The organism is Desulfovibrio inopinatus DSM 10711, assembly GCF_000429305.1.
Classification (GTDB): Bacteria; Desulfobacterota; Desulfovibrionia; order Desulfovibrionales; family Desulfovibrionaceae; genus Alteridesulfovibrio; species Alteridesulfovibrio inopinatus.
In genome coordinates, this window is the sequence record NZ_AUBP01000001.1 from 115,343 (window position 1) to 173,013 (window position 57,671).

Consider the following 57,671-nt stretch of genomic DNA (forward strand, 5'->3'; position numbering starts at 1 on the left):
TGCATGACGGGTATCTTGCTGCTCGTTTTGAAACCGTATTTCAAGGCGGTCCCCCCGCTATTTTTTCGGCGCAGATTCATGGAAGTCTTTTTCCTTCTCGAGAGAAGCAACCCCGAGATCGCTTACAGCATGTGACGGTGAGTGGGCTACGCCGCGATGATGACTATCTTGCCATGATTTGTGTGGAAGATGTCACAGAAGTGTATCGCCGACTCAAAGCGTATTCGGAAATGCGTGATCGAGCAGTACGTGAATTGGGTGAGCGTCGCCGGGCGGAGCAAGCGTTGCGTGAAAGTGAGGAAAAGCTGCGTATTTTAGCAACGATCGACGACTTGACCGGGCTGTTGAACCGCCGCCAATTCATCGAATTGGCGGCGCGTGCCTTGAAACAATCAAGGCGGTATGGGCATGCGTTGTCGCTGATGATTATTGACGTGGACCATTTCAAAGAGATCAATGACACGTATGGTCATCAGACTGGTGATGATGCCTTGTCGGGGTTGGCCCGTGTCTTTCAAGAGACTTTTCGTCAGGTTGACGTGATTGGCCGCATTGGTGGAGAAGAATTTGCCTGTGCCTTGCCTGAAACAAATTTAAATGGCGCGATTTGTGTTGCAGAGCGTTTGCGCGCATCCATTGTGGATCTCCCGTTGTTGACGGTGAAAGGTTCTCTTTCCGTTACGATCAGTATTGGTGTGGCCGAGCTGGATGATGCTGATGAGAATTTTGAAGCGTTGTATAGTCGATCTGATCGTGCATTGTATAAGGCAAAAAATAATGGTCGAAACCGTGTCGAGTCTGATGAATACGAGAGTCCTCGGATGTCTGACGGTACATGAATGTATTACCAAGAGGAAAGTCAAGGCGCATTTTTCTTGATGGGATGTATTGCCTTGAGATTGCAGGATTGCTGAGAATTTGGCACAAATGCTCTGTGATATTGTCGTAACTGTTTCACATTTCGAGCGATGTCCTCGTTGGAAGAGGGCATACAGCGTGTTCCCATGCGGAAAAGAACTGCGTCAATCGTTTTTTTTGAGTGCAAGAACAATCTACGACGCCACGATCGTTGCCAACACAGGAAGGAATTCATGGAGAAAAGCGATAAGCTTGGAAACCCATGTCCACCCGGAGATGAATCGTCGAATTGTCCCATTGATCCCGGTGTGGTGGAGGCAGCGAAAAAATACACCCTGCGTCGGTTTATTTTTGTCGATGTACGACATGATGCGGTGATCGAGGCCTTTCGACAAAGTGCAACCCGCGTCGCCCGCAGAATGACCCGGTTAGGAACAACCGAGCTTGGCGGACCAGCTGACGCAAATCTGCATGAATTGCCCTGTGATGACGATGGACGTGAGATTGATCCGGCCCAAATCCTCAAGAACGACATTCGATTGGCTTCCTTGCCGGAAGTCTATATGCGCATCAATGCCGTCATCAATGACGAAAAATCCAATCCGGCCGACGTTGCTGCGGTCATTGGAACAGATCCAAGTTTGTCGGCAACGCTGTTGCGATTGGCGAACTCCCCGTTTTATAGTCGAGCTATGCGAGCTGTACGCCAACGATTCCCATCCAAAGTTGATACGCTTACTCGAGCTGTCGCTATGATTGGATACAATCAGCTCAGTACTTTGGCGCTTGGTATTTCTGTCCTCCCCTTGTTTCAGGATATTCCACCAGGTCTGGTGGATATGAAGTCCTTTTGGAAACATAGTACGGCCTGTGGAGTCATTTCAAAACTCATTGCGGAACAATTGAAATTGGCCAATGTGGAAAGCTACTTTGTTGCAGGGTTGCTCCACGATATTGGTCGGCTGGTTATGTATAAAAATTTACCTGGCCCAACAGGCAAGACTCTGCACAGTGCATTATCCACTAAAACCCCCCTTGTTATTGCCGAACGGGAGCGCTTCGGCTGGGATCATGCTGTTCTGGGGGGAATGTTGTTGACCAAATGGCAATATCCGGCTTCTCTGTCGGCCATGGCCGGTCATCATCATGACTTGGATACGGAAGAGTATTTTTTGGAGGCCTCAATCATTCATGTGGCAGATTTCTTGACCAATGCACTTGAAATGGGCACGAGTGGAGAACGGTTTACTCCGCCGCTTGATCCCAAAGCCTGGGAGCGCCTTGCTATGACGGTTGGTGATTTGACTGCAATAACCAAAGCGGCCGATACCGGGGTTGATGAGATTTTCGAGATGTTTTTTCCGGGGGAAATCGATGACTGATATTTGGGGCAAGCCTGTGTTCTCAACAAGACCGGTCGAATAGAGGGAAACATACTGTCATGTCAGAAAAAATTCTTGTTATTGAGGATGAGCCGGCTTTTCGAGCTATGTTGTGTGAGGCTCTCACTGACAAGGGCTATGCTCCGGTCGGTGTCGGTTCTGCCGAAGAAGGCGTTGAACGCGTCAAACAGGAATTATTTGATCTTATTCTGACCGATGTCATGTTGCCTGGCATGTCGGGGATGGAAGGTATTTCTCAAATCAAAGAAGCTGATCCCTCCGCCGATATCATCGTTATGACAGGGTATGCCACGAAAGAATCGGCCTTGGAGGCAATTGGTCGGGGCGCATACGATTATTTTACGAAACCGTTCAATCTCGTTGAGTTGGAAATTGTCATCCGCCGCGCTCTTGAACGGCGTCGTCTCCGCAATGAGCTTGCTGCATTAAAAAATACACTGGCCGGAGGCGGACGCATCCCGGCAATTATTGGACAGAGTGAGCCTATGCGTCGGCTCAAGGAAATGATTCACCGCGTCGCTGTACTTGACACAACAGTCCTTGTCACCGGGGAATCCGGTACGGGCAAGGAGCTGATTTCCGATGCGATCCACTCGTTGAGTCCACGTTCGGCAGAACCATTTATTAAAGTGAACTGCGCGGCTATTCCGGAAAATTTGCTCGAAAGCGAACTCTTCGGGCATGAGAAAGGCGCCTTCACCGGCGCGCATCAACGCAAGAAAGGAAAGTTCGAGCTCGCTGACAAGGGGACGATACTTCTTGATGAAATCGGCGACATGCCATTGTTTCTTCAACCCAAACTATTGCGGGCGGTGGAACAAAAGCAGATTGAAAAACTCGGGGGTATCCGGCCCGTCGATTTCGATGCCCGTATTATTGCCGCCACCAACCAGAATTTGCCCCAACTTATTGAAGAAAAAAAATTTCGTGACGATTTGTATTATCGCCTCAGTGTTGCAACTCTTAAAATTCCTCCTCTGCGTGAACGCAAAGAAGACTTGCCACTGCTTGTTTCCCATTTTCTTGAACGGATCAATGCCAAAATTGGGACAAATTTTCGCGGCGTTTCCAAAGATGGCATGGGGAAATTGTTTGAATATGATTGGCCGGGAAATGTACGGCAGTTAGCGAATCTCCTTGAGCGAGCTGCGATTTTAAGCAGCGGAGAAATTTTGAGCCTTCAGGACGTCAACGAGGCGTTCGATGGCCCGGTGCGGCCGAGTACTGTCCCGGCGACAACACCCCCTGCGGTGATGCCTGAGGCTCATGCCCTTGGAGTTCCCGATCCAGCCCTGCCTGCCGATACCGGCCAGACCGTCTCTTTGCGTGAAACATTGGAGCAAGTAGAACGGAATTTAATCATTAGCGCCCTGAAGCGTGCCGGGGGGGTGCAAAAGGATGCGGCAGGGTTGCTTGGGGTGAGTTCAAAAAATTTGTGGAATAAAATTCAAAAACACGGAATCGACGCCCAAGCTTATACCACAGCAGGCCGGTCGTCTGCCGTTGGCTAGGAGGAATCATGCATCCTTCCCGCAAGCTCATTGCTTTACTCTTCTGCGTTGTATTGCTCGGCTTTACCGGCACCGCGATAGCGAATGGAAAAAGTACAGGGCAAACGCTGTATGTGCCGTGTTACTCGTCAGTTCATCACGGTATTAAAACACGCACCCTTGAGTTGACCGTGACATTGAGCCTTCACAATGTCGACCCGAGCAAATCCATTCGTATTGACGCAGTGGAATATTATAATACCGAAGGTAAGAAGGTGCGGTCGTATATTGAAAGCCCAATTGAGGTTGGACCACTTGGAACACAAGAGTTCATTGTCGATCAACAGGATACTGAAGGCGGATCAGGCGCGAATTTTATTGTGAAATGGAAAGCGGATTCTCCGGTGAATGCGCCGCTTGCCGAAGCCGTTATGATTGGAACAAGTAGTAATCAGGGCATCTCTTTTCTGACTCGTGGCGTGGTCATCACTCCATAATTATTTTGTGGTTTCGTATGGAGTATCGTTTGGAGAATTCGACAGGGCATGTCTTGTACCGAGCAGGTCGACTCTTGCGGTATCGCGCAGCGCGATTCTTTAAAGATCGAGGACTTTCGATAAGTCCTGAACAGTGGGGACTATTACTTTCCATCACAGAAAAAGGTCAACCTGCATTAAGGGAATTGGTTGATGGCGTACTTAATGACCATGCTAATATCACCAGACTGGCTGACGGCCTTGAACGTATTGGGTTGGTCAGGCGCCTCCCCAATCCTGCAGACCGAAGAAGCCAACTTATCGAAACAACACCACAAGGTCATGAATTTATTGACCAGGTACTTCCGGATTTACTGCAGGAAAAAGCTAAGGCCTTTGTTGGCTTGTCAGAAGAAGAGAAAAGCGAACTCTTCCGTATGCTGCGGATTGTTCAAAAAAATATGGAGTGACAGAAGTTTTTTTTTCTGCTTAATATTTGCTTAAGCAAATATTGCTTGAGTAAATAATTGGGGGAAGAGAAATGAACGCACCGCAAGAGATCAGTGGAGAATCATTGCGACTGTTGAATCGTGCAAACCTCAAAGATATTGAAAAGCAAGTCATTGCAATGGGGCAGAGTGGTTTGTCATGTTCGGAAGCGTTGGCATTCGCGTTTGCTCCTCTTATCGGATTGGACAAGGATATGGCGATGCGAATGGTTTGTGGCTTTGCGGGTGGCATGGGATTGTCAGGCGAAACATGTGGGATTGTCAGCACAGCGCTTCTCGTGGTTGGTTTTCACTATAGTTCAGAAACAAGCACAGCGCATGAGAATCGTCGTATGGTCATGATGCACTCTATGGAATTTGTTGACCGCTTTGAGGAAGAAAACGGATCTTTGGTATGCAGGGACCTCTGTCATTTGGAGGTTGATCTTCGTTCTCCTGAGGGGGCAGCGGCTATTCGCCAACGTGGTCGTGTAGAGCAACTCCTTGCGAGTGGAGCACGTATCCTGTTAAATATTTTGGAATAATAGAGCTATATTGCTCGTACGAACGGGTGTCCGCAGGAGTAATCAAGACGGCTATCCACAAATTGTGGATAGCCGTCTTGCGTTGAAAAGGAAGATAATCCAATAACAAAAGGATTTTTCCCTTCTTGACCGGGAGTTTTTCCCGGTTTCTCCGGGGAGGAAAACGGATGGAATTGGGATTCAGTACAAAGATTATAGAGTCATTTTCCCTTGCGTTCATGAAAACCATGGTGTTTTTGTTGAGGATTCGCGAATAAAATAAATGAATTTAATGAGTTGTAACATTTTGATGAAGTTGGTCGCGTTTATGCTTTTTTCGGCATGTATTTTGAGAAGAACGGATATCTCGCCAAGCGTTTATTTCTCAAACGCGTACCGCCTTTGCAGGAGTTGCGGACATGAAAAAACACACGACGATACGTCATCGTATGCGTGGAGGGGTCGCTATTGAGCTGACTTTGTTCACGCTGTTTATCTCCATGTTGTCCATTGGACTGGTGGAAGGTGGCAGGGTGCTCAATACGTATTCTCAGTTGCTTGAGGCCACTCGAGAAGGAGCGCGAATGGCACTGCGCCAAGGGGATACGGCTGGGATCGATGAATTTGTCAGTCAGTTGACTGCGGATATGGATGGCACAACGCCATCGGTCAATGTGAAAGTCAAATCATTAGGCCCGGATACGAAAACAGTGACAGTGCAGGTGGAGTATGACTATTACCCGTTTTTTATTGAACCTGCTGACATGGACGCCGCCTCGCTTCAAAAGGAGCTTTTTGGCGGGTTGTCTGACCCTATTCGGCTTACGCCAAAAACAACAATGCCCATGCAGTAGGTGGGGCCGTCAAGTTGGATCAGTGATGATCCCTATGGTGTTGTTTGTCCCGGCGCTTATCGGTGGTGCGGGGATGGTTGTTGATGTTGGGCAGGTCTACATAGCGCAAAATCGGCTTCAAGGAGCCGTGGACGCAGCGGCCCTGGCTGGCAGCATGCAGCTCCCATATGATCCGGATATGGAGGTGGGAAAAGTCGAGCAAGCCGCGACCAACCTGATGACCGAGAATTATCCAAGTGCGACGATTGTTGAAATTGTGCCTGGTGGCAATGTCCGTAGCGTATGCGTGAAAGCAGAGGTTGCAGTTGACCTTGACCTGATGCCGGTGCTCGGTGTTGACCAGAAAATCGTAACGGCCAGTGCTTGTGCGGGATTCAATAATCTTGAAATCGCCTTTGTCATTGATTCTACAGGGTCCATGAAGGGGACGCCCATGGACAAAACCAAACAAGCCGCCTTGGATTTGACGGATTTGGTTCTGCCAACAGGCGGATCGGCGGCTGCAAAGGTTGGTCTTGTTCCATTTCGGGGAAAAGTTCATTTGCCTGGTGGCTATGATGGGCTGCCGGAAGGTTGTCGTAATGTAGACGGCAGTCTCGATGAAGGATTTCTCGATGAATATAAGGATAAAAAATATCGGTATCCCAAGAATTCATGGTTACGCGTCGATGACGACACGTGCTCGGGAATTTCTTTAACGCATGCTCTGACCACGGAAAAGTCACAGATCACTCAGGCTATTTCCGCGTTGAGCGCCTATGGCGTTGCGTCGGGAACCGTCATCTCCGAAGGGGTGAAATGGGGACGGCATGTGTTGACTCCGGAAGCTCCTTTTACTGAAGGGTCGGAAGACGACAAGTACCGAAAGATCATGATTATCCTGACGGATGGAGACACGGAGGACGGCGAATGTGGGGGACGGTTTGCCGTGGGGTATACACCGAGTAACTACTGGACCAATGCCTATTACGGTGCAGGCGAAACGGAATCCCATTGTGACAATGGCGGGGTGCTCAATCAGGCACTGTTGGATGAAGCGTCGTTGGCAAAAAATGAAGAAATCGAAATATTTTCCATCAGATATGGAACTTCCGATTCCGTAGATATCGACCTCATGAAGTCCATTGCCTCATCCAAGCCCGATACCGATGATCATTATTTTAATGCCCCGAGTACATCGGATATTGATGATGTCTTCAAACACATTGGACAACAGCTCGGATTGCGCATTTTGCCAGCAGCGGAAGCGGGGTATACAGGCTAGCCCTGCATGGATGAGAAGTAGCAAAACACCCAAACGCTTTTGGTAAAATACGAACAATAACACGAGGGGAACATGATGCGTACGACCACAAACACAGCACATCAGCGCGGCGCTGGCGTTGTGGAAATGGCGTTACTTTTGCCGCTTATGTTGGTCGGTGTCATGGGCGCATTGGAGATGACCAATGTGTTTCACACCTGGATGGTCGTCCAAAAAGCCGCACAGAACGGTGCTCGGCTTGCTGTCACCGGAGCAGGAGAAGCAGACGGAGTACGATTGACATTGATCAAAAACGAGACCGAGGCCGCATTACGTACGTTACCTACCAATGCACAAACTGAAGTTCTCGTGAAAAGTTACACTGGGGGCGATCTCACTTCGCAAGCGATTGACGGGAATCCTGGGAATCCCTGTGATGCCGTTGAGGTTCGCGTCAACGTCTCCTATACCCCAATCACGCCGATTGTTGGGGATGCATTGCCTGGAGTTATTGACTTCTCTGCCTATGATCGGAGGCTTAACGAGCCATGGCGGCCATGTGGGCAGTGACATACTGTGGAAAACAACGGAAAGTCTATGAATTGTTGAGAAGCGGTTATCCCACCGGCGAGCACAGTTCAACCAAATAACCATTCAGATCATGGATGTATGCCGTTGTTTGGCCCCATGGTTCGTGGCGAACGTCTTGAACAAGCGTTGCTCCGGCCTTCAAGGCCTGAGCAAGGGCTCCGGCGACATCGTCAGTCTCAAATGCGATTTCAAACGTCGGTGCATTGGGAGTCGGTGCCTTTGGATTTTTACCAAGTTGCTGCATCAAGCTGGTCGATGAAAAGGCAAGGCGCGTTGTTCCAGTTTCAAGCTCCCCATATTGGCCGCTTTCATGGAGAAAGCTTTTTTCCAGGCCAAAAGCATTGGTGTAAAATTCAAGTGTTGCCGCGACATCATCAACATAGAAAATAGTGTATTTGAAGATCATAGGCTTCCTGTGTTTGCGCGAAGTCATACATCTCGCGAAGTGTCTAGAAAACGTCTTTTGATGCCACTCCATTCCTCAACGATGCGCCTGGCAATACAGAAACGCGTTTATGCTGATTGCATCTCCGTTGCTAGTTTTCCTAATGTTGCAATGCCGTCAGCCATGGCATCGGACCACGGGTAGCCGAAACTCAGCCGAATGAAGTTATTATATTGATCATGTGTCGAAAACACCACCCCTGGAGCCACGCCGATATTATATTCGGCTGCCTTGCGAAAGAATTCAATGGAATCAATGGATTGATCAAGCTCTACCCAGAGGACAACGCCACCCTGCGGACGCGTGAGTTTCGTGTTTTTAGGGAAATAGCGATAGATGTGCTCCGACATCGTGGTCATTTGTTTGGAGAGAGCCGCACGGAGTCGGCGTAAATGGCGCACATGTTGTCCGGAATGGAGATATCCAGCGACAGCGAGTTGTGATGGGCTGGCCGAAGAGACATTGATGGTTGCCTTGAGTTCGAGACATTTGGAATACCGTTTTCCTGGAATGATCCAGCCAATACGGTAACCGGGGCAGATACTTTTGGAGAACGATGAGCAAGACAGGACGTTGCCGGTTTCATCAAAACTTTTGAAAGAGCGTGGCCGGTCGTCGGTGAAATGGAGATCTCCATAGATTTCGTCTTCAAGCAACGGGACACCGCGTTCAGCCATGATGCGAACAACGGCGCTTTTGGCGTCATCCGGGGTGAGACCGCCATCGGGGTTGTTGTAATTTGGTGTGAAAATGGCAGCTGTTATGTCGAATTTGGTGAGTGCTTTTTCTACATCCGAAGGACAGACACCGCATGTTGGACAGGACGGTATTTCAATGGCCCGTAAACCAAGATGCTCCAGGAGTTGAAGAAAGCAATAATAGGTTGGGGATTGAATCAGGACATTGTCGCCGGGTCTGGTTACAGCGCGTAATCCGATATTGAGCGCTTCCAGTGCGCCGGATGTAATAATGATGTCATCGGGGGTACACGCTGTTCCTGAATCCATGATATGACGGGCTACGGCAGAACGCAGTTCGGGCCAGCCTTGAATTGGTGCATAGGATGTCGCTTGGATAGGGTTTTCTCGCAGGATTTTCCCCATAATGCGTGTCATCTGGTGGATGGGCAGAAGTTCGTCGTTGGCGTTGGCCACGCCCAGAGGCAGATTGTCTGTTCGGCCAACTTCGCGCAGAACCATGCGGATCATTTCCCCTCGCGTCACTGGGGTGGGCGGGGTTGGGGGAGCGTGCTGTTTTATGCACGGGGCCAAGCTGGGGCGTTCTGGCGAAACAAAATATCCTGATTTCGGCTTGGCCTGAATAATGCCCTGCTCTTCAAGCAGTACATAGGCTTGGTTGACTGTCGACAAACTCACCCGCATAGCCGCGCTCATACGTCGCAACGACGGAATTTTGTCCCCTGGGCTGAGCGTTCCCGCTTCGATCATATCCAGAACTTTTTGTTGAACGGCCATATATCGAAATGGTTCGTTGTGCCCTGCCATATCTGCTCCAAACTGTTATGCTTTAATTTGTTACTATCTGTAACTGTTCTGGTAACAGTTTTTTTGATTGAAGGGAACAAAGGAGAAAGCTTCACGAAGAAATTGCAAATCACAACATACATTGAGAGGTGAATATGTTTGCGCAGGACAATGCCATTAATGGCGCGCAACGTGGTAACAAGGTGGGATTTTGGGATTTATTGGTCGAGAAATGGCAGGATGGTGATGGACTGATCGGTCGTCTGCGTTCCGGTCTGCGGTTTTCCACCAAGGGACGGTTTGTTGTGAACGTCTCGCCCGAAACCCCTCTGGTCATTCGCTCTGCCAACAAAGTGCAGATTCGTTCATTATGCGGACGAGCCTGGGTGACACGGAGGGGCGACTGCCTTGATTATGAAGTCGCCCCTGGAAAGGTGATAGAACTCGATTCGTCGAAAAGTCTTGTGGTGAATGCCGTGGCCGGTTCTGCCAGGATGGTTGTGACGCTTTCCTAGCTTCTGTAAGTCGTTGGTGTCTGGGAAGGGATGGGTGTTCTGGCATGAAAGGAACCAGGAGCTGCTTTGCCATGGTCTTTGGTGATGCAAGCTTTCAGGAAGGATGAGGCGAATTCCTGTAAGCGGGCTTTGGCATTGACGCTGGAACCAATACTTGTACGGGTGCGCATGGGAATTCTCCTTTTGAGGTTGGAGGGGTATCACAACGAGGGCAAACCAGGTGCGTGAGTTGGCGTACATCTGTCTGGACGGCCAAAAACGCGTCTACAACCTGCGGGTCATACAATTTGCCTCGACCGGCGTGAATTTCGACCAGGGCTGAAAGATGTGAAAGGCCAGAACGATATGGCCGATGTTGCACCATGGCCGAGTAGGAATCGACAACGGCAATGATACGGGCGCCCAGGGGAATCTCTTCACCACAAAGCCCAACGGGGTAGCCCGAACCATTGAAGCGTTCATGATGATACAAAATCATATCAAGGATGCTGTCATGCGATCCACGCAGGCACGGAGCGAGAATATCGACTCCGATACGGGGATGGTGCTTGACGATTTCCCATTCTGTGGGTGTAAGCAGAGCAGGTTTTTTCAAAATGGCATCAGGAATGCCTATTTTTCCGATGTCGTGCAAATGGGCTGCGAGATGGAGATCTTTCTGTTTATGAGGAGATATCCCCATTCGCACGGCAACGAGGTCGGCAAGTTCGGCCACATGATATGAATGATTCGCTGTATGACCATCTTTGGCGTCAACAGCGTGACCGAATGCTTCGGCTAAATGGTGAAAACTCACCGAAGCCGATACGTCATGCTTTTGGGGAGCATGTTCGCATCGGCCGAGAGCGAGTTTATTAAAGGATGTCGGCAGGCAGGTCATGCCGCTACCCTGTCACCAATCCCATGACAACGGCTTTTGCACGATGAACAGCTTGTTGTGCAGCCGCTCTGGTTCTTTTTGACGACAGTTCGTGGTTTCTTTGTTGCGAGACGTTCACGTGAGACACGAGGGGAGCGACCATCAAGCCGATCCAGATTGGCCTGGATAGAATCGATAAGTGGTGTCTTCATTGTGAGATGTCTGTTGTGTAACTCCATGGCTTTTTCAAACTCACGTCGAGCCTTGGCCTTATTTCCGGCTAACGTGTGAGCCAACCCGAGATTGTTTCGGAGTTTGATCTCGAAAACTCCGGCATTCGCCTGTTGAGCCTTATCCAGAGCCAATTCCAGGAAATTCATTGCTTCGTCATGCTTGCCGTTGTTCAACGCCTGCATGGCGAGTCGATTGAGCTTTCCAAACATACTTTTTGCGCAGGCGCCCATACGAATTCTCCTTGTTGATTTTGATAATCGTTATCAATAAATGACAAGTCAGATATAAGTGGGGTGATGTCGCGTGTCAACGAAAAAAATGGATTTGTTGAAAATTATGAAGTTCATTGGCTGTTGTGCTGTATCGGGAGGAAGTAGGCCTTGAGTATGGGAGGGACCACAAGAAGAGAGAGGTTGGAGCGGATGAAAAGGAAATAAAAAGGCCGCACCCTTTCGGGCGCGGCCTTGAATTGGCAATCTGTGCGAATGGCTCGGCTTAGTACATGCCGCCCATTCCGCCCATACCACCCATGCCGCCGGGCATCGGGGGCATGTCTTTCTTGGGTTCGGGCTTTTCAGCAATGGCGCATTCCGTGGTCAGCAGCAAGGAAGCAACCGAGGAAGCGTTCTGGATGGCGATGCGGGTAACCTTTTTGGGGTCGATGACACCGGCCTTGATCAGGTCTTCGAATTCACCGTTGGCGGCGTTGAAGCCCATGCCTTCGGCAGTTTCTTTGACCTTGGAAACGATGATGGAGCCTTCGAAGCCAGCGTTAGCAGAAATCTGACGCAGGGGTTCTTCGATAGCGCGGCGAACGATTTCGATACCAGCGGTTTCGTCGTCGTCAGCAGGCTTCACAGCGTCGAGAGACTTGATGCTGCGAACGAGGGCAACACCGCCGCCGGGGACGATGCCTTCTTCAACGGCAGCGCGAGTGGCGTTCAGAGCGTCTTCAACGCGGGCTTTCTTTTCTTTCATTTCCGTTTCAGTTGCAGCGCCGACATTGATGACGGCAACGCCGCCAACGATCTTGGCCAAGCGTTCCTGCAGTTTTTCACGGTCGTAGCTGGAAGTGGTGTCGTCGATCTGAGCACGGATCTGGTTGACACGAGCTTTGATGTCTTCGTTTTTGCCAGCGCCGTCGACGATGGTGCAATTTTCCTTGTCGACGATGATGCGTTTGGCGCTACCAAGGTCGGCCAGGGTGGTGTTTTCCAGCTTGATACCCAGGTCTTCGGAAACAGCCTGACCACCGGTCAGCACGGCGATATCCTGGAGCATTGCTTTGCGGCGTTCGCCAAAGCCGGGGGCCTTGACGGCACAAACTTGCAGGGTGCCACGCAGTTTGTTGACAACGAGGGTAGCCAGAGCTTCGCCTTCGATGTCTTCAGCAATGATGAGCAGGGGCTTGCTCATTTTGGCGACCTGTTCCAGGACGGGCAGAAGATCTTTCATGTTGGAGATCTTCTTTTCATTGATCAGGATCAGGGGCTCGTCGAGTTCGCAAACCATCTTTTCGGGATCGGTCACGAAGTAGGGGGACAGGTAGCCGCGGTCGAACTGCATGCCTTCGACGACGTCCAGGGTGGTTTCGAGGCCTTTGGCTTCTTCAACCGTGATAACGCCTTCTTTGCCGACCTTGTTCATGGCTTCGGCAATGATGTTGCCGATGGTGGCATCGGAGTTGGCGGAAATGGTACCGACCTGAGCGATTTCTTTCTGATCGCGGGTGGGTTTGGCCAGGCTTTCGAGTTCAGCGACGATGGCTTCAACAGCCTTGTCGATGCCGCGCTTGATGGCCATGGGGTTACGACCGGCAGCAACGAGTTTGACACCTTCGGTGAAAATGGCCTGAGCCAGGATGGTGGCAGTGGTGGTGCCGTCACCAGCGACATCGGAGGTCTTGCTGGCGACTTCTTTAACCATCTGGGCACCCATGTTTTCGAACTTATCGTCGAGTTCGACTTCCTTGGCAACGGTGACACCGTCCTTGGTGATGATCGGAGAACCGAAGGATTTTTCGATCACGACATTGCGGCCTTTGGGGCCGAGGGTGACTTTGACGGCGTTAGCGAGTTTGTCAACACCGAGTTTCAGTTTTTCACGAGCTTTAGCGTCAAACAGAATTTCTTTCGCAGCCATGTGCGTTTCTCCTTAAAAATAATAACGTGTTGCCCCACGAAGGGGAAACCGGAATGAATTCTTCGCGAGGAAGACCCCAAAAAAGCGATGAAGCTGAAAATTATTCTTCGATGACGGCGAGGATGTCATCTTCGCGCATCATGAGGTGGTCGACGCCTTCGACTTTCACTTCGGTGCCGGCGTACTTGTTGAAGAGTACGATGTCGCCCTTTTCAACAGACATTTTGGCTTTCTTGCCGTCGTCGCCGGTTTTACCGGGGCCAACAGCCACAACTTCACCTTTCATGGGTTTTTCTTTGGCCGTGTCGGGGATGATGATGCCACCGGCGGTAACGACTTCTTCTTCGAGTCGTTTCACCAAAACGCGATCGTGCAAAGGTTTAAGCTTCATGAGGTAACCTCCATCATTATGTTGGTTTATTATCGTTTTTGGCCTGCTAGCACTCACCGACGGGGAGTGCTAACGACGGCGGAAGTATATATAAACGGCTTTTTTCAAAATGCAAGTATTTTATGTTCATGAAGAGAAGAGGAAATTGGTCTTTTTTTCCTGTTAATTCTAAAAAAATCATTTAATCTTAAGAAATCGAAAAAAATTTAAAAAATTCTTAAATTTTCGCGAAAAATTGATGTGATGTAAAAAAAACTTTTCAAAGTACACAGAAAAATAGTGGAATTTGTTCTCCAACCAAGACAGTGAGACAGCAATCGGATACGATAAAAAGAAGAGTATACTGTGCCGTGCACTCGCAACCGCAGGGAGGCCGGAAATGAAAGGAGGATTTCGGCGGGGTATCCTTTGGGGAATGATCGTTGTCCTGCTGCTGGCTCTTGGAGCCTGCGAACGAGAGGAGGCGACTGTTGTCGTTGATCTCAGTAAGCGTGAACGTCTTGAAGCCCCGGTTCGCCCTTTTGATCTCACCTATGCCTATTTACCGCAGTACACGCACGAAGTTTCGTTTCAGCGGCATCATGATTTGGTCGTGTATCTTCAAAAACAAACAGGATTGCGGGTTCGTCAGGTATATCCGGATACTTTCGACGATCACATGACCATGGTACATAAAGGGCGCATTGATATCTCATTTGTGAATCCCTTTGTGTATGTCAAAATGGCCGATGCTGGGGATGCGCGGGCGTTTGCCCGGATCGAGGAGCCGGAAATCACTATTGGTTCCACAAAAGACGGTGTTGCATGGTGGCAGTTACCGGGGCGCGCCCATTTCAGGGGACAGGTTATTGTTCGGGGCAATGACAGTCGATTTGCGCGCCTTGAAGATTGCCGAGGAAAACGCTGGATTGCTGTGGACCATTCCTCTGCCGGGGGCTATCTTTATCCGCTTGGACTCTTCTATGAACATGGCATCACCGCCGCTGATTTTGCCGAAATTGCCTTCTCTCCCGGACCGGGAGGAAAGCAGGAAAAGGTCGTCATGGCCGTGCTGGCCGGGCGGTACGATCTCGGCTCTATTCGTGAAGGAACGTTGGACGTCATGAAAGGCATTATTGCAGACGGTGCTGTTCGTGTTCTGGCCCATACGAAATGGTATCCGGGATGGGTCTACGCGGCCCGAACCGGCCTGGAACCGTCCATTGTCGATGCTGTCCGGCAGGCTTTGCTCGCATTGGAGCCTACCAATCCCGCCGATCGCAAAATATTGGAAATGGCCGGTTTTTTGCGAGTCATTGTCGCGACCGATGCCGATTATAAACCCATTCGCCGTCTGATTGAAGAAATCGGGCCTTTGAACATGCCATGACCATACAACGATTGGTTTCTTCGTTGTCGTTTCGGACAAAGATTAACCTCGGTATCGCGGCAATTGTGCTTATGCTCGGCATTGTGACGGCGCTTGTCGCCTCCACGATGGCCAAGCAGTATATACTGGATGAAGTGAAAAAACGTGGTGCGGCTTTGGCTAGAAATCTGGCAACTGAAGCCGCCGAGCCGATTCTCGCCGTCGATTATTTCCGGTTGCAAGCCGCTCTGGAGGCCATCATCGATTCGGGCGACGATGTCGTGTACGCCTTTGTTCTTGACGAATCCGGCGGCGTGTTGTCTTCGACATTTGTTGGTGGCTTTCCCGTAGATCTTTTGACGGCCAACAGTTTGCCGGCCACTCACGAAGAATCATTGGCCCTGCTGGAGTCCAATGAGGGAGACATCTATGATTTTGCCGCTCGATCAAAAGCCGCAGGGGTTGCCATCGGTATCGCTCGCATCGGATTGTCCAAAGAGGCCGCCATGGCTGGGGTCAATCGGATGGCTGCCGCCATCATGGCGGCTACGGGGACGTTGGCGGCTTTAGCCATTATTATCGGAACGGTGTTTTCGGCTTCAGTGACGCGGCGCATTAATGTATTACGGCAGGCAGCCGAACGTATCGTCATGGGGGACCTTGACCAGACAACAGGCTTAAGCCAGGCCGTAGCGTGTTGGGAAATTATGGATTGTAATTTGACACGATGTCCGGCCTACGGCGATTCGGCACGACGATGTTGGCATATTGCGGGTGCGCTTTACCCCGATTCCAAAGGCACTCATGGCGATGGGTGCAAGTCATGTCATGAGTGTGTTGTCTATAAGAATCGGTCAAGCGATGAAATACAAAGTCTCGCTGAAGCCTTTGATGCCATGGCTCTGGCTCTTCGTACTCACATACGGGAACTTGAAAAGACACAGCGCGACTTGGCCGGGCAAAGCCGTTTGTTGAAAACCATTCTTGATGTCACTCCCGATCTCGTTAGTCTGCAAAACGAACATTTGGAATATCGTGCGGTCAACCGGGCCTTCTGTGACTTTGTCGGTAAACCTCCGGAAGCTATTATGGGGAAGCGTGACGAAGATTTGTTTTCCGCGTCAATGGCTGCACGCAACCGGAAGGAAGATGAAGAGATCTTACGTACTGGTCGAATGTTGTCAAAACAGATCACCGTATTGCGTGATGGAAACAAACGTTGGTTTCATATTGTCAAAGTTCCGGTTTATGATCGGGAACGCCTTATGGGACTTTTGTTGACAGCGCGTGATGTCTCGGTCGTCAAACAATATGAAGAGCAACTCATTCAATCACAGAAAATGGAAGATTTAGGCAAGCTCGCCGGCGGGGTGGCACATGAAATCAATACACCATTGGGTGTCATTCTTGGATATGCTCAATTGCTTCAGGAAGATGTACCCGCTGAGGGAGATATCGCCCGCGATCTGAAAATTATTGAGAAGCAGGCGAAAGTGTGTCGGAAGATCGTTGCCGATCTGCTCGGATTTTCACGCAATGCCGGCAGTGACAAAGGCATGATGAACGTTAATGATTCTATTTTCGATGTCGTGTCATTGGTTGATCACATTTTCCGTCAAGATCGCATTCGACTGCATATTGATTTGGCTGATAATCCCCCGATGGTGGATGCCGATCGGGAGAAGCTCAAGCAGGTTTGGATCAATCTTCTCAATAATGCTCGTGATGCCATTGGGCAGGATGGAGATATTACCATTGTGTCTCGTCCCGATACGGATGGCAGCGCCGTTATTGTGACGGTGTCCGATACGGGAGAAGGCATCCGTCAAGCAGACCTGGCCCGAATTTTCGATCCATTTTTCAGTACAAAGTCGTCTGGTCAGGGCACGGGGCTTGGGTTGGCAGTGAGTTTCGGGATTATTCGAGAACATGGCGGCACAATTGCCGCCGTCAGCCCGGCACCGGTCGCAAGTCTTGACGGAAACGGAGGAACCGGCCAAAAGCAACAAGGCCCCGGAGCCATGTTCACGGTCCGGTTACCGGCAGCCAAAGATAACGAGTCATGAATTCCTCTGGCTGAAATAACGAAGTCCGGCCGTGGAGCGAGGAAAGGAGGCAGGGGTGAGCAAAGACAACATCGGGCTTGGTAAAGTCGCACTCCAAACGCGATCTTTCACCGATCAGCAGCGTGGCATGACGCAACGCGACTTCAAACGATTCAGCGAGTTTATTCATTCGCATGTTGGCATTAAATTGCCTCCGGCCAAAAAGATCATGCTTGAGTCGCGACTTCATAAACGACTCCGCGTGCTCGACATGTCGGATTATGGTGCCTATGCGAGTTTTGTTTTCAGCGAGACAGGCATGGAGAGCGAGCTTGTCCATTTAATTGATGCTGTCACAACCAATACAACAGATTTTTTTCGTGAACCCAAGCATTTCGATATCTTGCGAACACAGGTGCTTCCTGCATGGGTAGAACGGCACGGGACACGGAAACGACTCCGCATTTGGAGTGCAGGATGCTCCATAGGTATGGAGCCGTATACATTGGCAATGGTACTGTCTGAATTCGAAGCGCAAACACCTGGATTTCATTGGGATATGTTGGCGACCGATATTTCTAGCCGCGCCCTGGAACAGGCGGTCAAAGCCATATTCAGCGAGGATCGGGTTTCTGCCGTTCCTCCAGCCATGAAGAAGAAATATCTGTTACGCAGCAAGGACCGCAAAAAAGCTCTCGTTCGCGTTGTGCCCGAATTGCGTCGTCAGATTAAATTCATGCGGCTGAATTTTATGGATGATTTTACCTTCAAGGACGATTTTCATATTATTTTTTGCCGCAATGTAATCATTTATTTTGATCGATCCACTCAAGAAGTGCTCTTTAATAAGTTTTGCCGCTACCTTTCCAAAGGTGGACATCTCTTTATTGGTCACTCTGAATCGCTGGCAGGAATGCCCTTGCCCTTGCGGCAAGTTGAACCAACGGTATACCTTCGCGACTAGACTTCGTGAAGGCTCTGAATTGACTTGCTTTGAACAAAAAAAACTGATTTTATTTTGTTGATGCTTTGACAAAATGTAACTGTGTATAATCGTTCACATCTGAAAGAATTTTCACGATCATTGTGTCTCTGGATAGGATATATTGCATGGCAAAAATTGTGATCGGTATTTCTCAAATGGGCATTTCGTCAAGTCATGAGGATGTTCTTGTTACGCATTCTCTGGGCTCATGTCTTGGCCTTGCTGCCTACGATCCCAATGCCAAAGTCGGAGCCATTTTACATTGTCTTTTGCCCACGCCCCAAAATGGGAGACACCGTGAGAACCTCAATCCCTTTATGTTTGTGAGTTCCGGTATCCCTGAAATGATGCGGCAACTTATGGCGAAACGGGCAACAAAGATGTCCCTCGTGCTCAAAGCTGCTGGGTGTGGCCGTATGATGCGGTTGGCAAACAACAAGTTTGACATTGGGGCAAAGAATTTTGCCATTTTGGCGAAGCTTTTTGAGAAGAACAACATTCGCCTGGCCTCCAAAGATATCGGAGGTTCCATTCCTCGTACAATGTATCTGCATATGGATACTGGGCGAGTTGTTATCAGCTCTCGGGGAAAAGAGTGGGAATTATGAGTCGTCGCGACGAAATCATATCCAAAGCTAAAGCCGTTCCCCATATGCCCATGCCCATACAACGGGTCATGGCCTATTTGAACGATCCGAGTGCCTCCATGACGGAGTTGGCCAAACTGATCGAATTCGATCCAAATTTGACGGTTAATGTTCTACGTTTGGCAAATTCCAGCTATTTTTGTCGAGGGCATCTTGTCACGAATGTCAAAGATGCGGTCGTGCGCCTGGGAATGAAACGGGTTTTTCAACTCGTTATTGCTTCTGGTGTCGTCCCACATGTTAAAAGTGCAGTGAAAGGATATGGCCTTTCTCCAGGGGAGCTTCTCAAGCATTCTATTGCCGTGGCGTTGACGGCGGAGTGTCTTGGAGAGATGCAGAACATTCCCCTTCCTCCTCATATTTTTACTGCCGGTTTGCTCATCAATATTGGGAAAACCATTCTGGGGACATATCTTGAAGTAGATGCCGACCCTATTATTGATCTGGCTATGGAAAAGGGGTGGCGTTTCGAGGAAGCCGAACGCGAAATTCTTGGCATTGATCATTGCGAACTCGGCGCACTCTTGCTTGAGCACTGGCAGATACCGGACGATATTTGTCTGGTTGTCCGCTATCATGTGGATCCTGGCGCCTTCCCGAATCATGACCTCTGTCTTGATCTCGTCCATGCCGGGAGTGTCATTGTACTGATGACAGGAATTGGTATGGGAATTGACGGTATGCAATACCAACTGAGCGATGACGTTGTCGAGCGTTTGAATTTGACATCCGATGACGTTCAATTTGCCATGGAAGATATGCTTGCACATCTTGATGAGCTGCATGATCTTTTTATTTGTACCGTCTGAGTCTTTTTGGACTGCTCTACGATGAAATGCAGTCGCATTTCTGTCTTGACTTTTTCTTTCTTCGATCACGCATATATTCTCAACGGCGCATGTTGCCTCAAGTGTTTGCTTCATCTACCATAGAGCAGCAATCTTTTGGATTAACTTGGAACGGGAGCAAACTGCCATGGCGTTAATCATGGTTTTGGATGATGTTGAGGATGCTGGCATTCTTATCAGGCGTATCCTTGAGCGCAAAGGACACGACGTCGTTGCGTTTACCGAAGAAGAGGAGGCAGTCGCCTACACAAAGAAAAACGCTGTCGATTTGGCCATTCTCGATATCAAGCTCAAAAAAATGAGTGGAGTGGACGTACTTGGCGAAATCAAGCGCATTTCACCGACGACTCGAGTGATCATGTTGACGGGATATCCCACACTTGAAACAGCTCGGGATGCAAGCCGACTCGGTGCTGACGAGTATTGCGTGAAGCCCATCGATAAAGAGGAACTTGAAGAGAAAACCGCGCAAGTACTTGCTAAAACAACGATATAAAATGTGATATCGTCCGTTTTGCGGTGGGAGAGGAGCACATGATGAAATCGTTGGTCAAACGGTTGACTGATCGCGTGTTCACGCCGGACAAAAGTGTCCGTGAAGCATACTCCATTTTTTTAGATGTGTTGGAGCATGATCGGCAGGCTCTGACGTTGCTCTCGGAAATGGAAATGGCGGCACATGCTCCCTATGTTATGGATGCGGCGTGTATTCCGGAGCAAGCCCGGGAGCTTGGTCAGGCTGTCGTGCGTCTGGCCCGATCGCTACGCGACCTGGCTCCGGGACGCTATCCCGGTATTGTTGCAAAAGCCGCCAGTTTGGCTCGTGAGCTTGGCAATTTGGCCACGTTGCCATGTTCTGGAGATTCGGCTAGCCCTCCATATACACTGGATTTGTCCGATATTCGTGCAGCATCGCGCCTGGCTGGTGGGAAAGCCGAGCATGTTGCCCGGTTGACGCGTGATCTTGATCTGCCTGTTCCTGAAGGATTTGTTATTACAACAAATGCATTTGCCGCATTTATTGAAGAGAATGGATTGCGTAAGCCTGTCGATGAAATGTTGGCAAAAATGCATCTTATGGATCGACCACGCGATGTCGCTGGCTTGGCTAATAATTTACAAAAAATGATTTTACGCGGTCATGTCCCTTCGGCGATTCTTGAAGACATTGAAGAGCGTGTGAGCCGCATGGTAGAAGTTTTTGGCGAGGGAGTTACCTTTGCCGTTCGTTCAAGCGCCTTTGGTGAAGACGGACAAGTGAGCTTCGCAGGCCAATATGAAACCGTGCTTGATGTGGCCTCGGATGACATTGAGTGGGCCTATAAAACCGTTCTTGCCAGTAAATATTGTTCCAAGGCCATTTCATACCGTATTCGCCATGGTTTGCTTGATTGCCAGACACCCATGGCCTCGTTGGTGATGCGTATGATCGACACCGATATCGGTGGAGTGTTGTATACACTTGACCCGGCGGAGCCTGAGAAGAACCGAATGGCGTTGTTTTCTGTGCCTGGCCATGGAGAAATTCTTGTTGATGGCGGTGCACGAGCCGATGTCTTGTTTTTTGATCGAAAGACTCGTGCCGAGTTGGAATGTCGGCTTGATGCTGAAAACGGTCCTGATCACCTTTCGTGCCTTCCGGCGCGTTCCGATCGCGAGATTTTGCTGGAATATGGCATGGCGTTGGAAGCATATTTTGGCGAACCACAAGATGTGGAGTGGTGTCGGGACCGGTCGGGACATTTGTATATTCTGCAATCGCGACCTGTTCATCTGGCGGACAAGACACAGAACTATGAAGAAGAGTTGGACCGACTTCCAACGGTGGCAAGCGGACTGGAAACCATCAGTCCCGGTGTCGGCGCGGGAAAAGCTGTTCTTTTGGGAACGCGAGCCAATGCCGACGATGTTCCGCCAGGGTCGGTGCTGTTTGCGCCGACGTTGTCTCCACAATTAGCTGGTGCGTTGGAACGTCTCTCTGCCGTTTGTGCGCAAACAGGAAGTCGGGCCAGCCATTTTGCGTCCGTCGCCAGAGAATTCGGCTTACCCGTAGCGATATTGCCTCGTGAGTGTTCTCTGACTTCGCACGCTGTCCAGGCGCTGCTCGGTCATGAGGTCGTGCTTGACGCTTCGCGTGGGATTCTTTTCAATGGCTCTCTTCCCAAAAACGTCGTGAAAACCGCGGAACGAGACTCGGATGTTGCTTTTTCTCGACATCTCGCTACGTTGCTCCAATTTGCTTCCCCCTTGACGCTTACCGATCCCACCGCGGAGAATTTTACCGTGGACCATATTACCAGCCCGCATGATGCCATCCGGTTTTGTCATGAAAAAGCTGTGAATGAAATGACCGGTCTTGGGGAGCGCGCTGGTCGTGGCATCCGAAAATCAAAGCGTCTTGTGTCATCAATTCCGTTATCCCTGTATTTGCTCGATCTTGATGACGGTATTCGTGCCGAGTCTGCTTCGGCAAAACACCTTGTGCCTGAAGATATTGTTAGTCGTCCGATGCATATGTTGTGGCAGGGGCTGACGCATAAGGATATTGTGTGGCCGTCCAAACTGGATCATCTTGATTGGACCGAATTCGACCGCGTTTCGGCTGGATTCATCGATAGAAAGGCCCTATCCAGTCTTGCGTTGGTTGCTTCTGAATATGTTCATTTACTTGTGCGCTTTGGGTATCACTTTGCGGTAGTCGACGCTTTGATCCGCTCAGAGAACGATGAAAGCGAGCAGACAAATTATATCTTTTTTCGGTTCAAAGGCGGTGGAGCCGATTATGATAAGCGTCTCTTGCGCCTGCATTTCATGCAACTCATTCTTGAACGCATGGGGTTTGCGCTGACCACCTGTTCGGATATGCTTCAGGCCAACTTGAGCCGCCAACCCGCTCCGGTATGTTTTGATGCATTATATGTGCTTGGTGCGTTGCTTGGCGTGACGCGTCTTATGGATATGGGAATGACCAACGAAGCCGATTCCGAAGCGCAGGCTGTCGATTTTTGGGAACGCTATGCCCAGCCTCGCTTTGGTGCGGGCGTGTAAATGTGAGGACAAAGGTGGCGTGTGCATTCCATTGGATTGGAACTGATTGCTATTATATTGCTTATTGGGGTGAACGGCTTTTTTGCGTTGTCGGAATTGGCCGTTTTGACTGCACGCAAGCATGCCCTCAAACGCCAAGCAGAGGAGGGGAATCGACGGGCTCGACTCGTCGTCCGACTACAAGCGGACATGGATCGATTTTTGTCCTCCATTCAAATCGGTATTACCATGGTCGGCATCTTGGCCGGCGTCTTCAGTGGGGCTACCATGGCATCGAAATTCGCCATGGTATTTGCTCGTCTTGACTGGCTTGAACCGTACGCGCGCAGCTTGTCTATTGGCATTATTGTCGCTGTTATTACCTTTCTGACGTTACTTTTCGGAGAACTTGTTCCTAAACGGATAGCTCTTGCTGCTCCCGAACGCACCGCCAAGGGGGTGGCTCCGGCAATTGCCCTGGTGGCAGCAATATTCAAACCGGCAGTGTCCGTGTTGACCGCCTGTGTGGTCGCGTGCATTCGCATTCTTGGCCTGCATCACGTACCGGCTCGGCCTATCAGTGATGAAGATATCAAGTCATTGGTCGAGGAGGCACGTCTGCACGGTGTCTTTGAAGATGAAGAGCGGGACATGATTTATCGGGTGATCCGGTTCGGTGACCGCAGTGTGTCCTCTCTCATGACACCGGCTGTCGATGTTGCCGTCATTGATCCGAATGATGAACCGGATCGTATCCTCGCCGTGATTCATGCCGGTAACTTTTCACATTACCCCCTTGCCAAACGTGATTTCAGTCGCATGTATGGTGTCATTCACGTGAAGAGAATACTTCACGCCATGCGTGAGCAGTGGCCCCTTCCCCTTCGCGAACTGGCCGATGAGCCGATTGTGGTCAAAAAGGAAAGCCGGGCTCTGGAGTTGCTGCGTATTTTCAAGCGTGAAGGCGAATCCATGGCGCTGGTTGTTGATGCGGGTGGCAATGTTGTCGGTATTGTGACCATTAAAGATATTCTTGAAGCGCTTGTTGGTGAAATTCGCGAGCCTGGTGAAGCGCCTGCTTTGGTTCGACGTGAAGCCAAAGGTTTTTGGGTTTTCGAAGGCCGGGCATTGCTTGAAGATGTGTTTGAAATGCTTGGTGTTCCTCCGCCTACCGACCATCGATTCAATCGAGTCAAGACGCTTTCAGGGCTTGTTCAAGCCTACCAAGACGACGTGAGCAATCTTGAAAAACCGTTTCGGATTCATGGCGTGGAGTTTGAAATTATCTCTCGAAAAGGCGTGCAAATTCAGCGTATTCGAGCTCGCGCTATCCATGATGACACCGAGTCCAAGGAGGCCTCTTCAGATGAAGGCGCCGAAGAGATTGGTGGTAGCCATTGACGCATTCCGTGCTATCTGGAAGACTACCCTATTCCGTCCGGGTTGTTTGGACGGAGATGACTTCTTAAATCTCGATATGATGTGAGGATAAATGAGTTCACGAAGACTATGGCTCATCGATGCCGGTTATTTGTTTATGGCACAACGGTCCATTCCCGGCGATTACAGTATTGATTATCTGAAATTGCGTGTGAAGCTGGAAGAGACGGGTGATGTTTGGCGTGCTTATTATCTGAACGCCACTCCCAATGCGACGAGTGATGTCCAGGATAATTTTCACAATTGGTTGCGGAGTGCACCACCAAATGGACCCAAAATAATAACGAAACTCTATCCGCTCAGAACCCAGCGAGTCGATCGAATTTATTGTGGGACATGCAATGAAATGGTTCGTTTGGAATGCCCAAATGATCCCAAACATCAACTTTCCAGACAACAACAGAAAGGCGTTGATGTCGGTATCGCCACACTGGCGCTCACCCATGCCGATCTGTATGATACGCTGGTTTTGTCGTCGGGCGATGGCGATCTCATTGATGCTGTCGAGTATTTGTCTGAGAAAGGCAAGCGTATTGAATTGCTTGTGTTTAATGTCGGAGTGTCCACAGAGCTTCAGTCGCGTGCCGACAATATTTATTGGATAGACGACTTCAAAGAAGAGGTTCGCCGATAACTTTGTTTTGTGGCGTCAGGAGGAACGATTGGTGGACCTCCTGACGGTCTTTTCTCTCCCCGCTCCAGACTTTATTTCCCTCGAAAGAAAATATTGATGGCCATAACGAAGCCGACAAGGCCGGAGATCGTGAAACCGACAAGGCCAAAGATCGGAATATTGTTGTAATGCGGCCCCGTGTTCGACGTGACGATCATGGACGAGCCAATAATGAGGCCGGCCATGATGAGAGCCGAAGCGACGCGGTTTCCGACACGCCGAAGAATGTCGAAAAACGCAGGCTGATCTTTGGGAACGACATGCATGGTGAGATTGCCGGTCTCGATGAGTTTCAACACATGATCAACGGCGATCGGCAATCGCCCGACGGTTCGAATGGTTTCTTCAATGTCACCGAATAGCGGTTTGTCTGAAGAAAAAAGCGAATACCGCCTGGCAAGATAGCGAGCGGCGACGGGCTTCAGACGCCCTATAGCGTCGAACTCGGGAAAGACTGTTCGTCCGACAGCCTCAATGGAAATCAAGGCTCGCGCCATGAGAATATAGTCGGAACGCAGAAATATACCATGATTTCGGCAAAGAACGGTCAAATCGAGCAAAAATCTCCCCAAGTTGATTTGTCCTTCTAGCGGTGCCTGAATCTTGTCTAAAGCGAACATGATATCGGTTTGTAACCGCTGGAAATCAACCAGTGGAGGAGACACGGCAGCCATGGTAATGGCCACGGTGGCGATTTTCTTGCTGTCGTTTTGCGTAAGGGCAAGAATATAATCGATTAACGCTGAACGCATTTCTGTCGTCAACCGGCCGACCATACCCCAATCCAAATAACAAATACGGGTTTTGTCTACGATACGAATGTTTCCCATGTGGGGATCGGCGTGAAAGAAGCCGAGTTCAAGCAATTGCTTGACGGCTGCATCAAGACCGATTTCGGCAATGGCTTTGCGTTGCTGCTCATCACCATCGAACGTGTCGATACGACTTCCAGTGATAAAGTCCATGACAAGGACATCTTCGGTACACCATGTTTCATGGACGGCGGGAGCGAAAATGCGTGGTTCGTCTTTGAAAAACGTATTGAAGAGGATGATACTTCGCGTTTCATTCGTAAAATCAAGTTCACGCGTCAGGGTTTTGCGTAATTCTGCAACAACGGCTGGCAGGTCGATCGGCTTGAACGCTTCAATGCGTTCGTGAAGAATGCCGGCCATAGTTTCGAGGATATCAAGGTCGGACATGATGCGCCCATCTATATCCGGACGTTTGATTTTTACGGCGACTTCCTTGCCGTTGAGGAGAACCCCTCGATGCACCTGTGACAAGGAGGCCGCAGCTGTTGGAGTCCGATCGAAAACAGCAAACATTTCGCTGAGAGGCTGCCCAAGTGAACTCTCAACGACCTTGACCATATCGTCATACGTTTCTTGATAGACATCTTCCTGAAGACGCTTGAATTCGTCACAGAGCTTTATAGGAATAAGGTCGGGCCGCATGGACAGCAGCTGCCCGATTTTGATTGTCGTCGGCCCAAGCTCTTCCACCGCAAGGCGCAGTTTTTGCCAGGTGGTATGATGCTCCGCTACACTCTGTTTTTTATTGAAAAATTTGAGCCGCTTGAACCCAAGGTTCTCCGCGACATCGTCAAATCCGTATTTAATGAGAATAGAGAGAATTTCACCGAAACGACCGGCTGTGTGCAAGGGGCGAAAAGGAAAGGGGATACGTTGCATGGTGGCTTCTCAGAGGGGCAATGCCCCGGAATACTTGATACAGGCAATGGTCGGCCGCCATCGTGAATGAAGATGCCGTCCATGAGCAGAGCATCGCTAAACGATCATTTTAATTCTCGAAACAAGACAGGCGATCTTTTGGGACGCGACGCCTTGGGGCGCGCTGCCCTGAGAGGCTCTTTTCCTGCCGAGTTTAAATGGGGTTCCCATGGATTGCCCGCACTCGGGGCAGGCCATGGTCATGCCGCCAATGCCCTCGGGTAAACGCAACTTTGTTCCACAACCAGGGCAGCTAATAATACCGTTTTGGGGCGTATTGTTAATCATGTGCATGGAGGTTCCTCCTTCGGAGGTTCGCTGTTTGCTGAATCATTACCAAAAACAAAGCAAAAAGGAGGCCAACATTATATTAACGAAAATTGGAATTGTTGATGTCTATGGCACGAATCAATGTCTGGACTTTACCCTGCAATCGTTTCACGTCGTCGAAAATAAGAATATTTTGAAAGCCATAGCGAATTAAGCTCTCTTCGACATCTTGTATTCGTTCAAGCTGTTTGCTGGAATACGTCCGCAAATCAATCATGCGCTCATAAATGAAGCGTTTTGCGTTGGGATTCTGGCAGTTGCACAGAATCCAGAGAAAAAAGAGATCCTGAATAGTTTCAGCGAGCTGGATGATCTCTTGATTGATTTCAATAAGCTGGTCCGCTGCTTGAAGTAACGTGATGTCGTTGACCTGTTGGTATTTTGACCTCAGACTTTTCAGATGCGTGCGTTGTTCTTTGAGTTCCCGCATGAATTTTGAATAAAAATCCATAAACGCATCGCCTTTGCCGGAAATGGTCTGCGCAGAGACCGTAAGAGGGCTTGCCAGCATGGTGAAGATCATGACGCAGACAAGCAGGAACGAGTGAGACCGGGCTAAAAACGATGGACGGGAAATTACTGTTCGCATTATGGACGCTCCGTATCGGAAAAGCAGTAGTATATGGTTATGATACCATGCCAGCACAATCGGTCAAGACTGTGACGGAGAGTGGCTGGCGGGAGAAGAAGGTTCGGACGGCGTCGACGGAGCCTTGACGCCGAGGTCGCTCCAAGACATGACCGGCTCGCTCGGTTCTTCGTTCTTACGAATGAATTCTTCGAGAGAACGAAACAGTGGGAGTCGTTTTTTCATCAAAGCGAAGCCAATGCGAATGACAACGTACAACGGGATAAAAAAAGCGGCAAAACCAACCTCGGAGCCAACGTATGGAACGGAAAACGGCAATGCAAAACCGATGTCGTCGAAGCGATAGCTGAGCCATCCCATAGCCACAGGGACAGGCCAGAGAGACGCCGCGAACAAGGCTGCTTTGGAAAAAAAACTGAGGCCAAAAGCTTCATTTGCCACGCGGTTACATGCCTTGTAACTCTGCTTGTCTTTTTGGGCGATCGCTTGAATACTCAGATTATGATGAGAAATCATCTCTTCATTGATGGTACGATAATGCTTCCGATTGAGGAGATAGACAATTCCCATACTTATTTCGCCCATCAACGTGGCAACGGCGGCAAGCACCGTCAGACCGAAAAGAAACGATGGCATGGATTGTCCTGTCCATTCCAGAGCAAGACGGAATGGAGCAATAAGAAACGGGTCGAGCGTGGTGTTGAGCCACTCTAAAGTCGGGTCCATAGGGGGGAGACGCCTCCGGTTGGAAAAGATATCGAGAATGCGTGGAATACGGTCTTGCCTTTAGACGTGGAAAAGAGTGTGCCGCATCTTGTCAGCAATGGCAATTCCCGACTCGGTATCCGCAGGGCGTGCGAACGTCAAACCACGGTGCATGTCTCCTGTCGGGATGGACGGCCATGTCACTATACGCATGTAAAATCGATGTCTGACGCCGCGAGGATGTGCAAGGATATCTTTTGCTATATGACCGTATGCTTGCAGTTGACTCCTTTTTTGATGAAAATGACACTTTCACCGATGTTCTCTGCTTGGTCGCATACGCGTTTGATATTGTGCGTCAGGAAGGAAATCACAACAGCCCGCTCAAGCTGGCGCGGGTTGCGTGGATTATCGTTGAGCATTTCTCGAAAGAGGCGCACATTGAGATTGATGGCATCGTCGTTCTGGTCACCGATTGTTTCTGCAAGGTTTATATCGAGATCGGAAAAGGCCGTGATAGCTTTTTGAACGAGAGACTGGGCAAGCTGTGACAGTTCAATCAAGGGTTCGGGCAAGGAAAAGATGCCCATGCTATTGAATTCATCAACGCGTCTGGCAATATTGACGGCTTCGTCGCCCATGCGTTCGATATTGCCGCTGATTCGCATGCTTCCGACAATGTATCGCAAATCACGAGCAACAGGCTGATGAAGAGCGAGCAGACGCAGAACCATGGCATCGATGCCGATTTCTCGTCGATCGATTTCTTTGTCTCCCACAAGAACTTGGCGAGCCAGCCGGGTATCACGGTTTGTTATCGCCCGAATGGCCAGCCGGATGGATTGTTGTGCAAAACGCATCGATGTCAGCATAGTGATACGCAGTATCTCCATGTCAGATTCCAGGAGCGTTTTGAGGCGTGGAGACGTCGTGACCGTACGCCTTGATGAATAATCTTCGGTCATAGAGCTACGATCGGACATGGTAGAAATTGATTCCGGCCTGGCTGTAAGGTTAATGGTCATTACTCTTTTGTGAGACTTTCGAGTTTATGAGTGCGTGTACAAAATGTGTTACACAAGGTCATGAACAGGGTATAAATCACTGCGTGTTTTTATTCGTGATGCGGCACTGATCTTTGCCAACTACTCAATCAATGTGGCAATTACGTGAAGATTCGTACTACAGTATTTTTCTGATGAAAAAATGATGCATGTTTAACCTAAATGGTGTCCGTTTTTCCCGTGTTTTTTCCTTAAAACCGTTAGCGCATCGAGTTTATTGTGAATGAACAGCAAAAAAATACCTCGTCTTTTCGTCTCCACGAAGCGTCAACTCCGACCGATATTGAACGTGCTTCCATGGCCATTATCGAGGCTGAAGCCCCAACGCCGCGACCTTTCAGTGGTCGAGCTTGGATTGTTGCTCGACGACTTGTACACACGAGCGCGGATTTCGATATTCTGAACACCCTGCATTTTCATCCTGACGCCGTTACGCGAGGTGTTGAAGCCATACGAAACGGGGCGACGTTGATAACCGATACCGAAATGGCTCGGGCCGGGATGACACGTCGTCGACTTGATCCGTTTGGAGTGCGTGTGGTCTGTTTCATGTCTGATCCGGAGGTCGCCGAGGTGGCACGCATGGAAGGCATCACGCGGGCTCGAGCAGCCATGGACCGGGCTATGGCCTTGCCCGGACCGAAGATTATTGCCATTGGCAATGCGCCGACCGCATTGCTTCGGCTTCTTGAGTGCGTCGACGCTGGCGCACCTCCACCTGAGCTTGTTGTAGGCATGCCCGTAGGCTTTGTGAATGCGGCAGAGTCCAAGGATTTGTTGATGGCATCGACATTGTCGTTCATTACGGTCGCTGGCCGGAAGGGAGGATCGAATTTGGCCGCAGCCGCGATCAACGCACTCGCTGAGATGGCTCTGGAGGATGCCGGTTTGACCGGTTAATCTTCTGTGGCGAAGTGTGTGTGGAGCGTGCTGTACATACACGTCCCTGTTCGACCACGGTGTCGTTTTACGTTATAGGTATTCTTTCTTCGGGTGACACGACAGGGGGATGATATGCGCATTGTCCGGCTTGAGTTGGAAGGATTTCGGGGGATTGCCACGCTTGCACTCGAATTTGATCCACGTGTCAATGTGTTTGTCGGTGTCAACGGCTCGGGCAAGACCGCTGTACTCGATGCCATCGTGCTGATGCTATCGTGGTTGACAGCCAGAAAGCGTCATCCCAATGCCGTGGGAAAGCGCTTGCGTGAGGCCGATATCTCCAATACTGCCGACTTTTGTCGCCTTCGCCTCGAAGCACGCTATGGTGATCAGATCTTTTCCTGGACCATGGTCAAAGTTCGACCAGGGTGCCACCGGCCTTGTGTACGCACCAATTTGCGTGAACTCAATGAGCTGGCGAAACGATTACGCAAAGCAACGAATGGATCGGGGCATGCGACCAAGTTGCCCTTGTTTGCCGCCTACCCCGTCCATCGGACCGTGGCTGATGTGTCTCTTGGCCGCAATCTTAAGCATCCATCCAATCTTGATCAGCCTGTCGTGAACCGATTGACCGATCCTCCTGGTTTTCGATCCTTTTTTTCGTGGCTGCGCCATTATGATCATGCCTTGGTGAGTGGGGATGAAAACGGGCAGGATTCGTCGCACCCCATTGATCCAGAAACGCAACGCCAGCTATTAGCTGTTCACGCCGCCTTGGCCGGGTTTCTTCCGCAATTGCACACAACGTGTTCGTCCCGCTTGAAGTCGCTTGGTTCGTTGCAAAAATGTGGCGTGCGATTACGGATCGAGCAGTTATCGGTCGGGGAAAAGAGTTTACTTGCCTTGGTGGGCGATTTAGCCAGACGGCTCGCTGTTGCCGATCCTTTGGAAGAAAATCCATTGGCTGGCCGCGGTATCGTAATCATTGACGAGCTCGACTTACATTTGCATCCGGGGTGGCAACGCATGATTGCGCCACGCTTGTTGGAGACTTTCCCCGAATGTCAGTTTCTTTTGTCCACCCATTCCCCCTATGTGGTCAGCCATGTTCGACCCGAGAATGTATTTTTGTTGTGGCAAAACGAGAATGGCGATGTGGAATGTGAATCGCCTGATTTGTCGTATGGGCAGACCGTAGAGCGTATTCTTGAAGATATTTTTTCGGCACCGGCTCGTCCGACGGAAATTGCCGGAAAATTGCGTGAATTGTTTTTACGCATTGAGCGGGGAGAGCTTGATGAGGCTGGCCTCATGCTTGACGAATTGACCGAGGAGATCGGGGAAGACCCTGAATTACTCAAAGCCCATATGCTGATCAAAGCCCGAGCCCGAACTGTGCGATGAAGTATATTCGCAAATTTTCTTCACCTGAATCGTTTGAAGACTGGAAGCGGCGTCATCCCGGTGCTGATTGGCATGAATTTTCGCTACCACACAATGCGCCGGTCAAAGACGACCTCGCCGATTCTCTACGACGGGAGCAAGGGCGTATTTGTTGTTATTGCGAAAAAAGACTCTCTCGGCGTCGTTCGCATATTGAGCATATTAAGCCTCGGTCCGTCTTTCCGGATTCTACGCTCAAGTACAGTAATCTTGCCGCAAGCTGTAATGGGGGACCGACGCGGCAAAATGCATGTTGTGGACACAAAAAGGGCGCCTGGTATTCACCACGGTTTGTTTCGCCGTATGATCGATCGTGTGAGCATCGATTTCTTGTCACGGCGGCCGGTGAAATTGCACCACGAAATCCAAAGGACATTAGCGCTGCCGAAACAATACGACGCCTGGGACTCAATACTCCGGATCTGTGCGCCATGCGACGCACCGTTTACGATGTTCTGATTGAACTTAAATCCACATTGCCGCCAGAGCGTTTTCAAGAACATATCGAACAAAGTTTGCTTCCTGACGGGAATGGTTTGTTCGAGCCATTTTGGTCTACCATCGAATATGTCGGGACAATGTTAACTCTCGATGGTTTGGAAATTCCCGATGAATTGCCAGCACCACGGAAAACCAAAAAACGAAAACGCCGTTGGTAACGGCGTTATTTCGTGTTGTGGAAAGCTTTCTTTCACAATGAGGGCGTGTCGTTCTGCGCTACAGCATCATCACATCCACTTCGATATCCGCGTCGAGGCCTTCATTCTCTGCATCAATCACGACAAGTCCTTCTGCAGCAAGCATGGTCTTGAGGAGGCCGGATTTTCCTAGAATGGGATGCGCTTTTGGAAGGGCATTGGGCTGTGCTTCGAGGCGAACTCGAACATAGTCCTGTCGGCCCGGCTTGGAAAAAACGTTGCGGGCCATGATTGCCCGAATGGATGGACGTTGTGCGGTGAGTGCATCATGACGACCGGCGAGAGACTGAATGAAAGGAGTGACAAAGATGAAAAAGACGACTTGCGCCGATGTCACTTGTCCAGGGAGGCCGAGAATGGCTTTGCCGGCAATGCGACCAAGAATCGTTGGTTTTCCCGGACTCACTGCAATGCCGTGAGCCAGAATTTCGGCATCAGAGCAGGATTTGATGGCATCGAGTGTGAAATCGCGTACTCCAATGGACGATCCCCCAGATAGAAGGATGACATCACATTCTTTCACGGCCTGTTGAAGCGATGCCGTCAGGGCGGAAAGATTATCGGGGACAAGGCCATAAGCGCGTGGGATACCGCCAGCTTCGGTGATCATGCAGGATAGCGCATGCGTGTTGACATCGCGAATATGTCCGGGAGGCGGTGTCTGATCAATAGGAACAAGCTCGTCTCCCGTAGAAAGAATGCCGACAACAGGCTTGGTTCCAACGGTGACATGTGTGATTCCCAAAGCTGCCAAAAGGCCGATGCGGGCTGGAGTGAGTCGCATGCCAGCTTCAAGGGCCTCGTCTCCTTGGCGGACATCTTCACCGGGGAGCATGACGTTGTCGCCGGGGGCCGGTGACTTACGCATTTCAATCGTTCCCGCTCCAAGATCTTCAGTATGTTCCACCATGACAACAGCATCGGCTCCGGGGGGCAGGCTGCCACCGGTGACGATTCGAGCGCAGGTGAGAGGTGCCAGCGGTGTTGTAGAAATTTCTTGAATATCAAGCTCCTGAGCGAGTTCGATATAGGCCGGATTGCCTTCACTGGCGCCAAAGACATCGGCAGCGCGCACGGCATAGCCATCCATACCCGAACGGCCTCGTTGTGGCAGGTTTTCGGGAGCCGTGATGGATTGTCCAACAAAGCGCCCGTGTGCATGCTCAAGGGGAATATTTTCAAGCGGGAGTGGAGAAAAATCGGCAAGTAGTTCGGTGAAACGGGCAACGGAAACGACCTGGAAGAACGGTTTATCCATGTGTAACTCTCATAAGCAGACGGTTGGGCCTTTGCAGGGCAGAAGACGACGGAAAACAATGCTATCAAGCCAACGATGTTGGAAGCATCGTTGGCGTAATGTGGCAAGGTCGATAATACTATGCTGTAAGGTGCATGATTTCAAATGTCATATCGGTGAGGTCCATCACCAGCACCTTGCCGACCAGTGCCGCTTGCTTTCCAGTCACAAGGCGTAAGACCTCATTGGCTTGGATCGACGCAACCAAGGCGACGGAAGGGGCCTGACAGCCGAGGACATCTTCGGCAGAAGAACCACTGCCTTCCGAGAACAACGAAAATGGGCTGGTCTCTCCGGGAAGCACTGTCGCAACAAAACCGGTATTGCCGGCAACGGCTCCGGTTACAAGGGGAAGATTGCGATTCGTTGCAACGCGGGACAGTGTCGGGCGGTCGGCATGTCCGCCTAAAGCGTCGATACAAACACTGGCCGGGGCAAGAAACTTTTCCATGGAGGATTCGGTGAGAAAGGATGGTTCACCGTGAAATGTGACAGATGGATTGATGGAAAGTACTCTATCTCGCGCCGCTTCGGCCTTGGGACGACTCAAGTCTCCGCTTTGACTGAGAAGCTGTCTGTTGAGGTTTGATTCCTCGAACGCATCGCCATCGGCTCCCCAAATCGTTCCGACACCGGCACGAGCGAGGAGTTCGAGAATATATCCACCCAGACCACCCAAACCGACCAGGCCGACTGTCGCGCTGAGGAGTGCATGTTGGTCTTGCCGTGTGTATGTTTTGAGATTGCGTATATAACGCAATGGAACAATATCGGCTGCAAGCGCGGCGAGTTCAACATCACGTAAAGAAAGACCAAACGTTGTCGCCACGGTTTGAACAGACGGTCCATCGACCGTCTCAACAGGTTCTCCGTCTGGAAGTTGCTGATGGCGAGCGACGTTTCGCAGGGCTTGAGAGAGGTCGTGCATATTATCCTCCTGTCACAGCTGGAATAAGGGAGACGTGATCGTCTGCGGTCAGGGGCGAAGCGTATTCGGCTGGAAATTGGTTTATGAGTACAACCGTGACGTCCTCCTGAGGAATATGCAAAAAAGACAGCAGGTCTGTCACCCGTCCGTTTTCAGGAAGCGTGACGATGCCCTCCTGCGGTGCGTAGCTAGCGAGCGTTGCGAAGCATTTGACGTGGACATCCATGGTGATTCCTTTTCGTTATGCTTTGTCCATGACGCGCGAAATGGCATTGAAGAGTTCCATGGCTCGGTATGGTTTGGAGACGTAATCATTCATACCGGCATCAAGAAATTTTACCCGGTCGCTTTCCATGGCAAAAGCAGTCAGTGCGATGATCGGAATGTTGGGATCGATACCGGGGGTGTCGCCTTGTCGGATGATACGCGCGGTATCTTCTCCGTTGAGTTCAGGCATCTGAATATCCATAAGGACGAGATCATAACTGCCTGTTGACAACGCTTCGAGGGCTCGACGACCGTTTTTAACGCTTTGTACCTGGTGTCCCATCCGAGTGAGCAGGCGTGAGGCCGTCACTCTGTTCGCCAAATCATCTTCAGCAAGCAAGATGCTGAGGGATGGGTGTTCATTTTCCAAATTCGCCCCAAGGGATGGCTTTGCAGCCTGGGTGAGGGGACGTTGCTCGGAGAATATAACCGTGCAACGGAACTCCGATCCTTTTTCGGGTTCACTCTCCACCGTAATGGCTCCTCCCATCGCTTCCGCAAGACGTTTGGCTATGGCCAGCCCCAATCCTGAGCCTTTGTATTTACGGGTCATGAAGTTTTCGGCAAAGCTGAAGCTCTCAAAAATAGTTTCCTGCTTGGTTTTCGAAATGCCAATGCCGGTGTCTTTGATGATGAATGTCAAGGCCACGCCTTCTTCTCTGTTCGGTTGGATTGCAGCATTTTCAACGGTGACATCCACCTGACCTTTATGTGTGAACTTAAAGGCATTACCGATGAGGTTGATAAGAATTTGTCCCAATCTGATGGGATCGCCGACAAGAGCATCGGGAACAGCATCATCAATGTGAAAAGAGAAGGTGAATGGTTTCTCCTGTGATTGCAGTTCAAATGTGGAAAACAGCGGAGAGAGCACGTCGTGCAGGCTAAAAGAGCGCATGTCCAAAGCGACATTACCTGTTTCAATACTTGATAGATCAAGTAAATCTTCCACAAGTCGCGACAGGTTATCGGCTGAATGAACGAGAACTTTCAATAATTCGGTCTGCTCCGTATTGAGGTCGCTGTCTTGAAGAAGTTGGCTCATCCCAAGGATGCCATTCAGTGGTGTGCGGAGTTCGTGACTCATATTGGCTAAAAATTCGGTTTTCGTTTGATTTGCTTTTTCTGCAAGTTCCTTGGCTGCGAAGAGGTCGGCTTCCATAGTGCTTCGATGGACAGCATGTCCGAACATATCGGCCGCTGTTTGAAGCGCTTCAGCTTCTGCTTGTGAGACATCGGTCGTGCAGCTGGCGAAAATGAAGGCCAAAGCTCCCCACCACGTGGATGATACGAAGACAGGAGCCATAATGACGTGTCCGGTCTTGCCTGAAAAATCGAGTTCGTGGCGGACAAGCTCCTTGTTTTGGAGCGCTGTTGAGACCTTATCTAATTTAAACATGCGAGAAGATACCTCGTGTCCGGGAGATGGGTCGGATTCGGACACGGCGAGAAGGGGGGATGGATCATGCGTACGGGTAGCATCTTCGCTTTGATGGTAGAGTTCGACCTGATCGGCATGGGTGGCGGCGCGAAGATGTTCTAAGACATCGGGGAGACGGTTCTTCCAGTCGGCATTGCGGAGGAAGATTGCGGCGGCCTGGCCAATGGCTTCAAGAATAGCATCGCGTCGTTTCAAGGCATTTTCAGCCTGAATACGCTCACTGATTTCGCTTTCGAGGTGAAGGATTGCATCTTTTAATTCGCTGGTTCGTTTTTCGACTTCGGCTTCAAGCTGTTCCTGATGGTCATGAAGGTGGTCATTATAGGCTTTCAGCTTCAGAAGGGAACGAACACGAGCTTTGAGTTCGGCTTCGTCAACCGGTTTATGCAGAAAATCTTCGGCACCAGCGTCGAGAGCGCGCACTTTTTCTTTGACATCGGTAATTGCCGTCAACACGACAATAGGCGTACGCCGCAGAACACGTTCTGATTTAAAGAGTTCTATGGAATCAATGCCATTGGCGTCAGGAAGCATGACATCAAGCAAAATGAGATCCGGTGGCGTTTGCTTGGCCATGCGAATGGCTTGCGTCACGTTTTTTGCGTGAAGAAGGGCAATATTTTGTGCTTCGAGATACAGGCTGACAAGGAGAAAAATGCTTTCATCGTCATCAATGAGAAGCACTTGTCCTGACGAAACAGGCTCTTCGTGATTACCCTGATGGGCGTGCAGGGACGATGGGGACGACGTATTCATAAAGCTCATTACAGGATAGACGGTTGTTAACCTCTCAACTCGTATTCAAAGTCGCGAAAGACGTTTTAAACGTCATATGAGTTGATGCATTGCCGACAGATTGTTTGAGTTTATGCGCTGTGTCGGCAATTTTGTCGAGCCTAAAACGAAGAAACAAATTTGTAATTTATTTTCTCATAATTGATATGAGCGTATGTGTATCTTGATAAAGCGTGTGGGGAGTGATTTCGTTTCTCCGCTAGGTTGAGTTCAATAAAAATTTTTCTCTGAGCTATATCAATCTGTGGAGCTCAATTGGTGTGAGGTGACGGCTCTCGGTTTTGTGAACGTGTAAGGGATTGGGATATCGTTTTTATAAGTTCCATGGGGGAGAACGGTTTCGTCAAGTATCCGTTGGCGCCAGCTTGAATACTGCGTTGCCGAAATTCTTCTTGAACATGCGCAGAAGTGATGAAGATAGGCAATGCGTCTACAGCTGTTTTTCCTTCAGCTTGACGAAATGCCTTGACGACGGCGATGCCATCAAGTTCGGGCATTTCCAGATTGAGAACGGCGATTTCGAAAACACCGGACTCTAAAGCTACAAGCGCTTCTTTTCCGTCGGAAACAAACGTAATGGCGAGAGCGGTTTGTTCGAAAATGGCGTGAAGAGCGTGTTGTGTCATCATGTCGTCTTCGGCGATCAGAACAGGTCGTGGTGTTTCCAGACAGCCAATATCGCTTTGATCGTGAAGAGACGAGACATGACGTGTTGGAACGGAGGGAGGCATAACCGGTAAACGCAATTGAAAACAGCTCCCAGGCTCAGAGGTGGAATGTCTTGAGAGTTGGCCTCCCATAATGCTCGCTAAGTATCGACTTATGGCCAATCCCAGGCCTGCACCATGTGTTTGCTGTTTTGGAAATGATGACCGATGGGCGTAGGCACTGAATAAAACGCTGTCATTAACGTGTATGCCCGATCCGGTATCGGACACTTCGAACACAATATGTTCTTCTCCATCAGGCCGAGCGATCACATGGACTGAACCCCTCTCCGTGTATCGAATGGCATTATCGACAAGTTGTTCCAGAATAAACTGAAGATGTTCTGCATTGGTTTGGATCGTTTCAGGCGTGTCCGGCGAGAGAGACGTGTGAAGAGAAAGGCATTTACTCCCGCTGATTGTTGCAGCCTCCGCTGTGACTGTTTGTATGAACTCTTCGGGACGTATGGTAGATATATTGCCGACAATGTTGGCACACGGCGTTCCAATGAATGCATGGAGAGCAAACATTGTACGCTGCAGCGATTTGCTTGCTTGATCGAGTTGCACAGCTTTATATTTCCGGATGGGCTCGGAGGGGATCGCATTACACTTTGCGATTAATTTCGTGAACTGAAAAATTGGCATACTCAGGGTATTGAGCACCGCATTAAGGAGCGCACGGCGAGTCTCGTCATTTTTTTGAGACGCGTCTCGTTGTGACTGAAGGGCCTGTACGAGCAATTCCTGTGTTTTGTCGGACACGATCAGTTCAAAGGCCTGAGAGCTCCCATTGGCACAGTGAACGGCAATGATTTGAAGTTTGACACGCACAATACTCCCATGTCGGCAGCGCAATGAGGCATCAGGGAGAAACGCAACACCGTTGGTGCGTGCGGACTCGATGGCATGCCGGATGGTTGTCGGATCGGTGAAACGTTCGATGAGATGATCCGGAATACATTTTTGTCCTTGCTCGGAAGTTTCATAACCCAGCATTCTTGCCAAATAGGAAGAGAGCGCTAACGTGCGCCCTTCAGGGTCGATTCGCCATAATCCAATATCGGAAAAAGTGTAGATCTGATGTAGCGTTTCTTTCCGGCAGATAGCGTCACAAATGGAGTCCGTGAGGCGGGGGTATTCCTGCGTGACAGAAGGGCATGGATCACCACAGAGAACGGATTCCGTTGGTTCTGTAAATGCAGGCGCAGACACCATGCGCGAAAGCTCTGTAATAAGATGGGTATGCTGCGCCTGTAGCTGCTTTCTTATGAGAATGTTCAGGAGGACACTGATTGCAGTGATGAATATGCAGGAAAGTCCGAGACCAATCCCGGATGTCTGCACTTGAGCACGGGATTGTAGGCGTTGGGTTTCGAGCTGGTGAGAGATATGTGTTGCGATCGTTTTGATTTGGGCCTCCAAAGCATCTTTTTGCGCTCTAATATAGTTGAAAATTTGTTCTTTGCGATAGTATTCAGCTGGATTGGGGCGCTCGAATATCCCCCTGATAAATAAGAAGTACGATTGAAAAGCAGGAGTTATTTCTTCGAGTTCCGTGACATCGTTATATGGCATGGTAGAGGATATGGCGATCAATTCATGGAGACTCTTGTAAAATGATTGGGCCAGCGGCACAAGTTTTTGCTGTGAAGAAGCTGCAGAAGAAGGCATAGGCGTATACAGTTCGGAAAGAAACATGAAGTGAATACGCTCAACGAATGTATCCAATTCAAGGAATATACGATTACTGCGAACAGTATACTGTATTGTCGCATCATACGCTTTAAGCGCCAAAAGAGTTGAAACCAAGCATATACAAGCGAAGATGACAAAGGTAGCCAGCGTTATCCGAAGACAGGAAACGGCGTTGCGGTGTAATGTCCAGGGCATGTGTACGGATGGCATAGGGATCTCAGGAGATTGGCCAGACACCGACGACATACCAGTCGACAGCAGGAATAAGAGCCGTCACGATATAGAATTTCTTTTTGCCAATCATTTGGTAGAACTCACTTTGACCTTCCATAATTTTGCGTCCGAGCGTTCGCAACTGAAGGTCTGGTTTCAGTACAAGACGGTGAGTACTGGAAACGGGGTTGTCTTTCTGGACTTTGCCAAAATAATATAATGGGCCAAGTCCCTCGAGTCCTGTCATGGCATGCAATGCTGGAGTCACCGCGACAGGAATACTTTGTGATGATAAAAGTATTAACGGAATGTCCTGAGGTAAGCATGTTTCTTCAATGGCTCTCAGCACAATATCGATGCCAACAGCAGCCTCGAAGGTGTCGTTGACGTATACAGGATGGCTATAGGATACGACATAGCCCTTTCCTGTTGCATCGATATATGGTTCGATCCAGCGTCCTGTTCGTTCGGGATTATTTGCAGGAGTAACGACGGAAAATGGGAAAAATGCTGTGTAAAAATCTGTTTTAGGCTCAAAAAGTGAGACTCCACTGATAAATGGATAATAGAACGCGATGTGGTCTTTCGTGAGGATATACGCCTGTTGGATGAATTGGTTCTCGGTGACCGCTTGAACAAGAGTTGGTTGCAACGTTTCCAGGCTTGCTATGCGCTGGCGTTCTTGCCTCCCTATGGGTGTTTTCCCTGATGCCCACATTGCACACAAACCATCATCATGTGGTTTGTAATAAACGCTTTTATCAAAATAGACATAGTTTTGATTCCAACCCACATCTTTCTGTAGTGGTTTCTCATAAATATTTTTCGCTTGTGTTGCCACGGCGTTGGTCACTTCGGCAGCGTGAAGAAATAAAGCATTAATGGACATCGCGGCAGTGGAAATGGTGTCGTGATCAAATTTTTTTCTCGTGTCGCTACATCCTATTATGGCTACAAGAGAGAAAACGGCTATAAAGACAGTACGAGATAATCCTAGAAAAAACGCTGTTACCCATGGCTTAGAGGGGATGTGAAAAATTGTGTCGTATTGTTTTGTTGTTCGCATTTCGTAACAGTTTGTTTGTTTTTTGTTTGGTTGGTGTTTTTTGATGTAAGTTAGTATAGAGTTGTTTATAGATAGGGCCTGTGTTTTGTGTTGTATGTTCTTTTTGGATTGAGAACTGATAGTTCTATGGCGGGTGACTTTAAAATATCCATAATATATTTTTGTAAAAGTTATTTGTTTCAGTAACATTAGTTCTTTGTTTTTCTTGTGAAATTTGTATCATTATTAATAAACATAATGTTGTCAAGATTACAATATATCAATTTCACTTGTACTTCTATGCACAGGTCAATCTTGTGAAAGTACTGTATAGTTCACGTATGGAGAAAATTTGTTGAGTTTGGCTAAATTTTTCAGGACAGAACGCTCTTCCTGTGGTATGGGAGAACTCCGTATCCTCTAACCTCCATGAAAGGAGTCGATTATGTCTAAAGCCATTTGGTGTCTTTTGATTTTGGGGTTGGTGAGTTTAGCTGGTGTAGCTTGGAATGCGCCTGCTTGGGCAACTATGGATATGAAAGCTTTTCATGAGCGATGCATTATGCAAGTTGGAGACGATTGCACCTCGATGTGCGGGAGTTTTGAAGAAGCAGTCAGCGTTGACGTGACAACGCTGGAGCAGTGCCGAGCAAAATGTAACTCTTTGGCAGAGTCCCTGAGAACAAACGATGCTGTTTCCGATTGTTCAGGAAGCATAGGAACCGCGATGGATCTCTGTCTCGAATATTGTCAGTCGAATCATTAGCATTGTATTTTGGGCCGAGGTCGAAGAACGAGGAGTCGTTTCGTATCCTTCGGCTTCGGTTCAAATCAAATGCTGAGAAGAGCGCGTTTGTTTCTAGGGGTGTTGTCCGCGTAACACTTCGGCAATGGGTTTTCTCAAAGCGGCAGCGGCTGCAGGCAGGCTGGCGGCGAGGCCAGCCAAGAAGACTAATGGGAGTGTTAAACTGAGTTCCAGCGGGTTGAAGGTAAAGACAAACGTCCATCCAAAAGACACTTTATTGACGACATTGATGACCAAATCGGCCAGGATAAGTCCTGCGCCACTGCCCAGAATCATACCACACATACACAGGCTCAACGCCTGCCAGACAATCAAAAGTCGTATTTGATGACGTGAAGCACCAAGTGCTCGTAGGGTGTTGAGACGTTGGCTGCGCTCCAAAACCATAACCGTTAGCGTCGTGGCAATGCCGATGGCGGCGACAATCAGTGCAATGACCAACAACAAACTCGTTACGGCAAAGGTGTCTTCGAAAATACCCCGAACGATATGGCGCAATTGTGAGCCTAATGTTGCTTGCACGGTTGCCGCAGCAGGAGCTTCGCGAAGGAATTGATCGTGGAACTGCTGGGCCTGCGCTTCGGGTTTCGGACCACGAAAGAAGATGCGAGCCCCACCCCACAAAGGAGGAGATGCGTTGGAGAGGTTGGCAAACGCAGACCGATCGAAAAAGACAACACCCCCTCGAGTCCGGTAACTGCGTACTACAGCAACGATTGGGGTCTTCAACTCAATACCATCAACATGAAGTTGTAACAGATCTCCCTGCCCCAAGCCGGTCTGGTTGGCAAAGACTTCGGACACGATTGCACCATGTCCTTGCTCCGCTTCCCGAAGAGCATTGAGTTGTTGTGATGCTGTCGCCGGTGTCAGAAAAAGGAATTGGCTGTGGGTTCTGTATACATGAAAATCCGTTGTTTCAAACTGGACCGGTACCCCGTGTATATCGAGGTAATAGCGGTTGTATGCCATAATGGTGGCGCTGTTGGCATGCTGGATGATCCAGTCGATGGTCTCAGGGCGTAGGGTGAAGCGATAATGATTTTCTTCAGCGCCTTGTGGACGAAGGAAGATATCTCCACTGACAGTTTGGTCGAGCCAGAGATTGAATGTCGAACGGAAGCTTCCGATTGTGATGCTCAAACATACGAACAGACCTACTGCCGTGATGAGCGCACCGACAGAAACGGCTGCACGAGGGCCGGCGTCTTCGATTTCCCGACTACCCACCATGACCATTGGGCCAAAGATTCTCCCTGTAATAACGCTTACATGTTTGCTCATCACTTCGAGAAGAAACGGGGAACACAACGAGAATCCGACAAAAAGACAAAAAACGGCGAAGTAACCAAAGAGAGGGACACCGGAGGGGCCTGGTATGTGAGCTATCGGCCAGGCTGCCAAACAAAGTAAACCTCCAGCCAGTGCCCAGCGCCATGTTTGTGATGGTGATGTCGATGTTGATCCCGTCGTAACGAGAACTTCCCGAGGAGAGACACGCATGGCTTCCAAAGCCGGCCTTGCTGAAGCCAAGATAGCGACGGTTACCGTAAGCAACAATGCCCCCACGATTTCGACGCCGTGTATGAAAACTCCTCCGGTGGCAACGCGAGTAAACAGCGTGTTGACAGTATGATTGACGACGGGGGCCAAGTGGTTGAGCAGCCCAAGACTGAGCGGGGTAGAAATCGCCCATCCCGCAAGGCCGAGTATAGCTCCATCGGCGAGAAACAATCCGAAAATCATGGACCGGGAAGCGCCGAGAGCTCGCAGTACCGATACTTCAAATCGGCGGGACGCAGCATTCAGACTTGTGAGTCCGTAGACAAGGAACATGCCGGCAAAAAGAGAAACAAAGCTAAGAACGGTCAGATTTTGTTGGTAGGCGCGAATCATGGACCGGCCGGTTTTACCGGACTCTTCCGCGGGGTTGAGGCTATATCCTTCGGGAAGCAGTCGTTTCACTGCGGAAATATTTCTTTGTATTGGAGTGTTGGCGAGGAAGCGAAGATCAATGCGATCGACTTTGCCAAATGTCCCGGTGAGTTCTTGAGCCGTTGCAATATCGGCTAATGCCACCATGCCGGCATCAACAGCTTCAAATCGATCGTCATGGAGGACATGAAGAACGGTCAATTTCTGCCCACCGGTCAAGTGTACCGTGTCATGGGCATTGACCCCGAGTTGCTTGGCTGCGGTTGCGCCGAGAATCACCGTATTGGGGGTGTCGAGCAAAGGAAAAACAAGTTCTGGCCGGGCTGTTTTGTCGCTATAAGAGCGGAATGTTCGATCAAGGAACGGATCAACACCGAATATATGGAGAATCTGGCCATTTGCCGTTTCGACATACGCTGAAATAATGGGGGATGCGGCAGCGACTTCGGGAAGACGCAACAGTTGGCCGACGAATCGTTCATCGACGCGGCCTGCCGGTTCGGTGATGATGGCATCGGCTTTGCCTGTAACAGCGTCCATGCCGTTTTCAAACGAAGAAATCGAGGCGCGTGCAGCGAGACGAACCCCGGTAAAGACGGCCGCACCCAAGGCGACGCCAAGAATCACGGCGATGGCGCGTAGCGCGTGGCGCTGATGATGTCGAAGACTGAACATGCGCCAGAGAGAGAAAAAAAAGGCAATTCGTGTCACGAATTTGCTTCATATGAGATTAAACAATACGTTTCAATAATTTTTGCCGTCCCGGAATATTGCCCGGGATTTTTGCCTCTGCATACAGCTTTGTCCCTCCAATACTCTTTCGGCGGAGTGATTGAGAAGGGGAAAGGGAAAGGCTGGCCCCCGAGACATGAGGTACGACGTATTGTGCTGTTCTCCGACGCTTTTGCCTAGCCTCGCTCTTTGGTTCGATCTCAATAGTTTTGCGAGATTATGTTTATATGAGTCGAAAATCATAGGTCTTTACTCGTATGGTCTTCGACTATTCGACGCATTGGTCATACAGTTGCACTCCCCCAGCAGGAACATGGTGGACTTTGCTGAAGTTGAAGATAATGTATAATAATAAAAAGTTCTTTTATGATTTTTCGTCGTTATTTGTGAAATAGTCGGGAGTAAAATTTAAAGAACCATAGACCGTCAAGGAAGCATACGCAGTTTCAAATCGTTGTCGAATTCTTCCGGATAACCGTCGCCTTCCGGCAAAAATGTGACTAATCTGAGATTTACTGACACCAATGGCATTGGCGAGGTCACATTGTTCAATATTGCATTGGTTAAGTTTTTGTCTCAGGTTGAACACAATATCCTGTGCCATTCTTTTTCTCCGGTAACATAGAGTTTCAGGACACAGGTCTATCTTTCTCATATTTTTTTCATGAAAAACATCAGGAACTTCCTGAATTTTACCCAGGAATAAACTGATCTTGTGAGTGTTTTCACACGAATGGAATCATGGATGACGTGTTGGATTCATTGAATCCATCCCTCTATCCGTTGGGTCACGCCAGGATCTTGCTGTGTGGCTACAATGAGTTCGTAGAGCTTTGGGGCGTCGGTCATGCTGGCGATTGAGTAAGATGTCCATCGCAGAGCAGAAGTTTTTCATCGGCGAGGTCATCGGCCATGTCGGAATGCGTCGCCATGATGATGGTTTGTGTTGCGTCTTTTCGTATGTTGGCTAGGAGTTCCAGGACGATACGACTGTTTTTTGAGTCAAGGTTGCCGGTGGGTTCGTCAGCCAGAAGAAGAGCCGGATTGTTGATAAGCGCTCGGGCGATGGCACAACGTTGCATTTCACCACCGGACAATGCCCCTGTTTTATGATGAAAACGGTGTCCCATGCCTAATCGTTCAAGTAATTCGGAAGCGCGTTGTGTAACATCGGCACGTTTTCCTCCGGCTAGGAGGCCTGGTAACACCGCATTTTCAAGAACTGTCAGTGTGGGTAAGAGGTTGAATGATTGAAATATGACGCCAACAACATGTCGTCGAAATTGCGTCATACCGGATTCATCAAGCTGACCGATATGGTGTCCGGCCACACGAAGCTCACCAGCCGTTGGACGGTCCAGGCCGGCAAGAAGCGAGAGCAATGTGGATTTCCCGGAACCGGACTCTCCTTTTAAAATGACAAACGAACCTGTTGCGATGGAGAGGTTGATATCCTGAATTCCAATTCCGGTATCTCCATGCAGACGGCATAATCCACGTGCCTCGATAGCATACATGGTATTTTCCATGCCTGTTCATGTATCCCCTTTTATATGAAATGGGAACGGAAGTGGAATGGGAAAAGCTGAAAGACGACTGGACTTCTTTGGGAGAATCTCCGTTTCGTCTTCTCTGAAGAGTTTAAACTCTTGGGATCGAATCCGGAGAAATCATAAAATACAATGCACCGTCGTTGAGGAGGATTTTGCTCCCCAACGGCGATGGATTGTTTTTCGTGATGTGTTTGAAGACTTACTCCACTGTGGCGGTATCGCAGAATTCCGTGTTCATTGTCTCGAATATTCTGTTATCCCGAGTTGTTTCGAGATGAAGGACATCGTGGAGTTTTTCTACTTGTCGGACAATTTGTGTGAGGCGTTCATCTTCGCGCAATCGCAGCAGCATTCGGCTGTTCTCTCCGCCGTTGACAGGCAAGCACGCAATCGCGTCGAGGTTATAAGCACGCCGGGCGAACAGGTTGCATATGTGCGACATGACCCCAGGATGGTTTTTCACCGTGAGATCAAGAATGGTCATTTCAGGCGACGCGGTCATGAGAATCTCCTTGAATCATCGTGGTATTATCGGCTCCCGGAGGCACCATGGGGTAGACGTTGTCCACGCACACCGGGGCATGCACCAACGCTGGTCCGGGGGTGTTCAGGGCAAGGTCGAGCACGGTGGCAGCATTGTTTGGTGTCAACGTAAATGACGGCAATCCAAAGGCACTGGCAAGCGCTGTAAAATCGGGCTGATGAGTAAATGTCGAGGCGAACAGGGTTTTGTCGAAAAAAAGTTCCTGCTGCTGGCAAACAAGGCCCAGTGCATTGTTGTTGAGCACCACAAGGGTCACATCAGCGCCTGTTTCGGCCAACGTGGCTAACTCTTGAATATTCATGAGAATGGAACCGTCACCGGAGAAGCAAATGGTTTTTTTCCCGGTGGCCATGGCGGCACCAATGGCTGCGGGCAAACCAAATCCCATGGTGCCGAGTCCGCCGGAGGTCAACCAGTGGCCAGGAGTATTATGCGGCCATGTTTTGGCGGCCCACATTTGGTGCTGGCCCACATCCGTCACCACGATGGGATTGCGATTACAGGTGTTGGCCACAGCTGTGATGATGCCGGCGGGGCGATCGAGCGCTTTGATCGGGGTCTGCGGTGGATTATGTTGACGAATTGCTGCAATACGCATGCGCCAACTCGGCCGTTCCTGTTCGCGCACAAGAGGAAGCAAGCCTTGTATGCTTTCGGCCACGTCGGCATGAATGCCCACATGCGCCGTTTTAATTTTGTCGAGTTCCCCCTTGTCGATATCGATATGAATGATTGAGGCATTGGGGCAGAACGTGGTCGCCTTGCCTGTGGCACGATCGTCAAAGCGCATACCCACGGCAATAAACAGATCGCATTCGGCCAAAGCATAGTTCGCATGCACATCGCCGTGCATACCGAGCAATCCCAATGACAAGGGATCATTGGACGCAACCGCCCCAAGACCTTGGAGCGTCATGGCAACAGGCATATCGGCTTTGCGGGCAAGCTGCAGGGCAAGGTGGGAAGCTCCCGAACGTAAAGTGCCGGCTCCAAGGCATAACACAGGCCGTTGGGCTGTGTTGATCATATGTGCAGCTTCGGCCATCGCATCCGTATCAAGTACAGGAGAGGGGTCCGGACGCCCTGGCTCAGGCCAGATGTCTACGGTGATGGATTCCATTTGCACATCGCGAGGCACATCGACGAGAACTGGGCCCGGCCGTCCCGATGCGGCAATTCGGAATGCTTGCGGAATGATGTCGAGCAGTTCTTCAGCCGAGCGGGCAAGAAAGTTATGTTTGGCGATAGGGATCGTCAGTCCGTAAATATCCACTTCCTGGAACGCATCGGCACCGATGAGGCTCGTGGGCACTTGGCCGGTAATGGCGACAAGCGGAATCGAATCCATACGGGCATCGGCAATAGCGGTGATAAGATTGGTTGCTCCCGGCCCTGACGTCGCAAAGCACACGGCCGGCTCACCCGTAGCACGCGCAACACCTTGTGCAAAGAAACCAGCTCCTTGTTCGTGTCGGGTCAACACGTGGCGAATTTGTGTGGATTTGGACAAGGCGTGATACATCGGCAGGTTGGCCCCACCCGGAATACCAGCAATCAGACGAATGTTTTGGCGTTCAATGAGCCGGATGAGCAATTCGGCTCCTGTAATGGAAGACATGGCGGCCTCCTTGGCATGCCCTTGAGCGAGTGGTTGGCAGGAGACCTTAGGTATGAAAAAACCCCCGCCGACCTTGTCGCCGGGGGGGTTGAATGACTGATGAAGAGAAGTTCCCGCTACGGCGCAAGTTTATATACGTCGCCTACTACTACGACGTTGGCTACGACGCCCGATACGAGCGATAGGCGGGAGGAGAAAATCGTAGCGTATAAAGTGGCCATGCGGAAATTCCTTGTAAAAAATTATTGAGATGTCAATACGCCGTGCAAAATGCATCGTCAAGCGATTTTTTTACTTCTTGTGAGGTATGGGCATGACTTGACGAGATTGACAACGAAATCATATCAAGATGAAATTGTTATAAAAGTAAGAATTGAGTGAGCAATGTTTGCACGTACGAAAACGAATGCACTGGGTTGGTACTGTAACCCAGGATCAAATACACTATAGGATGTCTATGAAGCCGAAAGGGATTTTTACGTTCTTGGCCGTGCTTTTGTTGGTAACGCTCGTGTTGGCAGGAGCGTTTTTTTATCAACAAACGGAGAATTTGAGTCGTTCCGTTGTGACAGGGGTTGCTGAAAATTCGGCAAAGAATTTAGCGTCCGCTATTAAATCCTTTTTTGAGCCATTTGTGTCCAATTCTCGGTTTATGGCGGATATGTTTGTCGATGAAGGCTTGGCAACATCAAGTAAAAATGAAGTGGCTCCATTTGCAGCAGCGCTTGTGGCAAGCAATGCCCCCTTGTCCGGGGTTATGATTAGCGATGCCTCCGGTCCGCTTTTTATCTTGGCCCAACGTGAAAACAAACTGTTTGTCCGTGGAAAAGGCAATGATTGGCATGAGACAACGCGGCAAGGTGTTGTTGGCGAGACAGTAGAAGCTCCGTTTGCTGTACGTTTTGGTGTTATATCTTCTGCCGTGGCGGCTCTGGATGGCGCTCCGACGTTGACGGGAGCGGACAGAGTCTATTGGTCTCCTTCGTTTTTAAATAATAATGGAATGGCCGTTTCCGTGACGCTGGATGATCCTAAGGCACAGGCAACTCAGTCTCGTCAAGTTCGTCAGATCCTGTCATTGTCTTTTTCAATTGAATCCATGCAAGACGTTATTGCTGCAGCAAAGTATTCGAAACAAGAAGCCGTGTTTATTCTCGCTTCTCCGAGATCTGGTGTCGATTCTTCGTTAGGACGTACCATCGACCTCTTTGGGAAATCGGCAGTACTTGTGCCGTTGTCCGGTTCAGAAAAGGGGGATTTGCTCGTTGAGGGGGCAAAAAACATCATGGAGCTGAACGAGAGCTTGGGAGGAGATTTGGCGGTACCCGTTGCCGGGGGTGACTATTTTGTTGGTTTCTCCCGCTTAGGAGAGAGTGCTGATAGTGCGTATCTTGGCGTTGTGATCCCAAAAACCGATTTAGTGGATCGATTCGCCTCAGAACAGACCAATTTAAATCGAATCGGCTTGAGTTTTTTAGCCGCATTTGGTGTGGTCGCTATCGTCCTGCTCATGATGTATCGCCTGTTATTAAAGCGATCGGCGCAAGATGTAACAACAAGCAATATGCCTGTTGCACGATTGATGCACCAAGGAGAATCTGAGTTTGTCGAATTTAAGTCGACGCTTCGCGTGAATCTCCAAACTGGAAAAAAAGATAAACGAATGGAGTTGGCGTGCCTGAAAACCGTGGCCGCCTTTTTGAATTCCCGAGGTGGAACGTTGCTTGTCGGTGTATCCGATTCAGGCGATGTCCTTGGATTGGAAAATGATGATTTTTCTGACGATGACCATGTGCTGCGCCATTTTGCCAATGTGTTTGATCAAAATATTGGTCCGGTACATCGGCGGCAAGTGACAACTTCTGTTGTTAATGCAGAGGGAGGGAAAATTTTGCGTGTCGACTGCCGAGCTTCGGAAAGTCCTGTTTTTGTGAAGACAGCCGATGACGACGTATTTTATGTTCGAACGGGGCCAGCTACAAAACGTCTCAAAATGACTGAAGCTTTGGAGTATATGAAAACACGTTTTGAAAATGTTTGATACATGATTAAATACTTGACGTCGAAAATGATACAGCGATAGTTCTCGTGAAGATATTTATGAAAGGGTTCTTTTATGCCGTTTGATGGTTAGTTAAATATTTGACTTGGCGTATGTATCTTTTTGTTTTGAAGAAGATGTGAGATACATCGTCTAAATTTTCTGGAGTTGTCCACTATGCATGGCAGACCCTCGGTCTCTCTTTCCCGCGTCTTTCCTTTGGCCATGTTCTGTGTATTCTTCATAATGTTTGTCGTGCCGACATATGCCAGGACACTTCAGTTTCAACACCTCACAATTGAAGATGGCCTGTCACAGTCCTCTGCCATGAAATTGGTCATGGACAAGACAGGTTTTCTTTGGGTTGGAACCTATGATGGACTCAACCGTTATGATGGGATTGGATTTCATGTGTATCGATCAGAGTATGGCAACATACAATCCATATCCGATGTAAATATTCGGGCATTGCTTGTCGACTCCAAAGGTATTTTGTGGGTCGGCACAAAGAATGGAGGTTTCAATCGCTACAATGCTGATGACGATACGTTTACACGGTTTATGGCTGATGAAAATGATCCATTGAGTCTTCCTGATAACGAAGTTCGAGCGATTCTCGAAGATAATGGTGGTGGATTGTGGGTCGGTACATTCGATGGGCTGGCAGTTATGGACAAAGTCAGTCAAACGTTTGTGACGTATCGATTATTTAAGGACGATGCACGCGCGAAAACTGAGGTCCTGAGTTTATCCAAGGATCCTACAGGTGAAAATATTTTTGTGGGAACGACACGCGGCCTCTATACGCTGTCTCCACATTCGGGCGCTTTTGAGCGCATCGAATTGTCTCCGTATGAATCCGGTGGGTATGAAATTCAATGTTTATATCTGGAAAATAAGAATACATTGTGGATTGGGACGGAGCGTTATGGCCTCTTTCAATTGAATCTCAGGGACGGTCATGTAACGCAAATCCTTTCTGGCATGGCTGTTTGGTCTATTTATAAAGATAGTCGGGACGTGTTCTGGGTGGGGACGAACCGGGGCTTGTACACGAAAGAGCCGACTACGGGCGCTTCCACGGTAAAATCTGAGGCGTTTTCCGTTGTTACGTCCGATCCTATGGACCCGAGGAGCCTGAGTAACAATGATGTCTTATCCCTTTTGGAGGATCGAGCCGGAATTCTGTGGGTAGGGACATACGCAGGAGGGCTCAATAAACTCAGTCCCAAAGCGCTCGCCTTTGAATTATACCGCCATATTGAAAACGACCCTGCAAGTCTTTCTGGTAACGAAGTGAGTTCCATCAGCGTTGATGCCGGGAATATCCTCTGGGTGGGGACACGCAACAATGGTTTGAATAAAGTAGACCGCAACACCGGCCAGGTGACTGTATTTAAATATGACCCTTCGGATGAAAACAGTCTTTCGCAAAATGAGGTTACTTGCGTACTTAATGATTCGCTTGGTCGGTTGTGGGTGGGAACTGCCGATTACGGCCTCAATCTTGTCGATAAAACAACCGGAAAATGCATTCATTACAGACATGATCCAACAAATCCTGCCAGTCTGAGCCAGGATAAAATATGGTGGATTACGGAAGGCTCGGAGGGGTTCTTATGGATCGGAACAAGTAAGGGAGGTTTGAACCGATTTAATCCTCTCAATGGAGAATGCAAACGATTCCGCCATGACCCAGATGACCCCCAAAGTATCAGTCATGATCGTGTTCGTAATATCTTTGAGGGCTCAGATGGGTTTTTATGGATTGGGACCAATGCGGGGCTCAATCGCTTTGATCGGAAGACCGAAATATTTGTACACTGGACACATAATCCAGATGATCCGTCAAGTTTGTCCAATGATCGCGTGACGCCGATTCTGGAAGATGCCGATGGCTTTCTCTGGGTAGGCACTGATGACGGGCTGAATCGTTTTGACCGTAAAAGTGAAAAGTTCGTCCGTTTTACTCAGCAGGATGGACTCGCCAATAACGGGATTCAAGGGCTACTGCGTGATGAGGACGGGGCGTTATGGATGAGTACTTTTAAAGGTATCACCCGGCTTGACCCCAAAAACGGTGGTGTTCGCAACTACTCGATCAAAGATGGCTTGCAAGGTATTGAGTTTTGGATGAACGCCTATTTTCAAGACACGACAGGGCGAATGTATTTTGGTGGACTGGATGGGCTCAATGCGTTTAATCCGAAATCGCTTCGTACCAATAGACATCGGCCGCCAGTCGTACTGACAGGAATGCGCGTGATGAACAAGCCCCTTCAAAATGAGAGGGCGATATGGGCGCTTGATACCGTCGTGCTTAATTATGATGATTTAGTCTTTTCCATTGATTTTGCCGGACTTGATTTTGCTGATCCGCAAAAGAATCAATATGCATATAAGCTCAATGGCTTTGACAACGAGTTCGTTTATGTCGGGAATACGCATAGTGCGACATATACTAATCTTGACCCAGGACAATATGTCTTCACCGTACGAGCTGCCAATGATGACGGGGTATGGAATGAAACTGGCACGGCGTTGAATCTCGTCATCACGCCACCGTTTTGGAAAACGTTGTGGTTCCGGCTGCTGGCTGCTTTTCTGATCATTGCGCTGACCTACATCGTTTTTCGTTGGCGATTAAGCTCCATAGAACGGAGTCATCGCGAATTAGCCGCCTTGGTCGAACAGCGAACCAAAGAACTGCGAGAGGAAGTAGAGGAACGTAAACAGGCTCAGGAAGAGTCAATAGCTGCCAAGATTGAGGCTGAAAAAGCTGACATGGCCAAAAGTGAATTTTTGGCGCGCATGAGTCATGAAATACGGACCCCGATCAATGTGATCATGGGTATGGCGGAAATGCTGGCAGAAACAGGGCTGAGCAGCAAACAATCCGAGTATGTTCAGCTTTTTCAAAGTGCTGGTGAACACTTGATGGGAGTCATCAACGATATTCTTGATTACTCCAAAATCGAAGCTGGTCATGTTGAATTAGAGCGGGTTCCATTTCAATTGCGCAAAGAATTGGAAGTCGTCTCAAACCTGATTGCATTTCGAGCATGGGAAAAAGGACTGCTTCACGAAGTTGAAGTTGATGAAGATGTTCCTCAACGTGTCATCGGCGATCCGGCGCGATTACGCCAGATTCTCATGAATTTGTTGGGAAATGCTGTGAAGTTCACGGCGCATGGTAGTGTCAAGACGTACATTTCGGTTGATCGACCTGCGCTTTCTCCGATGGAACCTTTCAAGTTGAAATTCTGTGTTGCCGATACTGGGATTGGTGTCCCGGAGGCTGCACGCGAGGAAGTTTTCAATCGATTTTGTCAGGCGGAAACGTCCACCACACGGAAGTACGGTGGGACCGGGCTTGGACTTGCGATCAGCAAAAGCCTGGTAGAACTGATGGGTGGCGCTATCTGGATTGAAGACAATCCAAGTGGCGGTGCTATTTTTTGTTTCACGGCACTTATGCGTGAAGCCGCGAGTCATACTACAACCGTTTCCGAGACACAAGAATCTGAAGATATTGCGGTTTCGACACAGGAGCATGTCCTGCCGTTTTCGGCGAAGGGTGTGCAACCATCGCCAGCTTCATCCGGCACGGCATCACTGCTCTTGGCTGAAGACAATGTCGCGAATCAAGCTATCATCGTTCATTTTCTCGATGATATCGAACTCGATATCGATATAGCAAATAATGGGGAAGAAGCCGTATCGCAGTTTAAGCAGAAGCACTATAATATTGTCATAATGGATGTTGAGATGCCTATTATGGATGGATTTGAAGCCACGACAGCGATACGTGACTTCGAAGCAGCACATAATCGGACGGCAACACCTATTATTGCTCTGACAGCCCATATCGATAAGGAATATCGCAAACATTGTCTTGCGGCTGGATGCACGGATTATCTGACAAAGCCGTTACGAAAAAATATGCTTGTGGGGATGTTGCGTTCGTACGTGAAAGTTTCTCTAAAAGTGGAAGAAGCAGTCGCGGAAACATTGGATACGACGGTATCTAGTGAGGACGTGTCGTATTCCATTTCTTTAAATCATCGTTTGGAACGCTTGATCCCTCTTTTTATAGAGACTGTGGAGAGCGACCTGAATGAAATGCAGCGGGTTTATGAAACGCATGATGCTGCAACATTGAAGCGTTTAGCCCATAAAATCAAAGGGGCGGCCTTGAGTTATGGGTTTGAGTTTATTGGCCAACAATGCATTGAGATCGAAGCCGCGTGCACGGCGAATAATTTGGAAAAAGTCGGTGATCGTATAACTGCCATGCAACAATTTCTTGAGCGCGCGGAGATTCATTACGTATAAATTGGACTGAGCGAATGAACCCAAGAAAAAGGCCGCCACATTCGTGACGGCCTTTTTCTTGGGTTCTTCACAGTCTTTGGAAGATACCAATCAGAAGGGATTTATCGTGCGCTCTTTTGTAAAGTGCTGATAACCGACGTTCGCACCCAGACGCAGTCCAGCTCCGAAACGGATGGGAACAAGGGTGATATTTCCATATCGTTGGTAGTTCATGCCAAACCCTCCCACAATGTAGGCGCTGCCATCAATGCCAGGGAATCGTTGATAAATTTCGTCGGGGTTCTCCATGCCGTATATCAAAGTAAAGGTTTTGGATGCGTTGACGCCAAGATCAAAGCCGACTGATGGACTTTGCCAGTACACATATTGGGGGGTGTTGCTTTTGAGGTGGAGTTCTCCCTCTCCATAGCGAAAACCAAGAATCGCTGCGCCTGCTGCTTCGTTGCCTTTGATATATCCTACTGGTTGACCAAAATCTTGAAAGGCACGGGCCACAAGTTTCGCCAATCCTTTGGAGCCGTTTTCAAAGAATCCCATGACTTCTCGATTGATCTCCTCTTTGGAGTACGAGCGGTCTGTACTGTTTTCCGGGGTCAGAGTCGGCGCGATCTGTTCAGCGGGCAAAGCACTTTCGGAAGCAGGACTTGGCGTTGCCTGTTCAGGTGCTTGATTTATTGGAGTGGAGGATGTTGACGGTGCAAACGATTGCTTCTGCGATGTTTCCGACGTCGGCTCACCATAATATTCATTATTTTGCGTCGTTGTTGCAGGAGCAAAATTTCCCCCTTGTGAGGGGGGAATGGAATCTATTGTGTTCGAGAGTTCCGGTACGTGTTGTTGCGGATTGGCTCTTGTTTGAGCCATGCTGGTTGTGGAAAAAAGGACGAGAAGTCCGATAATCAGTATTGTGGAGGAGAAAAAGCGCATCATGGCGTCCATCCCTGGGGTGATCGGTTGGGGCTGGCCGGAGCCTCGGAGCCATCGGGGATGGCGGGGAGGCCAAGGTCGCGCCGGATTGTGGGGAGCATGGTTTGCCCGATGAGTTCTCGGGCACTATCTGTATTGTGTACTCCGTCGTGAGTATATGCCATCTCGGCGCGGTCACAAAGTGCGTTTCTGATGTCATGAAAATATGGTCTGTCGGCCAATGCCTTGGCCAAAGCACTATACATGACTTGCACGTTATGACGCATGGCCGGGAGCTCCATTATCGTGGATTTCTCGGATTCTTTCAGTTGTGAAGGAATGCCGGAACAGGTTTCCGCAAAATAGAGCGGCTGGAGAAAAACGAGAAATTTCGCGTTGTAGGCTGCACACAATGTTGCAGCATGGTCATATCGTTTCACAGCCAGGTCGATGAAACGGCGTACTTCTGGAGAATCAGGTTCAAGCGGTTCTATGGCAAACAGAAATTTATCAAGTAATTCCTTGGTGTACGAAGCATAGAAAGCAGCATTGATTTGTTTGAACAAACCGAACCAATTGTCATGATAACTTTCAACAAGTCCCTTGACCCGAGCAAAGTTTTCATGAGCATAGGGGTCGTGGTAAAGTTGAAAATAGTTAACGTCGTTTGCTCCGTCATAAAAAACGACAACGTTGGGTTTGACCGGATGTTCAATAAATTGTTTTTGGAGGTATTGGACCTCAAGAAGAGAGTTAAAAGAATTGACCCCGAAATTGAAGCAATTGAAATGATACGGTCGCCCATGAGCATTGAGCTCCCGAGCGACATCACTCGCGATAGAGTGTTTGGGAGATGTTGTGCTTGCACGCATTGTGGAACCACCGAAGAACCATACGACTTTATCTAACGTGCTGTCTCCCGTTGCGGAAATGTCTGTTGTTGGCCAAACGCCGTTATGCATGAGAAACAGCGTATAGCCGTCGTAAACGGCACGAGTGCCCTGACGGGGAGCGCCGTAAATAATATAATTCGACAATACTACTGCGGTAAAAGAAAATAACTCGATGGATATGGCGAGGATAACCATCCATTTCATCGCTCGCCACAGCACACTGACCAATCGTTTCACATTCAATTCCCTCATAAAAACACACAGGCCACGTTGTTACGCGTGGCCTGAGAGCTGCGAATTCATCGGCTTCTATACGACGGGTAGGGTAAAGCAGCTCGTCGGTTTGGATAAAAACGTCAAACCGGAAGTCTACTTTGGAATGACAACAAAAGCTCCCGTGGCGGTTGTCTTGACTTCGGGACGACCACGTAGACGATTTACTGCTCCGGGTCTGAGGTCAATGACCACCCGGACCTTGTCTTTGTGTTTCCCTACACGAATTGTCTTCACCAATGCGGATTTCCCCGAAAGTGTACTACGCCCACGATACGTCCATCGGCCTGGCAGATCGACAACGAAGCGAGGAGGGCCAGTCAGGAATAGCGTTTCGACACGGGGAACGCGGGCATTGGTTTTAATTGTCAGCGTATATTCGGCTTGTCCGTCGTGTTGGCTAATGGAAACAATCTGTCCTTGCCCACTACGCGCCGACGATTGAGCTTTCGGAGCCGGTTTGCTCACTGTTTTGGGAGTGGGCTTTACCTCGGGCTTCGGTTCCTGTTTCTTCGGAGTGGTTTTCGCAGGCGGTGATGCCGGAGACACTTTCGGAGTTGTTGGCCTGACAGGAGCCGGTGTTGGCGTATATGCTGGCAAGATAACGTCTGGTGGCGCTCCTGTTGCTTGTGGTGTGGGTTCGCTGGATTGGGTTGAAGGTGTCGTTTGGGCTTCACGTTCAAGTTCGGCAAACATACGATCAAGCGTCTTTTGGCCTTCTCCAGGAAGGGGTTTCGGTTTTTCCTTCTTGGCTGGCTCTTCCGGCAAAGCAGACATTTGTGGTGTTGGCATTGGCGACGTTACCGGTGTTGAGCTGGACGCAATGGGAGTCTGCTGTGCGGCTGGTGCAGGAGAAGCCGTTTTTCCAGGTGCTGCTGGCACCGATGGCGGTGAAGACTTTTCAGCGGCCAACCGCGAATCAATGACTTGCTTTTCTCCAAAGAACAGATGGGGCTTTTTCCATAATGCCAAGCCGACAACAACGGAAAAAGCCAAAACGACAGCGCCAAGGATGAGAAATTTATCGCTTCTGGACAAGGCCATGTTTACAATCTCCAGATTTCCTGATGCGTGTTTCCTGTCACTCTATGCAAAAAATGCCTCTCCCGACAAGGGGCTGACATGGGTATCGCTTTACTAGAGTAATCACACGTCTTTTCGGTAACACGATGTCACATATTTCTGCTT

Annotated in this window: 50 protein-coding genes (1 of these 50 cut by a window edge); 25 read left to right on the forward strand and 25 right to left on the reverse strand. The window is 49.4% G+C overall.

What is annotated here, in order from left to right:
- The 9 genes from G451_RS32030 to G451_RS0100535 all read left to right on the forward strand — a co-directional run.
- A protein-coding gene (locus tag G451_RS32030) for a sensor domain-containing diguanylate cyclase (RefSeq protein WP_156921456.1) crosses the window boundary here: on the forward strand, positions 1 to 839 show its 3' portion. 184 nt of this gene lie to the left of the window's left edge; the window shows 839 of its 1,023 coding nt (coding positions 185-1,023); its start codon lies beyond the left edge, outside the window; its stop codon occupies positions 837 to 839.
- A gap of 252 nt (positions 840 to 1,091) precedes the next feature.
- Positions 1,092 to 2,240 carry an HDOD domain-containing protein gene (locus G451_RS26680; protein WP_051260972.1) on the forward strand — a complete coding sequence of 383 codons (1,149 nt, stop codon included), beginning with the start codon at positions 1,092 to 1,094 and terminating at the stop codon, positions 2,238 to 2,240.
- 59 nt (positions 2,241 to 2,299) lie between these two features.
- Positions 2,300 to 3,772, forward strand: coding sequence for a sigma-54-dependent transcriptional regulator (locus G451_RS0100495; protein ID WP_027182728.1), 1,473 nt, complete (start codon positions 2,300 to 2,302; stop codon positions 3,770 to 3,772).
- A gap of 8 nt (positions 3,773 to 3,780) precedes the next feature.
- On the forward strand, positions 3,781 to 4,248 hold the full coding sequence (locus G451_RS0100500) for a DUF3124 domain-containing protein (protein WP_027182729.1): 468 nt from the start codon (positions 3,781 to 3,783) through the stop codon (positions 4,246 to 4,248).
- Positions 4,249 to 4,277: 29 nt separating this feature from the next.
- Complete coding sequence (locus G451_RS32035) at positions 4,278 to 4,697, forward strand: MarR family winged helix-turn-helix transcriptional regulator (protein WP_051260973.1); 420 nt, start codon at positions 4,278 to 4,280, stop codon at positions 4,695 to 4,697.
- A 71-nt stretch (positions 4,698 to 4,768) separates the two neighbouring features.
- Positions 4,769 to 5,260, forward strand: coding sequence for a C-GCAxxG-C-C family protein (locus G451_RS0100515; protein WP_027182730.1), 492 nt, complete (start codon positions 4,769 to 4,771; stop codon positions 5,258 to 5,260).
- 398 nt (positions 5,261 to 5,658) lie between these two features.
- On the forward strand, positions 5,659 to 6,093 hold the full coding sequence (locus G451_RS32040; protein ID WP_051260974.1) for a TadE/TadG family type IV pilus assembly protein: 435 nt from the start codon (positions 5,659 to 5,661) through the stop codon (positions 6,091 to 6,093).
- Between the two features lie 25 nt (positions 6,094 to 6,118).
- Positions 6,119 to 7,357, forward strand: coding sequence for a vWA domain-containing protein (locus G451_RS0100530; protein WP_156921457.1), 1,239 nt, complete (start codon positions 6,119 to 6,121; stop codon positions 7,355 to 7,357).
- Positions 7,358 to 7,429: 72 nt separating this feature from the next.
- Positions 7,430 to 7,906: a TadE/TadG family type IV pilus assembly protein gene (locus G451_RS0100535; RefSeq protein ID WP_034640111.1), complete on the forward strand. Its 477-nt coding sequence runs from the start codon at positions 7,430 to 7,432 to the stop codon at positions 7,904 to 7,906.
- A 46-nt stretch (positions 7,907 to 7,952) separates the two neighbouring features.
- Here the strand turns inward: G451_RS0100535 and G451_RS0100540 are convergent, their stop codons facing one another.
- Together G451_RS0100540 and G451_RS0100545 are read right to left on the reverse strand one after the other, a co-directional pair.
- Positions 7,953 to 8,333: a VOC family protein gene (locus G451_RS0100540; protein ID WP_027182733.1), complete on the reverse strand. Its 381-nt coding sequence runs from the start codon at positions 8,331 to 8,333 to the stop codon at positions 7,953 to 7,955.
- A 107-nt stretch (positions 8,334 to 8,440) separates the two neighbouring features.
- The gene (locus G451_RS0100545; RefSeq protein WP_027182734.1) at positions 8,441 to 9,877 is read right to left on the reverse strand and encodes an aminotransferase-like domain-containing protein; all 1,437 of its coding nucleotides are present in this window, start codon (positions 9,875 to 9,877) and stop codon (positions 8,441 to 8,443) included.
- A 134-nt stretch (positions 9,878 to 10,011) separates the two neighbouring features.
- On the opposite strand from G451_RS0100545, the gene G451_RS0100550 reads away from it, so the two are divergent.
- Positions 10,012 to 10,371 (forward strand): DUF2917 domain-containing protein, encoded by a 360-nt coding sequence (locus G451_RS0100550; RefSeq protein WP_027182735.1) that lies wholly within the window; start codon positions 10,012 to 10,014, stop codon positions 10,369 to 10,371.
- A 94-nt stretch (positions 10,372 to 10,465) separates the two neighbouring features.
- Here G451_RS0100550 and G451_RS26700 read toward each other — a convergent pair whose 3' ends face one another.
- The 4 genes from G451_RS26700 to groES form a co-directional block, all read right to left on the reverse strand.
- A complete protein-coding gene (locus G451_RS26700) occupies positions 10,466 to 11,251 on the reverse strand; it encodes an HD-GYP domain-containing protein (protein WP_084448279.1) in 786 nt (261 codons plus the stop codon).
- On the reverse strand, positions 11,248 to 11,694 hold the full coding sequence (locus tag G451_RS26705; RefSeq protein ID WP_034640113.1) for a tetratricopeptide repeat protein: 447 nt from the start codon (positions 11,692 to 11,694) through the stop codon (positions 11,248 to 11,250). The genes G451_RS26700 and G451_RS26705 overlap by 4 nt, the downstream gene beginning before the upstream one ends.
- A gap of 265 nt (positions 11,695 to 11,959) precedes the next feature.
- A complete protein-coding gene (gene groL, locus G451_RS0100570) occupies positions 11,960 to 13,606 on the reverse strand; it encodes a chaperonin GroEL (RefSeq protein WP_027182736.1) in 1,647 nt (548 codons plus the stop codon).
- A gap of 100 nt (positions 13,607 to 13,706) precedes the next feature.
- Positions 13,707 to 13,997, reverse strand: a complete 291-nt coding sequence (groES, locus tag G451_RS0100575) for a co-chaperone GroES (protein WP_027182737.1) — start codon at positions 13,995 to 13,997, stop codon at positions 13,707 to 13,709.
- Between the two features lie 379 nt (positions 13,998 to 14,376).
- On the opposite strand from groES, the gene G451_RS0100580 reads away from it, so the two are divergent.
- The 9 genes from G451_RS0100580 to G451_RS0100620 all read left to right on the forward strand — a co-directional run bounded on the left by G451_RS0100580 (position 14,377) and on the right by G451_RS0100620 (position 24,971).
- Positions 14,377 to 15,366, forward strand: a complete 990-nt coding sequence (locus G451_RS0100580; protein ID WP_027182738.1) for a phosphate/phosphite/phosphonate ABC transporter substrate-binding protein — start codon at positions 14,377 to 14,379, stop codon at positions 15,364 to 15,366.
- The gene (locus tag G451_RS0100585; protein ID WP_027182739.1) at positions 15,363 to 17,411 is read left to right on the forward strand and encodes an ATP-binding protein; all 2,049 of its coding nucleotides are present in this window, start codon (positions 15,363 to 15,365) and stop codon (positions 17,409 to 17,411) included. The genes G451_RS0100580 and G451_RS0100585 overlap by 4 nt, the downstream gene beginning before the upstream one ends.
- A gap of 127 nt (positions 17,412 to 17,538) precedes the next feature.
- Positions 17,539 to 18,354: a CheR family methyltransferase gene (locus G451_RS0100590; protein ID WP_051261048.1), complete on the forward strand. Its 816-nt coding sequence runs from the start codon at positions 17,539 to 17,541 to the stop codon at positions 18,352 to 18,354.
- Positions 18,355 to 18,500: 146 nt separating this feature from the next.
- On the forward strand, positions 18,501 to 18,983 hold the full coding sequence (locus G451_RS0100595; RefSeq protein ID WP_027182741.1) for a chemotaxis protein CheD: 483 nt from the start codon (positions 18,501 to 18,503) through the stop codon (positions 18,981 to 18,983).
- Positions 18,980 to 19,831 carry an HDOD domain-containing protein gene (locus G451_RS0100600; protein WP_027182742.1) on the forward strand — a complete coding sequence of 284 codons (852 nt, stop codon included), beginning with the start codon at positions 18,980 to 18,982 and terminating at the stop codon, positions 19,829 to 19,831. The genes G451_RS0100595 and G451_RS0100600 overlap by 4 nt, the downstream gene beginning before the upstream one ends.
- A gap of 166 nt (positions 19,832 to 19,997) precedes the next feature.
- Complete coding sequence (locus G451_RS0100605) at positions 19,998 to 20,366, forward strand: response regulator (RefSeq protein WP_027182743.1); 369 nt, start codon at positions 19,998 to 20,000, stop codon at positions 20,364 to 20,366.
- A 38-nt stretch (positions 20,367 to 20,404) separates the two neighbouring features.
- Entirely contained in the window at positions 20,405 to 22,918 is a 2,514-nt protein-coding gene (locus tag G451_RS32045) for a PEP/pyruvate-binding domain-containing protein (protein ID WP_027182744.1), read from the forward strand.
- Positions 22,919 to 22,939: 21 nt separating this feature from the next.
- Positions 22,940 to 24,298: a hemolysin family protein gene (locus G451_RS0100615; protein ID WP_027182745.1), complete on the forward strand. Its 1,359-nt coding sequence runs from the start codon at positions 22,940 to 22,942 to the stop codon at positions 24,296 to 24,298.
- 91 nt (positions 24,299 to 24,389) lie between these two features.
- On the forward strand, positions 24,390 to 24,971 hold the full coding sequence (locus tag G451_RS0100620) for a LabA-like NYN domain-containing protein (RefSeq protein WP_027182746.1): 582 nt from the start codon (positions 24,390 to 24,392) through the stop codon (positions 24,969 to 24,971).
- Between the two features lie 71 nt (positions 24,972 to 25,042).
- Here the strand turns inward: G451_RS0100620 and G451_RS0100625 are convergent, their stop codons facing one another.
- From G451_RS0100625 to phoU, 5 genes are all read right to left on the reverse strand, one after another.
- Positions 25,043 to 26,704: an ABC1 kinase family protein gene (locus G451_RS0100625; RefSeq protein WP_034640116.1), complete on the reverse strand. Its 1,662-nt coding sequence runs from the start codon at positions 26,702 to 26,704 to the stop codon at positions 25,043 to 25,045.
- A gap of 96 nt (positions 26,705 to 26,800) precedes the next feature.
- On the reverse strand, positions 26,801 to 27,037 hold the full coding sequence (locus G451_RS26715) for a hypothetical protein (RefSeq protein ID WP_034640117.1): 237 nt from the start codon (positions 27,035 to 27,037) through the stop codon (positions 26,801 to 26,803).
- 76 nt (positions 27,038 to 27,113) lie between these two features.
- Entirely contained in the window at positions 27,114 to 27,662 is a 549-nt protein-coding gene (locus G451_RS0100635; protein WP_027182748.1) for a hypothetical protein, read from the reverse strand.
- A gap of 63 nt (positions 27,663 to 27,725) precedes the next feature.
- Entirely contained in the window at positions 27,726 to 28,388 is a 663-nt protein-coding gene (locus tag G451_RS26720) for a hypothetical protein (RefSeq protein ID WP_051260976.1), read from the reverse strand.
- 239 nt (positions 28,389 to 28,627) lie between these two features.
- On the reverse strand, positions 28,628 to 29,350 hold the full coding sequence (gene phoU, locus G451_RS0100645) for a phosphate signaling complex protein PhoU (RefSeq protein WP_169727800.1): 723 nt from the start codon (positions 29,348 to 29,350) through the stop codon (positions 28,628 to 28,630).
- 300 nt (positions 29,351 to 29,650) lie between these two features.
- Between phoU and G451_RS0100650 the strand changes: the two genes are divergently transcribed.
- The 3 genes from G451_RS0100650 to G451_RS26725 all read left to right on the forward strand — a co-directional run bounded on the left by G451_RS0100650 (position 29,651) and on the right by G451_RS26725 (position 32,418).
- Complete coding sequence (locus tag G451_RS0100650) at positions 29,651 to 30,331, forward strand: precorrin-8X methylmutase (protein WP_245587748.1); 681 nt, start codon at positions 29,651 to 29,653, stop codon at positions 30,329 to 30,331.
- Between the two features lie 114 nt (positions 30,332 to 30,445).
- Complete coding sequence (locus G451_RS0100655) at positions 30,446 to 31,720, forward strand: AAA family ATPase (RefSeq protein ID WP_027182751.1); 1,275 nt, start codon at positions 30,446 to 30,448, stop codon at positions 31,718 to 31,720.
- Entirely contained in the window at positions 31,717 to 32,418 is a 702-nt protein-coding gene (locus G451_RS26725; RefSeq protein WP_051260978.1) for a retron system putative HNH endonuclease, read from the forward strand. Before G451_RS0100655 ends, G451_RS26725 begins: the two co-directional genes overlap by 4 nt.
- A 58-nt stretch (positions 32,419 to 32,476) precedes the next feature.
- Here the strand turns inward: G451_RS26725 and G451_RS0100665 are convergent, their stop codons facing one another.
- From G451_RS0100665 to G451_RS0100690, 6 genes are all read right to left on the reverse strand, one after another.
- Positions 32,477 to 33,715 carry a molybdopterin molybdotransferase MoeA gene (locus G451_RS0100665; RefSeq protein ID WP_027182752.1) on the reverse strand — a complete coding sequence of 413 codons (1,239 nt, stop codon included), beginning with the start codon at positions 33,713 to 33,715 and terminating at the stop codon, positions 32,477 to 32,479.
- Positions 33,716 to 33,833: 118 nt separating this feature from the next.
- Entirely contained in the window at positions 33,834 to 34,682 is an 849-nt protein-coding gene (locus G451_RS0100670) for a HesA/MoeB/ThiF family protein (protein ID WP_027182753.1), read from the reverse strand.
- A 1-nt stretch (position 34,683) separates the two neighbouring features.
- Entirely contained in the window at positions 34,684 to 34,908 is a 225-nt protein-coding gene (locus G451_RS0100675; protein WP_027182754.1) for a MoaD/ThiS family protein, read from the reverse strand.
- A 15-nt stretch (positions 34,909 to 34,923) separates the two neighbouring features.
- Entirely contained in the window at positions 34,924 to 37,146 is a 2,223-nt protein-coding gene (locus tag G451_RS32050; protein WP_051260979.1) for a response regulator, read from the reverse strand.
- 290 nt (positions 37,147 to 37,436) lie between these two features.
- Positions 37,437 to 39,800 carry a hybrid sensor histidine kinase/response regulator gene (locus tag G451_RS0100685; RefSeq protein WP_027182755.1) on the reverse strand — a complete coding sequence of 788 codons (2,364 nt, stop codon included), beginning with the start codon at positions 39,798 to 39,800 and terminating at the stop codon, positions 37,437 to 37,439.
- A gap of 7 nt (positions 39,801 to 39,807) precedes the next feature.
- Positions 39,808 to 41,058: a PDC sensor domain-containing protein gene (locus G451_RS0100690; RefSeq protein WP_156921458.1), complete on the reverse strand. Its 1,251-nt coding sequence runs from the start codon at positions 41,056 to 41,058 to the stop codon at positions 39,808 to 39,810.
- Positions 41,059 to 41,293: 235 nt separating this feature from the next.
- On the opposite strand from G451_RS0100690, the gene G451_RS0100695 reads away from it, so the two are divergent.
- Positions 41,294 to 41,614 (forward strand): hypothetical protein, encoded by a 321-nt coding sequence (locus G451_RS0100695; protein WP_027182757.1) that lies wholly within the window; start codon positions 41,294 to 41,296, stop codon positions 41,612 to 41,614.
- A 93-nt stretch (positions 41,615 to 41,707) separates the two neighbouring features.
- Here the strand turns inward: G451_RS0100695 and G451_RS0100700 are convergent, their stop codons facing one another.
- From G451_RS0100700 to ilvB, 5 genes are all read right to left on the reverse strand, one after another.
- A complete protein-coding gene (locus tag G451_RS0100700; RefSeq protein WP_027182758.1) occupies positions 41,708 to 44,299 on the reverse strand; it encodes an ABC transporter permease in 2,592 nt (863 codons plus the stop codon).
- A 385-nt stretch (positions 44,300 to 44,684) separates the two neighbouring features.
- Complete coding sequence (locus G451_RS0100705) at positions 44,685 to 44,924, reverse strand: helix-turn-helix domain-containing protein (protein ID WP_027182759.1); 240 nt, start codon at positions 44,922 to 44,924, stop codon at positions 44,685 to 44,687.
- Positions 44,925 to 45,165: 241 nt separating this feature from the next.
- Complete coding sequence (locus G451_RS0100710) at positions 45,166 to 45,849, reverse strand: ABC transporter ATP-binding protein (protein ID WP_027182760.1); 684 nt, start codon at positions 45,847 to 45,849, stop codon at positions 45,166 to 45,168.
- A gap of 223 nt (positions 45,850 to 46,072) precedes the next feature.
- Complete coding sequence (locus tag G451_RS0100715; RefSeq protein WP_027182761.1) at positions 46,073 to 46,375, reverse strand: ACT domain-containing protein; 303 nt, start codon at positions 46,373 to 46,375, stop codon at positions 46,073 to 46,075.
- Complete coding sequence (ilvB, locus tag G451_RS0100720) at positions 46,359 to 48,035, reverse strand: biosynthetic-type acetolactate synthase large subunit (RefSeq protein ID WP_027182762.1); 1,677 nt, start codon at positions 48,033 to 48,035, stop codon at positions 46,359 to 46,361. The genes G451_RS0100715 and ilvB overlap by 17 nt, the downstream gene beginning before the upstream one ends.
- 457 nt (positions 48,036 to 48,492) lie before the next feature.
- Between ilvB and G451_RS32055 the strand changes: the two genes are divergently transcribed.
- Together G451_RS32055 and G451_RS26740 are read left to right on the forward strand one after the other, a co-directional pair.
- Positions 48,493 to 50,076, forward strand: coding sequence for an AlbA family DNA-binding domain-containing protein (locus tag G451_RS32055; RefSeq protein WP_051260980.1), 1,584 nt, complete (start codon positions 48,493 to 48,495; stop codon positions 50,074 to 50,076).
- Between the two features lie 177 nt (positions 50,077 to 50,253).
- The gene (locus G451_RS26740; protein ID WP_051260981.1) at positions 50,254 to 54,411 is read left to right on the forward strand and encodes a hybrid sensor histidine kinase/response regulator; all 4,158 of its coding nucleotides are present in this window, start codon (positions 50,254 to 50,256) and stop codon (positions 54,409 to 54,411) included.
- Between the two features lie 90 nt (positions 54,412 to 54,501).
- Here the strand turns inward: G451_RS26740 and G451_RS0100735 are convergent, their stop codons facing one another.
- From G451_RS0100735 to G451_RS0100745, 3 genes are all read right to left on the reverse strand, one after another.
- Positions 54,502 to 55,341, reverse strand: a complete 840-nt coding sequence (locus tag G451_RS0100735; RefSeq protein ID WP_245587749.1) for a DUF1134 domain-containing protein — start codon at positions 55,339 to 55,341, stop codon at positions 54,502 to 54,504.
- Positions 55,338 to 56,447, reverse strand: coding sequence for an SGNH/GDSL hydrolase family protein (locus G451_RS26745; protein ID WP_051260982.1), 1,110 nt, complete (start codon positions 56,445 to 56,447; stop codon positions 55,338 to 55,340). Before G451_RS26745 ends, G451_RS0100735 begins: the two co-directional genes overlap by 4 nt.
- A gap of 132 nt (positions 56,448 to 56,579) precedes the next feature.
- Positions 56,580 to 57,527 carry an AMIN domain-containing protein gene (locus tag G451_RS0100745; protein WP_027182764.1) on the reverse strand — a complete coding sequence of 316 codons (948 nt, stop codon included), beginning with the start codon at positions 57,525 to 57,527 and terminating at the stop codon, positions 56,580 to 56,582.
- Positions 57,528 to 57,671: the final 144 nt, after the last annotated feature.

What these genes read in the sequence shown, in the direction of transcription:
- G451_RS26680 (WP_051260972.1), top strand. Translation starts at nt 1,092, where the DNA reads ATGGAGAAAAGCGATAAGCTTGGAAACCCATGTCCACCCGGAGATGAA.
- G451_RS0100495 (WP_027182728.1), top strand. Translation starts at nt 2,300, where the DNA reads ATGTCAGAAAAAATTCTTGTTATTGAGGATGAGCCGGCTTTTCGAGCT.
- G451_RS0100500 (WP_027182729.1), top strand. Translation starts at nt 3,781, where the DNA reads ATGCATCCTTCCCGCAAGCTCATTGCTTTACTCTTCTGCGTTGTATTG.
- G451_RS0100515 (WP_027182730.1), top strand. Translation starts at nt 4,769, where the DNA reads ATGAACGCACCGCAAGAGATCAGTGGAGAATCATTGCGACTGTTGAAT.
- G451_RS32040 (WP_051260974.1), top strand. Translation starts at nt 5,659, where the DNA reads ATGAAAAAACACACGACGATACGTCATCGTATGCGTGGAGGGGTCGCT.
- G451_RS0100530 (WP_156921457.1), top strand. Translation starts at nt 6,119, where the DNA reads ATGATCCCTATGGTGTTGTTTGTCCCGGCGCTTATCGGTGGTGCGGGG.
- G451_RS0100535 (WP_034640111.1), top strand. Translation starts at nt 7,430, where the DNA reads ATGATGCGTACGACCACAAACACAGCACATCAGCGCGGCGCTGGCGTT.
- G451_RS0100540 (WP_027182733.1), bottom strand. Translation starts at nt 8,333, where the DNA reads ATGATCTTCAAATACACTATTTTCTATGTTGATGATGTCGCGGCAACA.
- G451_RS0100545 (WP_027182734.1), bottom strand. Translation starts at nt 9,877, where the DNA reads ATGGCAGGGCACAACGAACCATTTCGATATATGGCCGTTCAACAAAAA.
- G451_RS0100550 (WP_027182735.1), top strand. Translation starts at nt 10,012, where the DNA reads ATGTTTGCGCAGGACAATGCCATTAATGGCGCGCAACGTGGTAACAAG.
- G451_RS26700 (WP_084448279.1), bottom strand. Translation starts at nt 11,251, where the DNA reads ATGACCTGCCTGCCGACATCCTTTAATAAACTCGCTCTCGGCCGATGC.
- G451_RS26705 (WP_034640113.1), bottom strand. Translation starts at nt 11,694, where the DNA reads ATGGGCGCCTGCGCAAAAAGTATGTTTGGAAAGCTCAATCGACTCGCC.
- groL (WP_027182736.1), bottom strand. Translation starts at nt 13,606, where the DNA reads ATGGCTGCGAAAGAAATTCTGTTTGACGCTAAAGCTCGTGAAAAACTG.
- groES (WP_027182737.1), bottom strand. Translation starts at nt 13,997, where the DNA reads ATGAAGCTTAAACCTTTGCACGATCGCGTTTTGGTGAAACGACTCGAA.
- G451_RS0100580 (WP_027182738.1), top strand. Translation starts at nt 14,377, where the DNA reads ATGAAAGGAGGATTTCGGCGGGGTATCCTTTGGGGAATGATCGTTGTC.
- G451_RS0100585 (WP_027182739.1), top strand. Translation starts at nt 15,363, where the DNA reads ATGACCATACAACGATTGGTTTCTTCGTTGTCGTTTCGGACAAAGATT.
- G451_RS0100590 (WP_051261048.1), top strand. Translation starts at nt 17,539, where the DNA reads ATGACGCAACGCGACTTCAAACGATTCAGCGAGTTTATTCATTCGCAT.
- G451_RS0100595 (WP_027182741.1), top strand. Translation starts at nt 18,501, where the DNA reads ATGGCAAAAATTGTGATCGGTATTTCTCAAATGGGCATTTCGTCAAGT.
- G451_RS0100600 (WP_027182742.1), top strand. Translation starts at nt 18,980, where the DNA reads ATGAGTCGTCGCGACGAAATCATATCCAAAGCTAAAGCCGTTCCCCAT.
- G451_RS0100605 (WP_027182743.1), top strand. Translation starts at nt 19,998, where the DNA reads ATGGCGTTAATCATGGTTTTGGATGATGTTGAGGATGCTGGCATTCTT.
- G451_RS32045 (WP_027182744.1), top strand. Translation starts at nt 20,405, where the DNA reads ATGATGAAATCGTTGGTCAAACGGTTGACTGATCGCGTGTTCACGCCG.
- G451_RS0100620 (WP_027182746.1), top strand. Translation starts at nt 24,390, where the DNA reads ATGAGTTCACGAAGACTATGGCTCATCGATGCCGGTTATTTGTTTATG.
- G451_RS0100625 (WP_034640116.1), bottom strand. Translation starts at nt 26,704, where the DNA reads ATGCAACGTATCCCCTTTCCTTTTCGCCCCTTGCACACAGCCGGTCGT.
- G451_RS26715 (WP_034640117.1), bottom strand. Translation starts at nt 27,037, where the DNA reads ATGCACATGATTAACAATACGCCCCAAAACGGTATTATTAGCTGCCCT.
- G451_RS0100635 (WP_027182748.1), bottom strand. Translation starts at nt 27,662, where the DNA reads ATGCGAACAGTAATTTCCCGTCCATCGTTTTTAGCCCGGTCTCACTCG.
- G451_RS26720 (WP_051260976.1), bottom strand. Translation starts at nt 28,388, where the DNA reads ATGGACCCGACTTTAGAGTGGCTCAACACCACGCTCGACCCGTTTCTT.
- phoU (WP_169727800.1), bottom strand. Translation starts at nt 29,350, where the DNA reads ATGTCCGATCGTAGCTCTATGACCGAAGATTATTCATCAAGGCGTACG.
- G451_RS0100655 (WP_027182751.1), top strand. Translation starts at nt 30,446, where the DNA reads ATGCGCATTGTCCGGCTTGAGTTGGAAGGATTTCGGGGGATTGCCACG.
- G451_RS26725 (WP_051260978.1), top strand. Translation starts at nt 31,717, where the DNA reads ATGAAGTATATTCGCAAATTTTCTTCACCTGAATCGTTTGAAGACTGG.
- G451_RS0100665 (WP_027182752.1), bottom strand. Translation starts at nt 33,715, where the DNA reads ATGGATAAACCGTTCTTCCAGGTCGTTTCCGTTGCCCGTTTCACCGAA.
- G451_RS0100670 (WP_027182753.1), bottom strand. Translation starts at nt 34,682, where the DNA reads ATGCACGACCTCTCTCAAGCCCTGCGAAACGTCGCTCGCCATCAGCAA.
- G451_RS0100675 (WP_027182754.1), bottom strand. Translation starts at nt 34,908, where the DNA reads ATGGATGTCCACGTCAAATGCTTCGCAACGCTCGCTAGCTACGCACCG.
- G451_RS32050 (WP_051260979.1), bottom strand. Translation starts at nt 37,146, where the DNA reads ATGAATACGTCGTCCCCATCGTCCCTGCACGCCCATCAGGGTAATCAC.
- G451_RS0100685 (WP_027182755.1), bottom strand. Translation starts at nt 39,800, where the DNA reads ATGCCATCCGTACACATGCCCTGGACATTACACCGCAACGCCGTTTCC.
- G451_RS0100690 (WP_156921458.1), bottom strand. Translation starts at nt 41,058, where the DNA reads ATGTTACTGAAACAAATAACTTTTACAAAAATATATTATGGATATTTT.
- G451_RS0100695 (WP_027182757.1), top strand. Translation starts at nt 41,294, where the DNA reads ATGTCTAAAGCCATTTGGTGTCTTTTGATTTTGGGGTTGGTGAGTTTA.
- G451_RS0100705 (WP_027182759.1), bottom strand. Translation starts at nt 44,924, where the DNA reads ATGGCACAGGATATTGTGTTCAACCTGAGACAAAAACTTAACCAATGC.
- G451_RS0100710 (WP_027182760.1), bottom strand. Translation starts at nt 45,849, where the DNA reads ATGGAAAATACCATGTATGCTATCGAGGCACGTGGATTATGCCGTCTG.
- G451_RS0100715 (WP_027182761.1), bottom strand. Translation starts at nt 46,375, where the DNA reads ATGACCGCGTCGCCTGAAATGACCATTCTTGATCTCACGGTGAAAAAC.
- ilvB (WP_027182762.1), bottom strand. Translation starts at nt 48,035, where the DNA reads ATGTCTTCCATTACAGGAGCCGAATTGCTCATCCGGCTCATTGAACGC.
- G451_RS32055 (WP_051260980.1), top strand. Translation starts at nt 48,493, where the DNA reads ATGAAGCCGAAAGGGATTTTTACGTTCTTGGCCGTGCTTTTGTTGGTA.
- G451_RS26740 (WP_051260981.1), top strand. Translation starts at nt 50,254, where the DNA reads ATGCATGGCAGACCCTCGGTCTCTCTTTCCCGCGTCTTTCCTTTGGCC.
- G451_RS0100735 (WP_245587749.1), bottom strand. Translation starts at nt 55,341, where the DNA reads ATGATGCGCTTTTTCTCCTCCACAATACTGATTATCGGACTTCTCGTC.
- G451_RS0100745 (WP_027182764.1), bottom strand. Translation starts at nt 57,527, where the DNA reads ATGGCCTTGTCCAGAAGCGATAAATTTCTCATCCTTGGCGCTGTCGTT.